The organism is Bacillus aquiflavi (genome assembly GCF_019915265.1).
GTDB lineage: Bacteria > Bacillota > Bacilli > Bacillales > Cytobacillaceae > Bacillus_BT > Bacillus_BT aquiflavi.
In genome coordinates this window covers 3,467,501-3,525,171 of sequence record NZ_CP082780.1, presented here as the reverse complement: position 1 = coordinate 3,525,171, position 57,671 = coordinate 3,467,501, and the positions used below count along the sequence as shown (strand labels likewise).

General features: G+C 37.5%; 46 protein-coding genes, 3 tRNA genes, 5 rRNA genes, 1 other RNA gene, 3 pseudogenes and 1 other annotated feature (1 of these 59 cut by a window edge). Of the genes and pseudogenes, 3 read left to right on the top strand and 55 right to left on the bottom strand.

Features of this window, described 5'->3' with window-relative positions; translation table 11 throughout:
- Positions 1 to 24 precede the first annotated feature (24 nt).
- The 12 genes from yabN to spoVG form a co-directional block, all read right to left on the bottom strand.
- The gene (gene yabN / locus K6959_RS17065; protein ID WP_223087133.1) at positions 25 to 1,497 is read right to left on the bottom strand and encodes a bifunctional methyltransferase/pyrophosphohydrolase YabN; all 1,473 of its coding nucleotides are present in this window, start codon (positions 1,495 to 1,497) and stop codon (positions 25 to 27) included.
- A 12-nt stretch (positions 1,498 to 1,509) separates the two neighbouring features.
- Entirely contained in the window at positions 1,510 to 3,252 is a 1,743-nt protein-coding gene (locus K6959_RS17060; protein WP_262421819.1) for a putative polysaccharide biosynthesis protein, read from the bottom strand.
- Between the two features lie 175 nt (positions 3,253 to 3,427).
- Positions 3,428 to 3,964 carry a stage V sporulation protein T gene (spoVT, locus tag K6959_RS17055; protein WP_223087131.1) on the bottom strand — a complete coding sequence of 179 codons (537 nt, stop codon included), beginning with the start codon at positions 3,962 to 3,964 and terminating at the stop codon, positions 3,428 to 3,430.
- 303 nt (positions 3,965 to 4,267) lie between these two features.
- Positions 4,268 to 7,795, bottom strand: a complete 3,528-nt coding sequence (gene mfd / locus K6959_RS17050) for a transcription-repair coupling factor (RefSeq protein WP_223087130.1) — start codon at positions 7,793 to 7,795, stop codon at positions 4,268 to 4,270.
- A 228-nt stretch (positions 7,796 to 8,023) separates the two neighbouring features.
- On the bottom strand, positions 8,024 to 8,602 hold the full coding sequence (locus tag K6959_RS19420; RefSeq protein ID WP_262421818.1) for a reverse transcriptase domain-containing protein: 579 nt from the start codon (positions 8,600 to 8,602) through the stop codon (positions 8,024 to 8,026).
- Complete coding sequence (locus K6959_RS19415) at positions 8,541 to 9,323, bottom strand: reverse transcriptase domain-containing protein (protein WP_262421817.1); 783 nt, start codon at positions 9,321 to 9,323, stop codon at positions 8,541 to 8,543. The genes K6959_RS19420 and K6959_RS19415 overlap by 62 nt, the downstream gene beginning before the upstream one ends.
- A 567-nt stretch (positions 9,324 to 9,890) precedes the next feature.
- Positions 9,891 to 10,121, bottom strand: coding sequence for an anti-sigma-F factor Fin (locus K6959_RS17040; protein ID WP_163238798.1), 231 nt, complete (start codon positions 10,119 to 10,121; stop codon positions 9,891 to 9,893).
- Positions 10,122 to 10,358: 237 nt separating this feature from the next.
- The gene (gene pth, locus K6959_RS17035) at positions 10,359 to 10,919 is read right to left on the bottom strand and encodes an aminoacyl-tRNA hydrolase (RefSeq protein ID WP_223087128.1); all 561 of its coding nucleotides are present in this window, start codon (positions 10,917 to 10,919) and stop codon (positions 10,359 to 10,361) included.
- Between the two features lie 184 nt (positions 10,920 to 11,103).
- The gene (locus tag K6959_RS17030) at positions 11,104 to 11,739 is read right to left on the bottom strand and encodes a 50S ribosomal protein L25/general stress protein Ctc (RefSeq protein WP_163238794.1); all 636 of its coding nucleotides are present in this window, start codon (positions 11,737 to 11,739) and stop codon (positions 11,104 to 11,106) included.
- Positions 11,740 to 11,811: 72 nt separating this feature from the next.
- The gene (locus K6959_RS17025; RefSeq protein ID WP_223087126.1) at positions 11,812 to 12,768 is read right to left on the bottom strand and encodes a ribose-phosphate diphosphokinase; all 957 of its coding nucleotides are present in this window, start codon (positions 12,766 to 12,768) and stop codon (positions 11,812 to 11,814) included.
- Positions 12,769 to 12,786: 18 nt separating this feature from the next.
- The gene (glmU, locus tag K6959_RS17020) at positions 12,787 to 14,160 is read right to left on the bottom strand and encodes a bifunctional UDP-N-acetylglucosamine diphosphorylase/glucosamine-1-phosphate N-acetyltransferase GlmU (RefSeq protein ID WP_163238790.1); all 1,374 of its coding nucleotides are present in this window, start codon (positions 14,158 to 14,160) and stop codon (positions 12,787 to 12,789) included.
- 351 nt (positions 14,161 to 14,511) lie between these two features.
- Positions 14,512 to 14,802, bottom strand: a complete 291-nt coding sequence (gene spoVG, locus K6959_RS17015; RefSeq protein ID WP_163238788.1) for a septation regulator SpoVG — start codon at positions 14,800 to 14,802, stop codon at positions 14,512 to 14,514.
- Between the two features lie 419 nt (positions 14,803 to 15,221).
- On the opposite strand from spoVG, the gene K6959_RS17010 reads away from it, so the two are divergent.
- Positions 15,222 to 16,352 (top strand): IS4 family transposase, encoded by a 1,131-nt coding sequence (locus tag K6959_RS17010; RefSeq protein ID WP_223087124.1) that lies wholly within the window; start codon positions 15,222 to 15,224, stop codon positions 16,350 to 16,352.
- Between the two features lie 337 nt (positions 16,353 to 16,689).
- Here K6959_RS17010 and K6959_RS17005 read toward each other — a convergent pair whose 3' ends face one another.
- The 11 genes and pseudogenes from K6959_RS17005 to metG form a co-directional block, all read right to left on the bottom strand.
- Positions 16,690 to 17,064, bottom strand: coding sequence for a RidA family protein (locus K6959_RS17005; RefSeq protein ID WP_163242096.1), 375 nt, complete (start codon positions 17,062 to 17,064; stop codon positions 16,690 to 16,692).
- Positions 17,061 to 17,897 (bottom strand): pur operon repressor, encoded by an 837-nt coding sequence (purR, locus tag K6959_RS17000; RefSeq protein WP_223087123.1) that lies wholly within the window; start codon positions 17,895 to 17,897, stop codon positions 17,061 to 17,063. The genes K6959_RS17005 and purR overlap by 4 nt, the downstream gene beginning before the upstream one ends.
- A gap of 57 nt (positions 17,898 to 17,954) precedes the next feature.
- The gene (gene ispE, locus K6959_RS16995) at positions 17,955 to 18,824 is read right to left on the bottom strand and encodes a 4-(cytidine 5'-diphospho)-2-C-methyl-D-erythritol kinase (RefSeq protein WP_223088424.1); all 870 of its coding nucleotides are present in this window, start codon (positions 18,822 to 18,824) and stop codon (positions 17,955 to 17,957) included.
- A gap of 279 nt (positions 18,825 to 19,103) precedes the next feature.
- Entirely contained in the window at positions 19,104 to 19,280 is a 177-nt protein-coding gene (locus K6959_RS16990; RefSeq protein WP_163242099.1) for a small, acid-soluble spore protein, alpha/beta type, read from the bottom strand.
- A 215-nt stretch (positions 19,281 to 19,495) separates the two neighbouring features.
- Positions 19,496 to 19,765 carry a biofilm formation stimulator Veg gene (gene veg, locus K6959_RS16985; RefSeq protein ID WP_163242100.1) on the bottom strand — a complete coding sequence of 90 codons (270 nt, stop codon included), beginning with the start codon at positions 19,763 to 19,765 and terminating at the stop codon, positions 19,496 to 19,498.
- Between the two features lie 280 nt (positions 19,766 to 20,045).
- On the bottom strand, positions 20,046 to 20,927 hold the full coding sequence (yabG, locus tag K6959_RS16980) for a sporulation peptidase YabG (protein WP_223087121.1): 882 nt from the start codon (positions 20,925 to 20,927) through the stop codon (positions 20,046 to 20,048).
- Positions 20,928 to 21,338: 411 nt separating this feature from the next.
- On the bottom strand, positions 21,339 to 22,217 hold the full coding sequence (gene rsmA / locus K6959_RS16975) for a 16S rRNA (adenine(1518)-N(6)/adenine(1519)-N(6))-dimethyltransferase RsmA (RefSeq protein ID WP_223087119.1): 879 nt from the start codon (positions 22,215 to 22,217) through the stop codon (positions 21,339 to 21,341).
- Positions 22,210 to 22,794 (bottom strand): ribonuclease M5, encoded by a 585-nt coding sequence (gene rnmV, locus K6959_RS16970; protein WP_223087117.1) that lies wholly within the window; start codon positions 22,792 to 22,794, stop codon positions 22,210 to 22,212. The genes rsmA and rnmV overlap by 8 nt, the downstream gene beginning before the upstream one ends.
- Before the next feature lie 150 nt (positions 22,795 to 22,944).
- Positions 22,945 to 24,222 (bottom strand): G5 and 3D domain-containing protein, encoded by a 1,278-nt coding sequence (locus K6959_RS16965; RefSeq protein ID WP_223088423.1) that lies wholly within the window; start codon positions 24,220 to 24,222, stop codon positions 22,945 to 22,947.
- A gap of 229 nt (positions 24,223 to 24,451) precedes the next feature.
- Positions 24,452 to 25,221, bottom strand: a pseudogene (locus K6959_RS16960) (TatD family hydrolase).
- Between the two features lie 336 nt (positions 25,222 to 25,557).
- A complete protein-coding gene (metG, locus tag K6959_RS16955) occupies positions 25,558 to 27,501 on the bottom strand; it encodes a methionine--tRNA ligase (RefSeq protein ID WP_163242104.1) in 1,944 nt (647 codons plus the stop codon).
- Positions 27,502 to 28,118: 617 nt separating this feature from the next.
- Here metG and K6959_RS16950 point away from each other — a divergent pair.
- Entirely contained in the window at positions 28,119 to 28,403 is a 285-nt protein-coding gene (locus K6959_RS16950; RefSeq protein ID WP_223087115.1) for a transition state genes transcriptional regulator AbrB, read from the top strand.
- Between the two features lie 131 nt (positions 28,404 to 28,534).
- Here the strand turns inward: K6959_RS16950 and rsmI are convergent, their stop codons facing one another.
- From rsmI to guaB, 30 genes and pseudogenes are all read right to left on the bottom strand, one after another.
- Positions 28,535 to 29,416, bottom strand: a complete 882-nt coding sequence (gene rsmI, locus K6959_RS16945; RefSeq protein WP_163242106.1) for a 16S rRNA (cytidine(1402)-2'-O)-methyltransferase — start codon at positions 29,414 to 29,416, stop codon at positions 28,535 to 28,537.
- A complete protein-coding gene (locus tag K6959_RS16940; protein WP_223087113.1) occupies positions 29,394 to 29,678 on the bottom strand; it encodes a GIY-YIG nuclease family protein in 285 nt (94 codons plus the stop codon). Before K6959_RS16940 ends, rsmI begins: the two co-directional genes overlap by 23 nt.
- Positions 29,665 to 30,408, bottom strand: a complete 744-nt coding sequence (locus K6959_RS16935; RefSeq protein ID WP_163242108.1) for a tRNA1(Val) (adenine(37)-N6)-methyltransferase — start codon at positions 30,406 to 30,408, stop codon at positions 29,665 to 29,667. The genes K6959_RS16940 and K6959_RS16935 overlap by 14 nt, the downstream gene beginning before the upstream one ends.
- A 75-nt stretch (positions 30,409 to 30,483) precedes the next feature.
- Positions 30,484 to 30,858 carry a DNA replication initiation control protein YabA gene (yabA, locus tag K6959_RS16930; RefSeq protein ID WP_163242109.1) on the bottom strand — a complete coding sequence of 125 codons (375 nt, stop codon included), beginning with the start codon at positions 30,856 to 30,858 and terminating at the stop codon, positions 30,484 to 30,486.
- Between the two features lie 12 nt (positions 30,859 to 30,870).
- Entirely contained in the window at positions 30,871 to 31,698 is an 828-nt protein-coding gene (locus tag K6959_RS16925; protein WP_223087112.1) for a PSP1 domain-containing protein, read from the bottom strand.
- Positions 31,691 to 32,698, bottom strand: a complete 1,008-nt coding sequence (gene holB / locus K6959_RS16920) for a DNA polymerase III subunit delta' (protein ID WP_163242111.1) — start codon at positions 32,696 to 32,698, stop codon at positions 31,691 to 31,693. Before holB ends, K6959_RS16925 begins: the two co-directional genes overlap by 8 nt.
- Positions 32,699 to 32,819: 121 nt before the next feature.
- A complete protein-coding gene (locus K6959_RS16915; RefSeq protein WP_163242112.1) occupies positions 32,820 to 33,149 on the bottom strand; it encodes a cyclic-di-AMP receptor in 330 nt (109 codons plus the stop codon).
- 16 nt (positions 33,150 to 33,165) lie between these two features.
- On the bottom strand, positions 33,166 to 33,816 hold the full coding sequence (tmk, locus tag K6959_RS16910; protein WP_163242113.1) for a dTMP kinase: 651 nt from the start codon (positions 33,814 to 33,816) through the stop codon (positions 33,166 to 33,168).
- 193 nt (positions 33,817 to 34,009) lie between these two features.
- On the bottom strand, positions 34,010 to 35,446 hold the full coding sequence (locus K6959_RS16905; protein ID WP_218943961.1) for an aminotransferase class I/II-fold pyridoxal phosphate-dependent enzyme: 1,437 nt from the start codon (positions 35,444 to 35,446) through the stop codon (positions 34,010 to 34,012).
- Between the two features lie 211 nt (positions 35,447 to 35,657).
- Complete coding sequence (locus K6959_RS16900) at positions 35,658 to 35,858, bottom strand: sigma factor G inhibitor Gin (protein WP_163242114.1); 201 nt, start codon at positions 35,856 to 35,858, stop codon at positions 35,658 to 35,660.
- A gap of 446 nt (positions 35,859 to 36,304) precedes the next feature.
- Positions 36,305 to 36,433 carry a group II intron maturase-specific domain-containing protein gene (locus tag K6959_RS19410; RefSeq protein ID WP_262422000.1) on the bottom strand — a complete coding sequence of 43 codons (129 nt, stop codon included), beginning with the start codon at positions 36,431 to 36,433 and terminating at the stop codon, positions 36,305 to 36,307.
- 192 nt (positions 36,434 to 36,625) lie between these two features.
- Positions 36,626 to 37,307 (bottom strand): annotated as a pseudogene (gene ltrA, locus K6959_RS19405) (group II intron reverse transcriptase/maturase); the annotation flags it as partial.
- 775 nt (positions 37,308 to 38,082) lie between these two features.
- A 5S ribosomal RNA gene (gene rrf, locus K6959_RS16890) occupies positions 38,083 to 38,198 on the bottom strand.
- A 59-nt stretch (positions 38,199 to 38,257) separates the two neighbouring features.
- Positions 38,258 to 41,177 (bottom strand): 23S ribosomal RNA (locus K6959_RS16885).
- A gap of 284 nt (positions 41,178 to 41,461) precedes the next feature.
- Positions 41,462 to 41,537 (bottom strand) — tRNA-Ala (locus tag K6959_RS16880).
- 28 nt (positions 41,538 to 41,565) lie between these two features.
- Positions 41,566 to 41,642, bottom strand: a tRNA-Ile gene (locus K6959_RS16875).
- 67 nt (positions 41,643 to 41,709) lie between these two features.
- Positions 41,710 to 43,263 (bottom strand): 16S ribosomal RNA (locus tag K6959_RS16870).
- Together the 16S, 23S and 5S rRNA genes with 2 tRNA genes alongside form the textbook arrangement of a ribosomal RNA operon.
- 325 nt (positions 43,264 to 43,588) lie before the next feature.
- A complete protein-coding gene (locus K6959_RS16865) occupies positions 43,589 to 43,852 on the bottom strand; it encodes a pro-sigmaK processing inhibitor BofA family protein (RefSeq protein ID WP_163242325.1) in 264 nt (87 codons plus the stop codon).
- A gap of 84 nt (positions 43,853 to 43,936) precedes the next feature.
- A pseudogene (locus K6959_RS16860) lies at positions 43,937 to 44,095 on the bottom strand (YaaL family protein); the annotation flags it as partial.
- Positions 44,096 to 44,251: 156 nt separating this feature from the next.
- On the bottom strand, positions 44,252 to 44,848 hold the full coding sequence (gene recR, locus K6959_RS16855) for a recombination mediator RecR (protein ID WP_163242323.1): 597 nt from the start codon (positions 44,846 to 44,848) through the stop codon (positions 44,252 to 44,254).
- A gap of 15 nt (positions 44,849 to 44,863) precedes the next feature.
- Positions 44,864 to 45,187 (bottom strand): YbaB/EbfC family nucleoid-associated protein, encoded by a 324-nt coding sequence (locus tag K6959_RS16850; RefSeq protein WP_179959031.1) that lies wholly within the window; start codon positions 45,185 to 45,187, stop codon positions 44,864 to 44,866.
- 21 nt (positions 45,188 to 45,208) lie between these two features.
- Positions 45,209 to 46,891 carry a DNA polymerase III subunit gamma/tau gene (gene dnaX, locus K6959_RS16845; RefSeq protein WP_163242322.1) on the bottom strand — a complete coding sequence of 561 codons (1,683 nt, stop codon included), beginning with the start codon at positions 46,889 to 46,891 and terminating at the stop codon, positions 45,209 to 45,211.
- A gap of 197 nt (positions 46,892 to 47,088) precedes the next feature.
- Positions 47,089 to 47,353: signal recognition particle sRNA large type (gene ffs / locus K6959_RS16840), an RNA gene on the bottom strand.
- A gap of 77 nt (positions 47,354 to 47,430) precedes the next feature.
- Entirely contained in the window at positions 47,431 to 47,943 is a 513-nt protein-coding gene (tadA, locus tag K6959_RS16835) for a tRNA adenosine(34) deaminase TadA (protein WP_223087110.1), read from the bottom strand.
- 279 nt (positions 47,944 to 48,222) lie between these two features.
- A tRNA-Ser gene (locus K6959_RS16830) sits at positions 48,223 to 48,315 on the bottom strand.
- 115 nt (positions 48,316 to 48,430) lie between these two features.
- On the bottom strand, positions 48,431 to 49,705 hold the full coding sequence (gene serS, locus K6959_RS16825) for a serine--tRNA ligase (RefSeq protein WP_223087109.1): 1,275 nt from the start codon (positions 49,703 to 49,705) through the stop codon (positions 48,431 to 48,433).
- A gap of 58 nt (positions 49,706 to 49,763) precedes the next feature.
- Positions 49,764 to 49,983, bottom strand: a binding site (T-box leader).
- A 96-nt stretch (positions 49,984 to 50,079) separates the two neighbouring features.
- Entirely contained in the window at positions 50,080 to 50,649 is a 570-nt protein-coding gene (gene pdxT, locus K6959_RS16820) for a pyridoxal 5'-phosphate synthase glutaminase subunit PdxT (protein WP_223087107.1), read from the bottom strand.
- Positions 50,650 to 50,663: 14 nt separating this feature from the next.
- Entirely contained in the window at positions 50,664 to 51,548 is an 885-nt protein-coding gene (gene pdxS / locus K6959_RS16815) for a pyridoxal 5'-phosphate synthase lyase subunit PdxS (RefSeq protein WP_223088422.1), read from the bottom strand.
- A 152-nt stretch (positions 51,549 to 51,700) separates the two neighbouring features.
- Complete coding sequence (locus K6959_RS16810) at positions 51,701 to 53,029, bottom strand: D-alanyl-D-alanine carboxypeptidase family protein (protein WP_394373007.1); 1,329 nt, start codon at positions 53,027 to 53,029, stop codon at positions 51,701 to 51,703.
- 282 nt (positions 53,030 to 53,311) lie between these two features.
- Positions 53,312 to 54,778 carry an IMP dehydrogenase gene (guaB, locus tag K6959_RS16805; RefSeq protein ID WP_223087106.1) on the bottom strand — a complete coding sequence of 489 codons (1,467 nt, stop codon included), beginning with the start codon at positions 54,776 to 54,778 and terminating at the stop codon, positions 53,312 to 53,314.
- 116 nt (positions 54,779 to 54,894) lie between these two features.
- Between guaB and K6959_RS16800 the strand changes: the two genes are divergently transcribed.
- A complete protein-coding gene (locus K6959_RS16800; protein WP_163242327.1) occupies positions 54,895 to 55,866 on the top strand; it encodes a YaaC family protein in 972 nt (323 codons plus the stop codon).
- Between the two features lie 118 nt (positions 55,867 to 55,984).
- On the opposite strand, the gene rrf (K6959_RS16795) is transcribed toward K6959_RS16800, so the two are convergent.
- Positions 55,985 to 56,100: ribosomal RNA gene (gene rrf, locus K6959_RS16795) — 5S ribosomal RNA — on the bottom strand.
- Between the two features lie 59 nt (positions 56,101 to 56,159).
- Positions 56,160 to 57,671 (bottom strand): 23S ribosomal RNA (locus K6959_RS16790) (it continues 1,408 nt past the right edge of the window).

The following is a 57,671-nucleotide window of genomic DNA, read 5'->3' as shown; positions in this document are numbered from 1 at the left end:
CATTTATATTCCCCCTTTTTCCAATTATAAACCTTTTTTCTTCGCCTCTTCCCATAAAACATCAAGTTGTTGTAACGTAAAATCTGAAAATGCTTTATTGCTTTTTTTTACTTGCTCTTCAATATATAAAAATCGATTGTAAAATTTTTCATTTGTCAAGAATAATGCTTCCTCTGCATTTATTTTATAAAATCGTGCTACATTCACTAACGCAAATAATATATCGCCAAACTCCTTTTGAAGATTTTCGTTATGATTGGGATTTTCCATCTCATCCTCAAACTCTGTTATCTCTTCTTTCACTTTCTCCCAAGCTTGTTTTGGATGGTCCCAATCAAAGCCTACTTTAGCGGCTTTTTTTTGTAACTCAGCTGCCCTTAACAAGTTAGGCGCAGTTTTATTAACATCATCCAACAAAGAAGCTGGAGAAAGAGAAGACTTTTCAGCACGTTTTATTTGTTCCCAGTTTTCTAACACATCTTCTTCATTTTGTATCTTTACATTTCCAAAAACGTGAGGATGGCGCCGAACCATCTTTTTCGATAGACCTTCAATTACATCATCAATATTAAAATATCCATTATCTTCTCCAATTTGTCCATGAAGCATGACTTGCAGTAACACATCGCCAAGCTCTTCGATCATATTCTCAATATCATCTGCTTCTATCGCTCTAATTAATTCGTAAGCTTCCTCAATTAAATATTTTTTCAATGTGCGATGTGTTTGTTTTTTATCCCATGGACAACCATTAGGTCCCTGAAGATCAGCGATAATTTGCCGCAACTGAGAAAATTGCTTATATAGTATCGATTCATTTTTAACTGGGGGAACATACACAGAAATTAAATTATTTAATGTTATTTCACGATCCAACTCATATAATGGAACTTTTTTAATAACCTCATTTTTACTGCCAGCTGCCCTTATGATATATATATCATAATCATCCGGGAGCTTTTCCATTAACGCTAGCTTAACATTTGAGGCAATAAAAGAATCATATACTTGAGCAATAATCATATGATTCGTTAATTGAAGCTGTTCAGAATTTAATATTGTTCCATCTAATAATTGAAATCCCTCACTCGGATCAATTTTAACCGCTTCGAATAATGCATCTAAAAAACTATGACCGCCAATAATTTTAATATCAAGGCCTTGATGTTTCCCTCTTTCTAATAAGAGCTGCACCGTTCTTTCTGCAACTAACGGGTGGCCTGGGACAGCATAAATGATTGACTTATTTAAAGCCGACTCAAGTAACTTTGCGCATATGTCTTCATAAACTAAGTCAAACCGATCATATTTTTCATAAATATCGTCAAATGAATTGAAAAGAATGCCTTCCTCTTCTAACTTTGAAACGACCGGATGTTCCTTTGTCCGTAAAAAAAAAAAAACATTCTTTCCACTTTTTAATTTTCGATAAACCCCTAAGGATAATTGCCCGATATCACCAGCACCTAAACCAATAATTTCAATTTTCCCATACATGATTCCGTCTCCTTATCCCAACTTTTTTGGTAATAAACGTAACAACCTTCTTCCAAAAGGAAGCACCTTTAACTCATTTGCTTGAAAAACCCCGCTTTTTATAATGATAAAAAGATATACACCCCCGCCAATGATGACAGCACTTAATGCTTGAACCGTTGATGCTAACCGATCAGAGTACACCAAGCTGTATAAAAAGTTCGTTACTCCTAAATAACCTTCTAATAAAATCACCATTGAACTAATTGCCAATATAGTTATGATGAAGAATCGTTTGCTTAATAAAGGAACTCTTAAAATAAAAATAATTTTTATGGTAAAAATAACGAACACTAAAAATAATGCCAATAATGAAGCAATGGCTGCACCTAAAGTTCCATAGTCAGGGACAAATATCCGATTTAAGAAATATTTTAATACTGCACCAACCATTACGATAACAGCCGGGAAAAACATATATCCCAACCCTTGTAAAACTGCAATGAGTGTCATAATAACCGACATCAATACAATCATCAAAGATAAAGTCCCAAGTATTTCCGAACCATCGCTATTTTCAAACAGCATCGTATTTACTGGGGCAATAATACACCATAAGCCTGCTGTTGCACCTGCCCCAATTACGATACTTATTTTAAGCGCAAGCTGGATTTGTTCCTTCAAAAACTCGTTTGTTTTATTTATTTTTGCACTTGAAATTAACGGCACCAAAGATAACGAAATAGATGTTGCTGCAACCGTTCCAAGCTGGATTAATGGCTGTCCGCGGTCATAGATACCTTTTAATTCTTTGGCGGAATATTCATCTATACCAGAAAATACAAGTAAAGAATATAAATTCATTGAATCAGCAAGCTGAATAAGGATTAACAGCATCCCACTAAAACAGACTGCAAACCCTTGAATTAAAAGTGCTTTTATGAGCCCGGGAGTTTTAATCATCTGCTTACCTTTTGGGAACCTTTTATACTCTTTTCTAGATATTAAAAATATAATTAAAATACACGTTGATGTAAGTGCACCTGTAATCGATCCAAATACTGCACCCCCGCTTGCAAAGTAGAGGGAATAACCATTATTCAATAAAACCGCTGAAACAACTAAAATAGTCGCTACCCTAATAAATTGTTCCCCTACTTGGGATACTGCGGTTGGTACCATGTCCCCTTTCCCTTGATAAATCCCTCTTATTAATGCAATAAAGGGCATAAATAAAAATGCTATTGAGCTGATTCGCAATAACATAGCAAGGTTCTGGTCTTTCATTTTTAAAGCGATCCAATCAGCTCCAATATATAAAACAAAAAAAGCTAGCAAGCCAACTAAAAATAATACAGTAAATGAAACAAGAATAAATTTTTTTAATAATTGTTGATCTTTTTTTTCGCTAAATTCTACATATAACTTTGAAATCACAACTGGAAAACCGTATGTAGAGAAAACTAATGCAATTCCATAAAAGGGGTATACTTGCTGATAAATATAGAAGCCTACATCACCCACTATGTTTTGAAAAGGAACTCTATAAATAGCACTTAACACTTTCGTTAATATTGCAGCAAACGTTAAAATAAAAGCCCCTTTTAGCATATATTTTGATTCGATTACGGGCTTTTGCATTTCTTTTCTCCCTTCCTTTACTTTCCACCTTCGAGCGGTTTTTACTAAAGAAAAACAAAAGTCCAAAGTATTATAGCATAGTAAAATAAATGCTGTTTTTAAATTTGCTTCACATATGTCTATTTCAGGCTTCATCTTTAAGTTCCTTTAAAACATACATTCGATGATGATAAAGAACAACGGTAGAGACAAAAGGCGCTCCGAATGGAACAATTCGGGCGCCTTTTGTATACATCCTAGCGTATCACTACCTCTGTATTCTTAAATAATTTTTAATTATAGCAACGAATGGGATTTGTAAATCGATTATTTACTGTTCCATTTGTTTCGCTAAAAAGCTTGCAGCCGTTTCGACTGCTTTTTGTTCAACTTCTCCAAGGTTTCCTTCTTTTGCAAAAATAATAACAGCACCAATTGGGTCTCCATTTGCAATAATCGGACCTATTGTATAAGCAGTTACTTGCTCCTCAAATCCTTCAACTAAAGAAATGTTTCCTTCTTCGTTTGATAATATAGAACTACTGTCTTCCATTGTTTGTTCAACTTTTTCACTAATGTTTTTATTTAGGTAATCTTTTTTTGAGCCGCCAGATACAGCTATATACGTGTCGCGGTCACATATTAATACCGGGTTTCCTAAGCTGTCATATAAAGCATCTGCATATTCCTTTGCAAAGTCACTTAATTCACTAATCGGAGAGTATTTTTTCAAAATAACTTCCCCATCTCGATCAACAAAAATTTCTAGCGGATCTCCTTCGCGAATACGCAAAGTTCTGCGAATCTCTTTAGGAATAACAACACGACCTAAATCATCAATCCGACGAACAATACCAGTTGCTTTCATCCAATGTTGCCTCACTTTCATCTGATGATTTTTTTTATAATGCAATGATTCATCGCTTTCGTTCACATGCTTCTAGCAAGAGATAAATCTCAACTAATGAAAGTTTTACTAAATGAAATCATCGCATGCTTGAATATAGTATCTGACATACAAAAAGTTCTATACACAAACATATATATTCTGTTAAAAAAGAGCCCTTCCAATGATTGGAATTTAAAATCCCTACATACCCTTATCATAAAATACCCTTGTCTATTAGAATGAAAACCACATTTTTTAAAAACAAACTACCTTATTTTATAGCTAATTTTTTTCGTGGCTTATTTTATAAAGACCTTTAATCATCTCATAAGTAATTACTAACCATTCAGTTGATGCGATTCCTTTTATATGAAGAACCATTTTGAGCTTATTGCCATCCATACCTAAACCAATAATTTTTCTATATTTATTACTAAGTTGAAAAATCTTTTGTCCATCTATTTGGTTGCTTCCTTGCTCTGATAATAAAATGGTCACTTCTTGTTTTACCTGCTTAATTGATTCTACACCAGCTTCCATACCTAAAACCTTCATTTCAGCAACCTGGAAGAGATAACCGACCTCATCCGGATAATCACCAAAACGATCTACCATTTCTTCTTTAAGCTCAGCAACATCTTCTAAAGTGAGGACACCTCTAAATCGTTTATACATTTCTATTTTTTGGTGTCCATCTACTATATAACGATCAGGAATGTAAGCGTCTACTTCGAGATCAATTTCAAGCTGCTGCTTTTCTTCTTCTATCGGTTTAGTGCCTTTACGTGCTTCAATCGCATCTTTTAACATTTGAGAGTATAAATCAAATCCAACAGAATCGATAAATCCGTGCTGCTCAGCACCTAATATGTTTCCTGCTCCTCGAATTGACAGATCACGCATTGCAATTTTAAATCCTGAGCCGAGCTCAGTAAACTCTTTAATTGCTTGAAGGCGTTTTTCTGCTACCTCTGTTAAAATTTTATCTTTCCGATATGTAAAATAAGCATATGCAACCCGATTTGAGCGTCCTACTCTTCCACGCAGCTGATAAAGCTGCGAAAGACCCATTTTATCTGCATCATGAACAATTAGCGTATTTACATTTGGAATATCAACACCAGTTTCAATAATCGTTGTACTTACAAGTACATCAAATTCCCCATCTAGAAAACCGAGCATTACTGATTCAAGTTCATTTTCCGACATTTGTCCATGAGCATATGTTACACGAGCTTCAGGAACTAGCAATGATATTTCCTCCGCTTTACGCTCGATATCCTCAACGCTGTTATAAAGATAATATACTTGGCCATCTCTGGCAAGCTCTCGTTCTATCGCCTCTCTTACTAACGCTGCATTATTTTCCATAACGTATGTTTGTACTGGAAAACGATTTTCAGGCGGAGTTTCAATGACAGATAAATCACGAACTCCGAGCATTGACATATGAAGTGTTCTTGGAATTGGCGTTGCTGTTAAAGTTAACACATCAATATTTGTTTTAATTTGTTTTACTTTTTCTTTATGTGTAACACCAAACCTTTGCTCTTCATCGATAATTAATAATCCTAAATCCCTATAGCCAACATCTTTTGATAGAAGACGATGTGTCCCAATTACAAGATCAACTGTACCAGCCTTTAGTCCTTTAATTGTTTCTGTTTGCTGCTTTCTTGTTCGAAAACGGCTTAACAAACCAATATTAATTGGGTAGTCTTGAAATCGTTCTCGTATTGTTTCATAATGTTGCTGCGCGAAAATCGTTGTCGGAACAAGGAAGGCTACTTGTTTTCCATCTGCTATTGCTTTAAAAGCCGCACGGATTGCTACTTCCGTTTTCCCATAACCGACATCACCGCATAGTAAGCGATCCATCGGTCGATCGCGTTCCATATCCTTTTTTATTTCATTAATTGAACGAAGCTGATCTTCGGTCTCTTCATATGGAAATGCAGCTTCAAACTCTCGCTGCATATCTCCATCAGGAGAAAAGGCATAGCCTTTTTGAGCTTCTCGTTCCGCATATAATTTTATTAAATCATCTGCAATATTTTGAACAGAAGATTGTACTTTTTTCTTAACTCGTTTCCATTCGCTTCCGCCTAGTTTGTATACTTTCGGCTCTTTTCCTTCTGATGCAACATATTTTTGTACAAGGTCTATTTGCTCAATTGGTACATATAGCTTGTCGTCTCCTTGATAAAGGATGTGTAAATAATCTTTGTGGACTCCATTAATTTCTAATGTCTCAATCCCTAAATATTTACCAATTCCATGATTGACGTGGACAACGTAATCACCAACACGCAGTTCAGAATAGCTTTTAATTCTTTCAGCGTTCGATAACTTTTGTCTTTGCCGTGTCTTCTTTTGCTTTTTATTAAAGAGTTCCTCTTCTGTTATAACTACTAATTTTTCTAATGAAAGTTCAAATCCAGCATTTAAGCTCCCTTGGATAATTTGCACTTTACCATTAATAATCATATTATTTTCTTTATTTACGATCGCATCAATTTCATAATCATCAAAAACTCGCTGTAGTTTTTTTTCTCTTTCGGGATCCGCTCCAAGGAAAATAACGGTGTAGTTTCCTTTTTTCCATCTTTCAAGTTCTGTCTTTAAAACGTGCATTTGCCCGTGGAAATTTTGCATCTGTTTACACGATAAATTGATAATATTTTGTGGATTTGTATTCGGAACATGGCGAAGAAACAACGATAAATATAATACCGGATTTGAAGCTTTTTGCAGCAAAATCGGGAAATTATGGGACAAATTCACATCATGAATGATTTTCCCTTCACTTAAAAGACTTGTAAGCCACTCCGCTTCTTCTTTATTTAATGTATCGTTCATTTCTTGTACTCTGCTAACTTCATCTATCATCAATAAACCATTAAACGGTAAATAATCTATCAAACTATAGGCCGTCTCATATGCTAGTGAAGTATATTTGAACAACTGTTCAGGCTTTTGTCCGCCTTTTAATAATTCAAGTTCATAACTAACAGTCTGACTAAGCTCTGTTTTAATGCTTTCATTTTTCAATTTTTTCAAGCTATTTGAGAGCCCTTTTTCAAGTCGATCAATTATTCGTTCAATTTGTTCATTTTCTAATATTATTTCTGTAGCCGGTCCAATTGAAACTTCAGTCAGCTTATTTTTTGAGCGCTGATCTTCAATTGAAAATGAACGAATTGAGTCAATTTCTGTATCAAATAACTCTATTCTAATTGGGTCTTGTTCCGTTAAAGGATATATATCAATAATTCCACCCCGAACACTAAATTCCCCTGGGGAAGACACCATTTCTGACCGCACATATCCCATTTGGACGAGCTTATTTAATGCTTGTTCAATCGGTAAATCTTCGCCAAGCTTTAAAGTTAATTGGTACTTCATCCATAGAGATTTTGCTGGTAACAGCTTTTTTAATCCTGCAATTGGAACGACGACAATCCCATCAGAACGGTTACTCCAATGATTTAGCACTTCAATGCGCTGAGTTCTTAATTCAGGGCTGGCAATTCCTAATTCAGTTGCAATTAATTCATTAGCTGGATATAAAAATACTTCTTTTTCGTCTAATAAATATGTTAAGTCTTCATATACTTTCTGTGCTTGAAAAAGATTATGGGGAACTACTAGTAAAGGCCTTTTTGTCCTTTGGTATAGACTAGCCATAAGAACAGATCTAGACGAGCCGGATAATCCAGCTATCAGCTGTTCTTTTAATCCCTCGTCAACTCCACTTATGATCGACTTAACATCATCTGTTTTGTAGAAAAACTGCTTTAATCCTTTCACAGTATCCCTCCTCTCCTACATCACAGAAAAATTTCTCTAGTGTTGAATACAAGTAGAGTAGAAAACAGGAATTAGATACTGCCTTCTTTGTCCTCGGGGTTCAGGGTGTTCCACCTTACTAAGCCAGACAAGAGGGCAATTCCTTTTCCTGCTCCCCCTCATCAAACCGTACGTGAAGTTTTCCCTCATACGGCTTTCCGACGTTCTTCTTCCTTTGGCTTTACGGATTTAATTCGCTAATTTCACCAATATGAATTGGACTTTATTTACTGTATCTTGAAGATAGGCATGTTTATGTCGTTTATTTCTTTTCTTGTTATGAAAAAGATTTAAACGTTGTAACACATACCAGTCAATGCGATTCAACCACCTCTTGGACATTGGAGAAAGTTGGTAGTAATTCTTGAATCCTTGTAACCTTCGGTTCAGTCCCTTCACCAATTCTTTTATGTCCATAAATAGTTTATGTCGTGGTTCCGTAAAATCCTTGATTTTCTTTCGCATCTTCTTCATAGCCTTCTTACTCGGGACATGGTTCATGATTAAGAATGTTCGACCACCCTTTTTACGAATGGGGAATTTTCGATGATGGAATCCCAGAAAATCAAATCCGTCACTGTCATCCCAGATGTTGACGAGTCTTGATTTCTCCTTATGTAGTGAGAGGTCAAGTTTTCCCATAATTGCTTGGATGACTCGTATACCTTCTAGCGCTTGCTGTTTTGTCCTGCACAAAATGACAAAGTCATCCGCATAACGAATAAGAGAACCTAGATGGCTGAATTTCTTTTCCCAGAGGGAATCCATCACATCTAAATATATGTTCGAAAGTAAATGGTGAAATCACACCGCCTTGAGGGGCCCCCAAGACAGAATTCCTCACTTTTCCTTCTTCCATGATTCCTGCTTGTAGCCATTTGCGAATCAATTTCAGCACTTTGCGGTCACTAATTCGCTGTTCTACAAGTTTCATCAATTTATCATGGTTGATGTTATCAAAATAACCTTGGATATCGACGTCTAATACCCAATAGCTTTTCTTGCTCTCTTTCCTGATTTTCGCTATGGCTTGATGCGCATTCCTTTTGGGACGGAAACCATAAGAACAATCTTTAAAGTCAGCTTCAAAGATAGGTTCTATGACTAGCTTGGTTGCCATTTGTACAACCCTGTCCTTGATGGTTGGGATTCCTAATGGACGTTTCTTTCCATCATCTTTAGGGATGTAAGTACGTAAAACTGGTTGTGGATGATATCGATTTTCCTTCAGTTCAAGATAAATCTCATTAAGAAATCTATCCTCCCCATAGATCTCAATATTTTCCATAGTCTGAGAATCTACTCCACTACTCCCTCGATTTCTTCTTACTCTTTGCCATGCTTCCCACAAGATATCAGGTCGATAAATCTTATCATATAAGGCATGAAACCGGCGTGTCTTGCTTTCCTTGGCACAAAGGTATAATGTTTTCCAGAGTTCTTGAGCTTTTGCATAATTGGTGTAGTTAGCCATTTTCTTGGCATTCACTGACTCTTACCTCCTTGAATATATGAACGAAGTAGGGTATTGGCTTTTGCCGTCCTTCCCTAGACAACGTTGTGTTGGCATTGTCATCATTGGTACTATGACCCCCTCCGACTCCCTCTCAGTCCATCCACCACTTCGCTTCATGCTTATAGGTTTCTGTGTTACTTCTTTAGAAGTGACCGAGGAGGGTATCCCCAGTTCCGTTAACTACTTTCCTAACATGTCGTTCCCCTTACCCCGAGGGATTCTTCAGTGCTGAATTCCAAGTTCCTCACACCTTCCATGGTTTTCGCCCATGTTCACCAGGCTCAACTTCCCTTTGTCCTCAACGAGGGTTGTAATTGACGAGGCGGCAGGATTCACTTCATGTTACGACCTGCTAGGTTGCTCGCACTCACGAATGAATTACTTTGTCACAGGGCTTCAACCTTAGGATTTCTCCACCAGTTGCCTGTCAGCTACTGAGCGTCTTGGCACTTACTCAGGTTGGACTTTCACCAACTAGCAATTAACGGCCTGCTGGGCGCGCCAAACAGAAAAATGCTTTGGAGTAAGGTCCAAAGCTTGCTAATGAATGAGGTAATCGTACTGATGAAGAGCCGGATTTCGTTCTAATGACTCCTGGCAATCCTCACAAATTGATTTTATATGGATATCACCCGAATGGTCATATGAGATCATTTCTTGCCGTTCCTCCTCGGTTAATGCACTAAAACCAAGGCTCTCAGTATGAACAGATAATTTATCGAGTTTACCCAATTTAATTCCACAATGTCGACAATAGTACAAAATCGCCATGTCTGTCCCCCCTGGAAAACAGTATTGACTAGTAGAGATTCGAATGAATATTCCCACTTGAGAAACCTACTAGGAAGTTAGCGCTTACTATTACTAGTTGACCCTTATTTATAAAGCGCTACATCACTGTTATTATTAACAGTTCCAGGGAAACTTATTCGTTTTCAAACTTATCCTGAATGCTGCTGATTTTCAGTTATTGTATTGTATGAATAAGTTAAGGAAACATGAAGAAATTTACTGATTAAAATCATTCATTACTTGTAAAAATGGATTTTTAAACCATTCTTCACACGCATCAGCACTTTTATGAATACAATGTTTCATTTTTTTTAGTTTTTCGCTCGTAAATCGGCCTAATACATAATCAGATACGCTCATTCCATTGCGAGGGCGATCAATTCCAACACGAATCCGCTTAAAGTGCTGGGAACCGACATGTAAAATGGCAGATTTTATTCCATTATGCCCGCCTGCACTTCCTTTTTGACGTAAACGAATTTTACCAACTGGAAGATCAAGGTCATCATAAATAACTAATAGATCGTCTAAATCAATATGATAATAGTTCATAACACCTTGTATTGACTCACCAGACAAATTCATATATGTAAGAGGTTTTAACAATATAATCTTCTCTTGATTTAAGAAACCTATCCCATAAATTCCTTTAAACTTTGTTTGATCCAAAGGAATATTTAAACGATGACTTAATTCATCTATTACTTTAAATCCAATATTATGTCTTGTTTCCTCATATTGCTTCCCAGGATTTCCTAAACCCACAACTAGCTTCAACACTATATCCCCCTTACCGTAAAAAAAAAACGAAATCGACCGAATAAACTTCTTTATATATTTTTCTGTTAATTCACTAAAATCAGGAAAAGTATAAAGAGACTGTCAAAACCAAAAGTGTTAGCTCCCTCAAGAAAAGAAATCTTTGAGGGAGTACCATCCTTTTGAGAACCAGTTTTTTTAATTATTCATTGCTTGCCTCGGTTTCCCGTCCTTCTTCATTTTCAGGAGTACCAGCTTCCTGTTCTTCACCAGAATTAATTTCTTCTTCCTGTTTAGGTGGCAGTATGGAAACAATAACTTCTTCATCATGATGATTTATCATATATTTCCCCTCGGCTGTTATATCCTTGATTGCAATTGTTTCACCCACTTGCAACGTAGAAATATCAATTTCAATTGATTGAGGGATATTATTCGGTGTAGCAGTGAGTGAAACTTGATGAAGTGGTTGCTGCAATACTCCACCATCCTTTTCACCTGCTGCATCCCCTACTAATACAACACGAACATCGACTGTTATTTCAGTCGACATATCAACAGCTAGAAAATCAGCATGAATTATTCTGTTTTTAAGGGGATCCTCTTGAAAATCACTTAGAACAACATTTTGTTTATTTCCATTAAGATCTAGTGCAATCACACCGTTCCTTCCAACTATTTGAAGGGTTTTAATAAGATCAGCATATTGGACCACTATTGGGACACTATCCATTTTTGTACCGTAAATGATGGCTGGTATCTTTCCCTCTTCCCTTATTTTTGTTAATGAAGAACGTCGAAACTCAGTTCGCTTCCTTGCCTGTAAAACAGTAGTCATTACAGTCACCTTCCTAATTAAATTACAAGTACTCTTTTTAAAAATACCCTATTTTAGGAAGGACTAAACATTTTAGTCAAATAGTTTACTTACAGATTGTTTTTCATGAACCCGAACAATCGCTTCTGCTATTAATGGAGCAACCGAAAGGTGTACGATTTTATCTGATTTTTTATCTTCAGATAATGCAATTGTATTTGTTACAACAAGTTCTTTTATTTTTGAATTTTCTATTCTCTCAATTGCAGGTCCAGATAAAACTGGGTGAGTACAACACGCGTATACTTGAGCAGCTCCGTTTTCTATAAGAGCGCTAGCAGCGAGTGTTATAGTACCTGCAGTATCGATAATATCATCAATTAAAATGGCGACTTTTCCGTCGATGATACCAACAATGTTCATGACCTCAGCGACATTTGGTTTTGGACGCCGTTTATCAATAATAGCAATTGGTGCCTTTAAACGCTCTGCCATTTTACGTGCACGTGTTACTCCGCCATGATCTGGAGAAACAATGACTATGTCTTTATTAATATTTTTGCTTCGGAAGTATTCCGCTAAAATTGGTACACCCATAAGATGATCAATTGGAATATCAAAAAAGCCTTGAATTTGTGGGGCATGCAAATCAAGTGTAATCACTCGTGCAGCTCCAGCAGTTTCCAGTAAGTTGGCGACTAATTTTGCGGTAATAGGTTCACGAGAACGCGCTTTGCGATCTTGACGAGCATATCCGTAATATGGCATAACAATATTAATTGATTTTGCAGATGCTCGTTTCAATGCATCAATCATAATTAATAATTCCATTAAATTTTCATTAACTGGTGAACTGGTAGATTGAATGACGAATACTTCACAACCGCGAATACTTTCCTCGATGTTGATCTGAATTTCACCATCACTAAAACGTGTTACGGAACATTTCCCTAGTTCTAAACCAATTTCTTTTGCAATTTCATTTGCCAGTTCACGATTAGAATTGAGTGAAAAAACTTTTAAGCTTGGATCTAAATATCGATTAGACATGATGGACCTCCAATTGCTTTATTTCTTAGCATTTAGCTTTTGAACATAATGATCTTTGTTAACTTGATGGGCACGAGCGATTGATAGTGCTTCACTAGGGACATCTTTTGTAATTGTAGAACCGGCTGCTACATAGGCTCCTTTACCGATAGTGACTGGAGCGACTAAATTTGTGTTACAACCAATAAATACTTCATCTTCAATTTTTGTTAAATATTTGTTCTTCCCATCATAATTGACAGTTATTGAGCCACAACCTATATTTACATTATCCCCAACTTCGGCATCACCAATATAACTTAAATGAGAAATTTTACTACCGCTTCCTATACTCGATTTTTTTAATTCCACGAAATTGCCGACTTTCACATGATCATGGACAATTGTTTGCGGACGAATATGAGAAAATGGACCAATTTTTACTTCTGATGCGATGGTGCTTTCATGAACAACAGACTGACGAACAACAGTACGATCTTTAATTATGCAGTCTTTTAGTTCAGAATTAGGACCAACTTCGCAATCTTGGCCAATTTCTGTGTGACCGGAGATAATTGTTCCTGGATAGATAACCGTATCTGAAGCAATTTTTACATCTGCACCGATATATGTATTTGCGGGGTCTATAATTGTGACTCCGTTTTTCATATGGGATTTGTTAATTCTTTCCTTCATTATTCTTTCTGCTTCAGCTAAGGCAATTCGGTCATTTACTCCTAGCGTTTCCTCGTAATCTTCAGTTTGAAAGGCAGTAACTACCTTTCCTTGCTGTCGTAAAATTTCAATCACATCAGGTAAATAGTATTCACTTTGAGCATTTTCATTTGATACTTCATTAAGAGCAGCAAACAATGATTTATTATCGAAACAATATGTACCAGTATTAATTTCATTTATTTTTTGCTCTTCAATTGTTGCATCTTTCTGTTCTACTATTCTTTCTACTAACCCTTCAGAATTACGAATAACTCTCCCATAACCTTCGGGATCTTTTGTCAACACCGTTAATATCGTCGCACTAGCTGACATTTTTTCATGATGATTAAAAAGCGCTTCCATCGTTTCCGACTTAATGAGCGGGGTATCACCGCAAACAACAATTGTTACGCCGTCCCTGTCCTTTAATATCTCTTTGGCTTGCATCACTGCATGAGCAGTTCCAAGCTGCTCTTCCTGTAATGCATATTCAACTGATTCACCAAGCTGAGCCTTTACTTTTTCCGCACCGTGACCAATTATTGTAACGATTTTGTTTATTTTAAGCTGAGATACTTGATCTACTACGTGTTGAACCATCGGTTTGCCACAAACAGGATGAAGAACTTTATAGAGCTTCGATTTCATTCTTGTGCCCTGACCTGCGGCCAATATTATTGCGTAACGATTAGACATGAGCAGGCCTCCAATTCACTCCGTTTTATCCATTAAGACTATATCTTAAATAATTACACTTTTCAAGAAATGTTGACGATATACAAATAATTGTCAAGTAATTGTTCTTTGAATTATACGACTTAAAAAGGAGGACAAAAAGGGCCGAGAAGTTAAATGAAGCAGACTCTTTAAGGATTAGAAAATGAATAGAGGCAGTAATGTAGGAGATAAGAATAAATGTGAGATACAAACGATCTCCATTTTATTCCCGGACTTTTTGACAACCTTTTTTAGTTAAAGTTGAAAGACGGGGGAATAAAAAGAGCCATACTATTGAAGTAGGCTCTAGTTGTAGTCAATTTCATCTTTTTAAGAAGCTCCAGCTTCTTCAAATTCCACTTCCATTTCACCAAGACGGTGGTATTCAGCCAAAACTGCTTCTTGTATTTTACTGCGTGTATTAGAATTGATTGGATGAGCGATATCACGAAACTCTCCGTCCGGAGTACGTTTGCTTGGCATTGCGACGAATAAACCATTATTACCATCAATCACGCGAATATCATGAACAACAAACTCATTATCAATCGTAATGGAGGCAATTGCTCTCATTCGCCCATCAGTATTTACACGGCGCAATCTGACATCAGTAACTTCCACTTCAGTTCACCACCTTTTTTTGTAGATACAAATCTAGATAACTAATTCAACGTGTTTTCCATTATTCCTTCTTAAATAGTTAATTTTTTTGAAAATTTAAGGATATTTGATGATTTTTGGGAAGTTTACCTAAAGTCAAGAGGAAAGTTTACAAAGAATTATGATTATTCATAAAAAGTGAATTTGAAATGCAACACTAATAGAACTGTATTTTATGAGCTAACAACGAGGAATATAGGAGTTTGTTAACTTTCGTCTTTATCTTATTTATATAAGTAATCATTAGCATTGCATTAACATATTCAGATGATTTAAAATACTAGGAATTTTTAAAAATAATGTGATTGTAAAACAAAAAAATCCTTTACAATGGAAGTACAGGTGGTTCCTGTCCAAATCCAAATGTAAAGGAATATGTCATGGACAAGAATACACTAATTACGTCATTTGGTAAATGGGTTTCACCAATAAATATTCAAAAGCTTTCTGAACTTGTTAAAGAACAAAAACAAAGAAGTTTACATCGTAGTCTTATATTAAGCTTTTGCTTTTTCCAGCTTCATGAATATGAGAGTTTAGAAGAAATCAGTGATGCCCTTTTAGACGAAGATCTTCAGAAAATACTCGGATTTGAATCAATTAGTGCATCTCAGTTATCACGAAAGAACAATATTATCAATCCGCTCATTCTTTCTCATATGTTCTTGGATTTAGTGTGGAAAATTCAACATTATCACATGAAAAGTGGAAAGAGAATGCCACTAAAAATCATTGATTCGAGTACTCTACCACTCAACTTAACTAACTATCAATGGGCGAAGTTTCGTCAAACAAAAGCAGGTGTAAAACTACATTTGCGACTCGTGTTCATGGATAAAAATGCTGTTTATCCAGAAAAAGCTGTCATTACAACGGCAAAAGAACATGACCGAAATCAGCTTGAAGTTCTGGTAGATGATAAAGAAGCTATGTACGTGTTTGATCGTGGCTATGTGGATTATGAACGATTTGATCGGATGACCGATGAAGGTTATTTTTTCGTATCACGACTGAAGAAAAATGCAGTCATTCGTGAAGTTCATTCTTTTTCAATTTCGGATGATTGCCCTGTGCAATCCGACAAAAGGGTTTACATCGGTAGCATACAAAATCGAACAGAAAATGTCTTTCGTCTTCTTGAAGTCAAGGATATAAAAGGAAACTTCCTTCGTTTAATCACGAATCGCTTTGATTTAAGTGCTGAAGAAATCAGTGACATTTATCGTTCTCGTTGGACCATTGAACTATTTTTCAAATGGCTGAAGCAGCACGTAGAAATTAAGCATTTTTATCGTATGAGTGAGACCACGATTCAAAACCAAATTTTCTTAGCCCTTATCACCTATTGCTTAAATGTTCTCATTCAATTAGAGATGAAAAGTTGTAAATCTTTACTTCGAATCACTCGCTGGTTAAAGAGAGCAATTTGGAAACCTTCTTATACTTGGACACGAAAGTTTGATGAACGCTCTAGTCCGTTAAAGAATCTTGTTGTTGTAACTCTGGGATAACTGTATATTGTTACCAAATGGACAGTGCCACCTTTATTTAGGTCTTGTCTTTTTAGTTCAAAAACGAAGAAATATATTAACAGGAAATTCTAACTCAATTTACGCAATGCTAGTGATAAGTAATGTAGAAACAAATCTAGCTTAAATAAATAATAAGCGAAAATCGCAAAAAAAAAGCCCGTTATCATTTAACGAGCGCTAGACTATCGACAAGCGAAACCATGAACGACTGTTCTATTCGCGTTCCGTCTGTTTTCACACATCTCGACTGACAATGTTTCCAAGTCTCTCGAAATTAATTCAAATATTGATTTTCTTTGTAGTCTCATGCCTGTTATCATTTAACAAGCGCAATTACCTCTATTTCGACTAATACATCTTTAGGTAGCCTAGAAACTTCTACACAGGAACGGGCAGGTTTATGATTTTTAAAGTATTCACCATACACTTCATTAACAGCTGTAAAATCGTCCATATTTTTAATAAATACTGTAGACTTTATAACAGTTTCAAGAGAGGCACCCGCTTCTTTTAAGACAGCCTGTAAGTTTTTAAATACTTGATGTGTTTGGGTCTTTACATCACCATCTACTAATGTTCCTTGGGAAGTTAATGGTATTTGTCCTGAACTAAAAAACATATTGTTTACAGTTATTCCTTGTGAGTACGGGCCGATTGCTGCTGGTGCTTCATTTGTTTGGATTGCTTTCATCTTTTATCCCCCTTATTTTTAACAAAATAATTACCTTTGTTTACATTAATTTTTTTTGCCCTGACATCTACATCAGAAAGTTTTACAAGTGACAAATATTCATCAACTAAACGTTCTTCAATATTTTCAGATTCTACTAATACAGCGATTCCTGCTAAATTCGCTTTAAATTCATACAACATACTAATCATTCCATTAACGGTTCCGCCTGCTTTCATAAAATCATCTACTATTAATACGTTAGAACCTTCAGCTAAGCTACGTTTAGATAAGACCATTGTTTGAATTCTTTTTGTCGAGCCAGAAACGTAATTAATGCTAACTGTAGAACCTTCTGTTACTTTATTATCTCCTCTTACAATGACAACTGGAACATTTAACAGACTTGCAACGGCATATGCAATTGGAATTCCTTTCGTAGCAATTGTCATTACGACATCAATTTTCGTATCGCAATAAGCTGAAGCAAAAAGGCGTCCGACTTTATTAACAATAGATGGATTTCCAATAATATCTGTCATAAACAAATATCCCCCTGGAAGAAGTCGTTCAGGATCGGCAATCAAGTTGCACAGCTTCTCAATAAAAGGTTCTGCCTCCTCATTTTTTACCTTTACATAATATTTCACACCGCCAGCTGCTCCAGGAACAGTTTGCAAAGCACCTATTCCTCTATGTTCAAACGTTTCCTTGATAATGGCTAAATCTTCACTAATGGAGGATTTTGCAGACCCGTATCTTTTAGCAAAAAACGTTAATGGTACAAGTTGTCTAGGATGTTCTAATAAATAATTCGTCATGTCAATTAATCGTTCACTACGACGAAAATTCATTGTTTGGCCCTCCAAACCCCGAATATTTTATCGATAATATATCATTATTGTACGGAATTAATCAAGAGTATGTCGTTCCCCTAAAATACGTACAGCAAATACTTGATCACAAAATCCTCGAAGCCCGTTGTATATACGATGCATGCGCGAATCATGCCGAACTAAACCAAACACTGTCGGTCCACTTCCGCTCATTAATACCCCATCAGCTCCAAAGCGTTTCATTTGCTCTTTAATTTGTGCAACTTCTGGATGCATCTTAAACGTAACATCTTCTAACACATTTTCTACATGGCGGCAAACTTGGAGATAATCATTACTTTTTAAAGCTTGGATCAATGCGTTTGTATTTGGATGACGTATCGTTGACAAATTAAGGCGCTGATAAACATCCGCAGTTGATACACCTACAAACGGTTTCGCTAATATAACCCAACAAGTGGGAGGTGGAGGAAGCTGAATTATTTTTTCACCACGCCCTTTCGCAAGAGCTGTTCCGCCATATACACAGAAAGATACATCAGAGCCTATTTCCGCCCCCAATTCAGCTAGCTTATCTAACGATAGGCCTAAACCCCATAATTTATTTAAACCTCTTAAAAAAGCTGCTGCGTCGCTGCTCCCCCCTGCTAAACCTGCAGCAATAGGGATAATCTTTTCAAGAGAGATCAATACACCTTTATTAATAGAAAACCTATCCTTAAGTAACTTTGCTGCTTGGTAAGCTAAATTTCGTTCATCATCAGGTACAAACCTATTATGTGATACAACTTTAATTTCATTACTATCTAATGAAGATAATTCAAGACGATCAGCTAAATCTATTGTTGTCATAACCATCTCTACTTCGTGATATCCGTCTAGGCGTTTATATAATGCATCTAAAGATAAATTAATTTTCGCTGGAGCCTTCATTAAAAGCCTCAACATTTTTCACCTACTTATAACATAACGACTTTTTGTACTATATTACCATAAAAGAAACAAAAAAAGACTTTTTCAAAATTTCAATGAATCTCTCCTACAGATTAAATATTTTAACACTCATCTATTATAAATAAAACCTTCAAAATTTTAGGTGTTTATCCCAATATAAAAACCGAGGCTTTTTTGCCTCGGCTATTGTTTGCCGTATGCGAATTTATAATTTTTAAAAGACGAATGTTTCAGGCAGTGCAAAATTTACAATTCCATTTGTCAAAGAGTTTAACGTTTATTAGTGAGCTGCTGCTCGGCAATTTCAATTGCACGTTTCACCATATTTCCTGCATCTCTTGCTTTAATACCGCCCCAGCCTTCCTTTTGGACGACATCATAAAAACCTAGTTCTTTAGCAAGTTCCTCTTTAAAACGCTCTGACATAACTCCTTTTCTTCTGCCCATAAAAAAACAACCCCTTTCTTCGCAATACGGCTGTTCTTATTATGTTAGCGACTAGCTTTTTTCATGTAACCTAATTTATCCTTAACAAATTGAAATAAGGTGAATACAATATCTTTAAAAAATGAATATAAAGGTTAATTTTATAAAAAAATCCGATTCATTATCATGCCCTTTAAAGAGCATGATAATGAATCGGATTCAAAAAAATAACTTGTTTATTGTCCGCTTAAAGCAATATTTCCCGATGCATCATCATAGAAGGTAATTTCAACCGTTTCTGTTAAAACATCTGCATAACTGTAAGATACTCGTTCAAATGCATTTTCTTCTTGATCTAGTTCGATGACAAAAACGGCAGGATAAGTTTCTGCTAAAATTCCTGAACGTTCTATCGTCTTCCGACGTCCACCATTTGCTTTTAGCAATAATTTTTTACCCAGCTTTGAATCAAGAGCCTTTTTAATATCTGCAAGAGTTTTTGGCATTTCGGTCCACCTCACTATGTAAAGTATATCACGATGTATTAATTTAGTCAAACAAAATTAGAATTGTAACAGTCCTTTGAATCAATTGTCAATATATTTTATATGAATTTTACATCTAATTTTTAATATTTTTATCATAACCTTAATATTTGAAGATTATGTATCCTTTTAAAGAGAAGATTTTCAAATAAAAAAGTGCCATTTCTTTAGGAAGTGGCATTTTTAAATATTAGAGGATGAAATATTATTTTAGGTGAAGGTGATAAATGATAAAAAAAATTTACTCTTTATAAATTTTATAAGGCATTCCTGTTCGTGTTCGTAAAACACCCTTTGTTTCTATGCCCCCCAACCCTTTTTCACCTGTTAATGTGTTACGTAGTACATCCCAAACGTTAACTCGTTCCATAAAAGGAGTAAAACTTATTTTGGCAACAATATAAACTGGGTCCAACGCATGAATATTTACTCGCGACGGAGAGCTGGCAAAATTTGCACCGGCATGAATTAATGATTCAAAATGGGATTGGCAAGCCCCTGCAAAAATAACAAGTTGATCTAAATGAGGTATCTTTTTTTGTGCTTCTTGAACTGTTTGCATAAAATGTTTTGAATGGCGATAAGCATTTAAATCGGACATTTTTCCTTTAGTTTTTGAATATGCATCGTGACCTGTGATTACTAATATATCTGGACGATAATAATTTAATAATTGGCTAATCTTAATAGGCATTTCCTTTTCATTACAATGTACTCCAAACACAGGAACTCCAATTCTTTCGTATAAACTTAAACATTTCTTTAAATATGTTGGGTCTCCATCTAAATGCAAAACTTTTCCCGGAACTTGGAAATGATTATATTCTTGATTATAGCCGCCTGTTGATTCATATTCCTGTCTTTCTCTTAATAATTTGACATCTTGATTAAACAATTTGTACGATTGTTCCTCAAGTGATCGAAATTGTTGAGCCATCCTCTGTTGCTCACTTTGATCTATGATAACTAAATCTTCGTAAGGGGCGTCAGCTACAAGCCGTACATCTTCACCGTATAATATGGCAAATTTAGATTCACCGCTTTTACGAATATCAATGACACGAAACAAAATATCACAATTATACGACAAACGTCCCACGATATCATTTAATTTAACTTCCACTGTCGTCACTCCAAGTAAAGCCTCTTTTAAAGGCTTATGTCTCATTAAGATCATTAGGTATTTATTTGTGATTTCTTCTTTCATAGGCTATGCAAAAAGCAATTAAGTGTTCCAATCTGAAAAATAGAAGGAAACCATTATAAAACCTTGTATTGCAACGTTAAATAAAATTTCAATTAAAAACCTTAAGTTCACATTTAAAATCCCCTTACAGATGCCTCCAGTCCATTAAAAAGAGACCTTAGAAATAAAGGTCTCAGAACTTATAGAAAAAGGTTATATTTGAAGTGAGACTGATTAAAAACGCTTGTTAGTAAATCCATAAGGCGGAAGTGAATTAAGTCATTGATGATTTACAACAAAGACCGTAAATAACTGTTAATAATATGGTAAAAACATGTATATAAGGGGCTATCTGAAATATGGATAAATAGCTTCACTTAAACGAGCAAATTCTTCGATCGAAAGCGTTTCCCCTCTTCTGCCAGCATCAATGTTAACGGCTAATAACGCAGTTCGTATTTCCTCCTTTTTTTCCTTTCCATTAGGTAATTGACTTATTAAGTTATTTAACACCGTCTTTCTTCGTTGAGCAAAACAAACTTTTATCACTTTAAAAAAGAATGCTTCGTTGTGAACTGACACGAGAGGTTTCTTTCGTCTCTTTAAGCGAATAACAGCTGAATCAACATTTGGTTGTGGAACAAATACAGTTTTTGGAACCGTCATCACCGTTTCTGCTTCTGTATAATATTGTACAGCTGCAGAAAGAGAACCATAATCCTTCGTACCAGGTAAAGCTGAAATTCGATCTGCCACCTCTTTTTGGAGCATGACAACTATACCCCGAATCGGGAGTTTTTCTTCTAACAGCTTCATAATGATTGGGGTTGTCACATAGTAAGGAAGATTAGCAACAACCATAAGATCTTGAATATCTTTAAATTCCTCATCAATGATGGTGGATAAGTCAGCCTCTAATATATCTTTATTAATAACTTTCACATGACGATAAGGCGATAAAGTCTCTTCAAGGATTGGGAGAAGTCGCTGGTCAATTTCAAATGAAACAACTTTTTTACAATTTCGAGCAAGTTGCTCTGTTAACGAGCCAATTCCGGGTCCAACCTCAATTACACCTGTTTCATCAGTTAATTCGGCATAATGAACTATCCGTCTTAAGATATTCGTATCAATTAAAAAATTTTGACCTAAACTTTTTTTAAATGAAAAAACATACTTTTCCAAAATATTTTTCGTTCTTTTTGGTGTAGCAATATCTTTATCCATTTTGTTCCTCCTGTTGGATGATTGCAACTGCAGCTAAAAATTTTTCTTTAGATATTTGAAACATCATCAATCTTTTATGTAGCTGTTTTCCGTTTGTATAACCGATTTTAAGTAATTTCCCAAGTACTTCCCTTCTTTTGCTCGATCCAATTTCACCAATTAAACCTGCTGCTATTAAATCGTCCCTCGTTATTTCTTCGAAAGCATCTTCCTGCATGATTTGTGCCCCGATCAATGCCTTTTTAATTGTTTCAGGTACGGCATTTTCCACCCCAATATCTTTATTCTTTCCTTGTGCATCCTGCTTCATCAAAAAGGCATGTTTGCAGCCTGGAACCTGTTCATCAATTGTTTTCCTAATTTTCTCCCCCGGAAAATCTGGATCAGTTAAAATAATGACTCCCCTAGTTTGTTGTGCAAGCTTAATTTTTTCAATTGTTTCTTTATTTAAAGCTGATCCATTCGTTTCAATCGTATCAGCATTAACAGCCTTTTTAATCGCCTTCGTATCGTCTTTTCCTTCTACAACAATAATTTCTTTTATTTTTTTTATTTTTTCCTCCAAAAACTGAAACATTTTTGTAACATATATCGTCTATATATATAAGAAAAAACATTATGTAAGAAAACAGTCATTATTGTCATTATATTTTAATAAAAAATACTTATTTATTTTTCTCGATTAAAACACAAAATGCAGAGGATCATAAACCCCCTGCATAAAAGATTAATTTAAAATTTTAATTTTTACTTTCTTTCTACCCCAACGATAAGCCTCACTCTGCGTTGGGAATAATACATCGATTGTATGACCATTAATAGATGAACCTGTGTCACCCGCTATCGCATAACCATAACCTTCAACATAAACTTTTGATCCTAATGGAATAACACTTGGATCTACTGCAATGATTTTTAAATTTGGATTAGCCTCGATGTTAATTCCTGTTGCTGTGTAACCTGAACAACCATTACAATTTGGAGTATAGGCGGTTGCTGTTACATAAAATTCTTTGCTATTGTTTGATTCGGGTTCACTCGACTCTTTTGGCTCAGCCTTTTTTTCACTTGGAGCACTTGTAGCACTTGGAGTACTAGGGGCGCTAGGACTGCTAGGTGCTTCTGTTCCACGGGAAACTTGTTTTTCAATTACTTTCGTTCCAACTGCAACAATTTTATCTTGCTTATCTTTTACTTGGTTTTCTGAAATTAATTTCCTAGAGACTTCTTTACCGTTTTCTAAGATAACTTCAAACTCTTTTTGAATAGAACCCTTTTCACCTTCTTGAACAACTTGCTCTTTGCCTTTTGTTAGATTTGAATCCTTTTTGGTTACAACTGCAAAGTCTACTGGTTCTCCCACTACATCGGTGACTTTTTCTACTCTAATGACGTTTATAACAGTATTTTCATTAACCGATTCGTTTAAATCTGGTTCAACCCGGTCTAATTCATTTAGTGTTATTCCTTTACTTGTTAAAAAGTCAGCGACCGTAGTCGAAGTTGACCAAACTTCCTGTTCCTCTCCACCGACAACAAGTTTGAATGGAAATGCTTTTTTAATTGCAATTTTCATTTCACCCTTAATTGCGGTTTTTGGTTCAGGCTCGATTTGATCGTGCTCATTTAACTCAATCTTTTGTTCCTTAAGCAAATCGTCAACCGTTTTTGCTGTTGTCCAAATGATTTTTTCCTCGTTATCTTGTGTAACTTGAACCTGTTTTGCTGGTTCCCACATAATTTGCAAGTTGTTTTTGACCTTTGTTGTTAATGAGGGATGAACATAGTCTTCTGAGCGTAATGAAATATCTAATTCGTCAAATATATCCTGGATTGTTTCTGCATGAGTTTTAATCTCTTTTTTTTCACCATCTAGGGTAAGAGCTACCGTATTCTTTGTACCTTCGTACAAAGCATAACCTAAAACCGCAGCAAACACTACAAAACTAGCTGAAATAATAACTATTCTTTTTTTACTCATAGACTGGGAAAAAAGGTTTTTCATGTTTTTAATCAAAATGAAAAACGCCTCCTTCTCTCGGAGAAATTATATAGACTATCTTTCCAACTGTCAACCCTAGCACCTCCTATCAAACTATTATGCAAAAAATTCAAAAAAAATGAAAGAAGTACTTCTCGACATCGTTATTCTATGAAGAGAAAGAGACATGTAGAACTTTTTAGAATAATCAAAAAAACGGACAAGTCTTCTCATGTCTCGACAAAATGTTTTATCAGTAAATCCCGAATAATTTTTTTGCATTTTTTTTTGTTGCTACAGCAACATCTTCAACGGTTATATTTTTAATATTTGCAATTTGTTCTGCTACAAGCTTGACATAGCCTGGTTCATTTCTTTTTCCTCTATAAGGATGCGGTGCTAAATAAGGACAATCTGTTTCAATAAGCAAACGCTCCAATGGAATTTCAGCTGCAACTTCTTTCGGCTTTTTTGCATTTTTAAAAGTAACTGGACCGCCAAGGGATATATAAAAATTTAGCTTCATACATTCTTTTGCAGTTTCTACACTTCCGCTAAAACAATGCATAATTCCACCTACTTCATCTGCCCCCTCCTCTTTCAAAATGTCTACAACATCAGATGTCGCTTCTCGATTATGGATAATAATTGGAAGTTTTACCTTCTTTGCTAAGCGAATTTGTTTACGAAAGACGTCTTTTTGTACTTCTTTAGGAGACTTGTCCCAATAATAATCTAAACCCATCTCTCCTAAGGCAACTACTTTAGGGTGAGCAGAAAGCTCCTCAAGCCAAGCAAGATCGGCTTCTGTCATGTCAATAGCATCAACTGGATGCCAGCCTACTGATGCATAAATAAATTCATATGCTTCGGAAAGCTCAATTGCTTTATTGATTGTTGGACGGTCAAACCCTACTACAACGATTGTCGAGACTCCTTCTTTTAGGGCCCGATCTATCACTTCCGGTAAATCATTTTTTTTAATTGATCTGCATTTAAGTGTGCGTGCGTATCAAATAACATAAATACTAACCCCTTTTCACTCTCAAATTTATGACAAAAATAATTTACAAGATGTACAAAAAGATTACAATTTCATCACATTTTTTTGAAAAACTATATATTAAAATATTATTCCAGACTGTGACAATGTGAAATCATTAATGAGCGTTTCTATTTACTTCACCTTGATTCATTTCGAATAATTCTTTTAATTGTCTACAATCTGTAAAATATTATTCATTTTTATACTTTTTCCATCGAATTACAATTGAACTGATACTACCTATATTACATCTACCAGCAAAAAAAAAAAATAGAAATGTAACAATTGAAACATTTCTATGTTTTAAAAATTATTTATTTAACTTTCGAACCGTTAGGAAGGGTTTGATCTACAGATGCTAACGATAATACACCATCCTGCTCTCCTGCTAAAATCATCCCTTCGGAAAGCTCTCCTCTCAGTTTCACAGGTTTTAAATTTGTTACACAAATTACTTTCTTACCAACTAGCTCTTCTTGTTTATAATATTCCGCTATACCAGAAACAACTTGTCGCTTTTCAAAACCTAGATCGAGTTGAAGCTTTAATAATTTATTTGCTTTTTTTACTGGTTCTGCATGAATGACTTCTGCTACACGTAAATCAATTTTCATAAAATCATCGATTGTAATCTCTTCGCTCTTAGGTACTTCAGCCGCTTTTTTTACTGTATTTCCTTGCATCTTATCTTTAATGTAGGCCACTTCTTCTTCCATATCAAGACGTGGGAAAATCGGTTCTCCTTTGTTAACACGGGTTCCTTCTGGGATTGCCCCAAATTTACTCAAACTATCCCAAGATATAAGATGATCACCTTCAAGTTGCAGTTGGTGAAATATCTTTTGTGGTGTTCTCGTTAAAAAAGGCTGTAATAAAATAGCAGTTCGACGAAGAGATTCAGCTAAATGGCTCATGACATTTCCCAATTGATTTCGGTTGCTTTCCTCTTTTGCCAATACCCATGGCTGCGTCTCGTCGATGTATTTATTTGTTCGGTTAATCAGCTGCCATACAGCTGTCAATGCTAATGAAAATTCCATGTTATCCATTGCTTTTTCATATTTTTCAACCGTTTCAATATTTGCTTGAAGTAGCTGTCGATCGTATTCATTATCTGAATGTTTATAGACAGGAATAATACCGGTAAAATATTTCTCTATCATTGCCACTGTTCGATTTAACAAGTTCCCAAGATCATTTGCTAAGTCGAAATTAATTCTTTCTATAAATCCTTCAGGTGTAAACACTCCATCAGAACCAAAAGGAACTTCACGCAATAAATAATAACGAAGAGCATCTAACCCATACCGGTCTATTAATGTTACTGGATCAACAACATTCCCTTTAGATTTTGACATTTTGCCATCCTTCATTAAAAGCCATCCGTGGGCAAAAACTTTTTTAGGTAATGGTAAATCGAGAGCCATCAGCATTATTGGCCAATAAATCGTATGGAAGCGCACAATTTCCTTGCCAACTAAATGAACATTTGCCGGCCAATAGTTTAGATATTTCTTATCATCATCTGTACCGTAACCAAGAGCAGTAATGTAGTTCGTTAACGCATCAATCCATACGTAAATGACATGCTTAGGATCTCCTGGAACTTTAATTCCCCAGTCAAAGGTTGTCCTAGATACAGCTAAATCCTCAAGACCTGGTTTAATAAAATTGTTAATCATTTCATTTTTCCGCGATTCAGGCTGGATAAAGTCAGGATTATCTTCGTAATATTGTAATAAGCGATCGGCATATTTACTCATTCTAAAAAAGTATGATTCTTCTTTTACCTTTTCAACAGAACGATGACAATCTGGACAATTGCCTTCTATAAGCTGTCTATCTGTAAAAAACGATTCACACGGAGTACAATACCATCCTTCGTACTCCCCTAAATAAATGTCTCCTTGTTCTACTAATTGGGCAAAGATCTTTTGCACGATATCTTTATGACGATCTTCAGTCGTTCGAATAAAGTCATTATAAGATATATCTAATTTCCCCCAAAGCTTTTGAATGCCGGCAACAATTTCATCAACATATGCTTGAGGTGTAACACCTTTTTCTTTGGCTGCTTTTTGAATTTTTTGCCCATGCTCATCTGTACCCGTTAAATACATTACATCAAAACCGCGCATTCGTTTATACCGTGCCATGACGTCGCCCGCAACTGTTGTATACGCGTGACCTATATGAAGATTTCCGCTTGGATAATAAATTGGTGTCGTAATATAAAAGGTTTTTAAATTTTCTTTCATCTGTTCTCCCTCCTTGTCCAATTTTATCATACAGTGAGATAAAGTTTGCCATAAAAAATAGCGATTATATAGAGTAAAATCAAATAAAAAAAAAATGTTTTTTAAAGAAGACCGTGATAATTAGGGATGATTAAATTTTACGTATTATATTTTAATTCTGTTATAATTCCTTACATTATCGTCACCTAAATCGTGATTGTTCAGCTTTAGACACTGCTTAAATATTTAAAATGACTCATTTTCATCATCTCCTTTTAACACTTTAAAATATACTTAAAAGGAAAAATGCTTTAAATTTGTCGAATAATATTTATTTATCCTTTTCATTTTTCCATTAAAATGATATTATATTTTTATTAATACCCCTACCCATATTCATATATTTTTTAATATAAATATCAAAAAAGACATTATTTATTTGATTTATTATCCCGAAATCCGCTGAAATAATAAACTTTAATGATTGTTAAAAATTTCTACTCAGTTTCGAGATAATTTTATTGACGATTATGGGAATCGTTGGTATTATTAAGTTACATAAGTTTTGTCGAATAATGGCGAAATAAATAGAGATTAAAAAACACAAAATTACAATTTGGAGAGGAGAAATTTTAATTATGAAATCTACAGGTATTGTTCGTAAAGTTGATGAGTTAGGTCGTGTGGTAATCCCAATTGAATTAAGACGTACTTTAGAAATTGCAGAGAAGGATGCTCTAGAAATTTACGTTGACGATGATAAAATCATCTTAAAAAAATACAAACCAAACATGACTTGTCACGTTACAGGTGAAGTTTCCGACAAAAACGTTTCATTAGCTGGCGGAAAATTAATTTTAAGCCGTGCTGGTGCAGAACAACTGATAAGAGAAATTCAAAAATCATTTGATGAAATTAAGTAATAACTAAAATAGCTTCTCCTCATACTAACGGAGAAGCTATTTTATTTTCTACTTATGTGTAATTAAGACTAATTCTTTTTTCTTATTTACTAATGATAAAATTAATTAGATATTACATTTGTTTCATTTTATCAATAGTCTGAATGAATATGGTAGATTTGATAAACTTCCCTTTTCTGTATTCCTCTCTCTTTAGCTGTTTTCTTAATCGCCTCTTTTGAAGATAATCTTTCTTTTTCCATATAGTGCTGTACATGTTCTTTAACTGTTAAGCTCCCCCACCATATTTGATCACTTTCAACTGCTTTACTAGATCCTTCTACAATTAAACAAAATTCTCCACGTATCTCTTCAGTATTTGACCAATTCAACAATTCACTTACGGAACCTCTTATAAACTCTTCGTACTTTTTTGTTAACTCACGACTAAGAACGAGACGTCGATCACCAAGAACCTCTAATATTAGGGCAAGTGTTTCTTTTAATCGATGGGGTGATTCATATAAGATAAACGTAACAGTTAGTTTTTTTAATTCCTCAAGCTCCTTCTTCTTCTCTCTCTTTTGCCTATTTAAAAATCCGTAAAAATAAAATGGTTGCGGGGGAAGCCCCGAAGCAATTAATGCTGTTAGTGCTGCGTTTGCTCCAGGCAATGGAACGACAGACAATTTATTTTCAAGCAATTCGGCTACTAATTCAAAACCAGGGTCCGAAATCGTTGGCATCCCAGCATCACTAACAAGAGCAATTTTCATCCCATCGCTTATTTTTTCTAAAAGCTTCTTGCCACTTGTTTCTTTATTATGTTCATGATAGCTAACAATAGGGGTTTCTATTTTATAATAATGGCAAAGTTTCTTTGTGTTGCGGGTATCTTCAGCAGCTATTAAATTAACTTCCTTTAAAATCCGCACAGCTCGAAAACTGATATCTTCTAAATTGCCTATTGGAGTTGGAACTAAAAATAAAGTACCATTATCTTCTTGATCATTAAAGCTTTTCTGCTGCCACATAAAGACCACCTGACTCCTTTAAAAACTGCTCTTTTTTCTGTCGAGACCACTGTTTAAATTGATATTCTGCCTTAAGAGCATCACTTTTTGTTAAAAATGTTTTAGAATAAATTAACTGAACTGGCCCCCCGCCCCTAGTATATTTTGCACCTTTTCCTTCATTATGAAGCTTAATTCTCCGTTCAAGATTATTTGTGTAGCCTCCGTAAAAGCTGCCATCTTTACAATGCAACACATAAAAATAATGTTCACTGCTTTCCATACAATAGCTCTCTCATTTCTTTAGTATATTCATTTTTATCATTATACACGATGAAAGGACGTAGTATTTTCAAATCAGGCTTTCCATCTTTGACTGCTTCAACTAAAATCATATTGGCTTCTTTCCCTAATTTTGGATAAATAAACTGAAGACGTTTTGGTTCTAATTTATATTTGCACATCATTACGATTAAATCAGCTAACCTTCCAGGCCGATGTACAAATGCTACTTTGCCGCCTGTTCGTACTAATTGACTTGAAACACGAACAGCATCTTCAAGGTTACATAAAATTTCATGTCGGGCAATGGCTAAATGCTCATTTCGATTCATTTCCTCTTTGGAAGGAGTTATGAAATAAGGCGGATTACATGTGACAACATCATATTTCCCATAGCCAAGTTGCTTTGGCATGTCCTTAATATCCCCATGAATCATCTGTAACCTGCTTTCCAAGCAATTATAACGAATACTGCGAACAGCCATATCAAACAAACGCCTTTGTATTTCGATCCCTGTAATTGATCCCTTTGTTCTTGTACTTAAAAATAAAGGAATAACCCCATTTCCACTGCATAAATCAATTAATTTCCCTTTTTGAATCGGAACATAAACAAATTTTGCAAGCAACACTGCATCAAGGGAAAAGGCAAAAACAGTTGGACTTTGAATAATGCGCAACTTTTCTGCAAGTAAATAATCTAAACGTTCGTCCTCTTTTAACTCAACCATCTTATTCCTCCAAAAAAAGATTTATAACTTTAGCGATACGATAAAAACAGCCTCCCAAACGGGGAAAGGCTGTTTTTACTTTTTATTAAGGAAGGATAAACAAAATAAGCAATCTCCTTCTTTTCTAAGGCTGCCAAAATGCAGATTACAAATATGAAACCCTTCTTGATACAAACGTGCAAGATTATCGTACCCTTCACCAATATCAATCGTTTCTCTGCTAGACAGGGAGGCAGGTTGCCGATCCTCTTTTTGACGATTCGAACCTTTCTTATCCGTATCAACTACCCGTTCTAATCGACGCCTTAGATGCTCATTTTCTAGTTTTAAAGAATTATTTTCTTCTAAAATCTCTGCTAAATGCACCTTTAATTCTCCAAGCTGACGGTATAAATGACCAATTTGAACTTCCATATTACTTACTGACTCAAACACTTCTTTTTTATCCACGGGCTCCACCTCTTAATCTGTGGATTGATTGGAAACGATACCTATTTTTATCATCTCATCCAGCGTATATTCAAGAATTCGTTCCTGTTCAGCCAATTGAACTTGTAGGACTTGCTCCAAAATATTTAATCCTATAACTTTCCCTACCCCATGAGGAGTTTCTACTATTTCTCCTAAATCCGGAAGATTTTCCTTTGCTGATTCATACTCATCGTTCTCATACTTTAAACAACACATTAAGCGCCCGCAAAGACCAGAAATCTTTGTGGGATTTAAAGATAAATTTTGATCTTTTGCCATTTTAATTGAAACAGGATCAAAATCCCCTAAAAATGTTGAACAACATAGCATTCTTCCACACGGTCCAATCCCACCAAGCATTTTAGCTTCATCCCGAACACCAATTTGTCTTAATTCAATCCTAGTACGAAAAATAGCTGCTAAATCTTTTACAAGTTCGCGAAAATCAACTCTTCCATCTGCTGTAAAATAAAAAATAACTTTATTTCGATCAAATGTATACTCAACATCAACAAGTTTCATATCTAACTGATGCTCACTTATTTTCTCACAACAAACTTCATAAGCTTCTTTTGCTGCATGTTTATTTTCATTTACAATAAGCCGATCCTTTTGATCCGCAATTCGCAAAACACTTTTTAATGGCAGGACAACATCGTTTTCGCCCACTTGTTTAGGAGGAATGACAACTTTGCCATACTCTACACCCCTTACAGTTTCAACAATAACAAAAATGTCCTTTTCTATTGAGAGATCTCCAGGATCAAAGTAATAAATTTTACCAGCCTTTTTAAATCGTACACCTACTACATTATACAAATGAAGATCCCTCCTGCAATTTTATCACAAGCTGTTCCATTAACAGTTGCAAATTCACATTTGCCTGTAACTTTCTTTTTGCCTCGAGAATGGCCGTCATCTGTTCAGCAAGGCGTAATCCGGTTGTTTGCAAGGCATGCTGTTCAAAACGATGTTTATAATCTTGATAAACAACATGATCAAACTTTCCAAGCTGGATATTTAATATATCTTTATAAACGAGGAGTAACAAGTTTAACCCTTGATCAAGCTGCTCCTTTTCTTTAAAGTGACTATTCCAATCAACTTGAAGCATAACCATTGCTTCTAAAGGCTTTTTCTTTAGTTCTTCATATAATTTTAACACTATTTTTTGAGCTTGTGCAAACCATTCATCCTTACTTAGAGAAAGAGCTTCTTCAAAATTATTAGTAAGATGAGCAAGCAACAAAGCTTTTGAGGGGTGAACCCCGTTTGAAATAAGCTTATTTTGTAAAATTTCAGGTACTAATGGTTTGAAAGATACTATCTGACAACGCGAATGAATCGTTGGCAATATTTTTTGAACTTGTTCTGTTAATAAAATGGCAACCGTATCAGAATGAGGCTCTTCGAGGAATTTTAATAAACTGTTAGCAGCATTTATTGTCATCTTGTCAGCATGAACTATCGTATATAACTTTTTTCTCGATTCTAATCCTGTTTTTGAGAACTCCTCCTGTAATAATCTAATTTGTTCCTTTTTAATTGACTGACCCTCTGGCTCTACTATATGAACATCAGGATGATTTCCACTGTTTATTCTTTTGCAATTAACACAGCTTTCACAAGGCTTCACGTCTTTTTGTCTATTTTCACAAAAAAGAATTTTTGCCAACAATAAACTTGCTTCTCTTTTTCCAGTGCCACGCATTCCTTCGAATAAATACGCATGAGCTACTCGTCCCTTTACAATGCTGTTTTTTAACATTTTTAATACATTTGGCTGCATTTCTTCAAGCTGTTCCCACGTTTTAACCACAATAATCACTCTCTAATCAACTTAATTTAAGTGCTATTACTTTTGAAGCAACGTTGCACAAAACTCTAATGATAATTCCTTTCAGCTACTCTTCATGATAAATCGCTAAGCCATAGATTTGCTAGAACTGAAAAAACTGTTCAATAGGTAACACAAATACAGTTGCACCGCCAACTTCAACTTCTACTGGATAAGGTATATAGGAATCAGCATTTCCTCCCATAGGAGAAATAGGTGCAACTACTTGATCGCGAGATTGACAATTGTCTTTAATAATTTGTAACGCCTTCTCTACACGAATATCTTCCGTTCCAATCATAAAAGTTGTATTTCCAGATTTCAAAAAGCCACCGGTACTTGCAAGCTTTGTGGCTTGAAAATGGTGTTCAACAAGCGCACTTAACAAACGATTACTATCCTGATCCTGTACTACTGCTAAGATTAGCTTCATCCCACTCACCCCACAACTATTTTATTTGCAAAGAATGACTTTCAATAAAGTTCATTAAAATTGTTTTTGTTTCATTATATACTTCTTCAACTGCTTTTGAAGCATCAATTTTTACGATTCGTTCAGAAAATTGATTTAATAAAATATGATAACCTTCGTGAACTTTTTTATGAAATTCAAGTTTTTCTAAATCTAAACGGTTTATTTCTCTTCCTTTATGAAGGCTAATTCTTTCTAGACCAATTTCCGGTTCAATATCAAAGTATAATGTTAAGTCTGGCATCATGTCGCCAATTGCAAATTGATTAATTGAAAGAACCTCATTAATCCCTAATCCTCTAGCATAGCCTTGATAAGCAAGTGAACTATCAATAAACCGATCTGACAAAACAATTTCCCTACTTTCTAATGCAGGCTTTACCTTTTCAACTAAATGTTGGCGCCTTGCCGCAGCATATAATAATGCTTCTGTTCTAGCATCCATAGTCGTATTTTCTTTGTCTAATATGACTTCGCGAATTTGCTCTGCAATCGCAATCCCACCTGGCTCACGAGTCATTAATACTTGATAGCCTTCCTCTAAAAGATATTCCCCCAGCTTACGAAAAATTGTTGTTTTTCCGGCTCCTTCCGGGCCCTCAACCGTAATAAAAATCCCCTTTTTCATCATGCAACCCCCATTAAATAAGAAACTCAGACTGTTGAAAAGCATCCGCTTCATCGTTACTTGCACTTTGTTTTAGCCTGTTCTATCCGCTTTCAGCTCGTACAGCGTGCCTCTACTGAAAGTGTTTCATTGCTTCCAATATTTCTTTATCGACACCAAGCTTCTTCCTGCATTATTAAATTGATATTATTTATCATAAAGCAAAGACATTAATTTGCCCGTTGTTTAAAAATAATCCTCCTTGAAATCTTGCCCCAGATTGCTTTAAAAGTTTTAATTCTTCAAGATGATCTCTTGTAATCTCTTCGCCTTCTAAAAGAAGTGGTATTCCGGGCGGATATGGAATAATCATCTCAGCCGCTATTTTTCCTATCGCATCATTAAATGAAACAAGCTGTTTCTTTAAAGTTTGCATTTTATCGTATTGAACAACTAATCCGCTTACTTGCTTTCTATAGCTAGAATAAAGTTGCGTTATATTTATTTTATCACCTTTTAAATCTTTTACAGCATACTTCATTTTGTTTATCACATCTTCTGTAGGATAAGTTGCCTTTTTTTTGAGTAATGGATAAACAAGGAGAACGTTATAAGGATCTGCTAACTCTGTAAAAATTCCTTCATTTTCAAAGCGTTGCTGTAATTCAAATCCAGTTGTATTCGTTGTAGATTGAATGGTTATTTTTAATGCATCACCAACGTGCTTTGAAAATGACAGTACTTTGATAGCTGGGATTCGAGTCAATTCCTCCTTAAACGCTTCAATTCCCCTTAATAACGTTTGTATATCTAACATATCAAATGTTCCTAAATAACTTCGGGCAATATCTAATGAACTCATAATTGGATATGAAGGACTGCTTGACTGAAACATTTCCAAATGTTCTTTTACTGCCAGTATTGAAACAAGACCTTTATTTACATGAAGATAGGAACCCATTGTCAGTGCTGGTAAAGTTTTATGCGCTGATTGCACAACAATGTCTGCACCAAGCTCTACTGCTGAAGAAGGGAATGGTTCACCAAGAATAAAATGCGCTCCATGAGCTTCATCAACTAATACCGGAATGTTAAACTGGTGAGCTTTCTTAATGATCTCTTTTAAGTCCATAGTCACTCCATAATAATTCGGATACGTTAAAATAAGTGCTTTTACATTCGGGTATAATTTAATAGCATTTTCGACGGTTTCATATGATACTCCTTCAGCTATTTTCCATTGTGGATTAAACTGCGGTTCTAAAAAAAGAGGTCTTACATTTGCTAGCTTTAGCCCATTTAAAATAGATTTATGACAATTTCGTTGCACTAAAACAAGATCTCCGGGCTGACAAACTGCCATAATCATTGCTAAATTACCAACTGTAGTGCCGTTAACAAGAAAAAAACTCCTGTCCGCCTTATACAATTTAGCCAACAATGATTCTGCTTCTTTAATCACTCCGTGAGGCGCATGGAGATCATCTAGTCCTGTTAATTCCGTTGCATCAATGGATAAAATGGAACTAAACTGCTCATACATATTTCTAGGAAACACCTTTCCGTACTTATGTCCTGGAACATGAAATGAAACTGGATTACGTTTCATATGTCTAATAAGTGCATCATATAACGGTGTTTTTTTTTGCATAATATCACCTTAATTTATTTGTGTTCTATCACTATTTTATCAAAAAAATGCATTAAATTATTTTTAGAAATCGTAACTGTTTTTTCTAAGATAAGATTAAGCGGGTAGGAGAACATAGTTTGTGAAAGCTTTAAAATGGAAGGGGGTTTTATATTAGAAGAACTTTTTACAGCCGAGTAGAAATAAGAAAACCCCTAAAATTAGGAGGTCATTAAGAAAAAATTTGTGGTGTATTTATTTTCTTTAACTTATTCAAATAATATTTGTATTTTGGATCCGAAGTCGTTGTCTTTATTAAATCATTTTCACACTCAATACAAATAAAAGATGTATATAAATGTATTCCTATTGTTTTAACTTGATTACATATAATACATGTTTCTTCATTTTTTTCACTTAAGCCCGAACTCATTATCTCTCCACCTCCATACACTATAGTGAACAAGAGATTACATTTGTATACAATCTTTAGAAAATTCCTTGCGATTTTAAGGAACGCTCCTTATAAGTGTATGTCATTGTGGGATATTGGGTGTATGTCTCCTTATATTAAGTTTACTTTAAGCAACTATAAGCAAAAAGTAGAGTAGAAAACAGGAATTAGATACTGCCTTCTTTGTCCTCGGGGTTCAGGGTGTTCCACCTTACTAAGCCAGACAAGAGGGCAATTCCTTTTCCTGCTCCCCCTCATCAAACCGTACGTGAAGTTTTCCCTCATACGGCTTTCCGACGTTCTTCTTCCTTTGGCTTTACGGATTTAATTCGCTAATTTCACCAATATGAATTGGACTTTATTTACTGTATCTTGAAGATAGGCATGTTTATGTCGTTTATTTCTTTTCTTGTTATGAAAAAGATTTAAAAACGTTGTAACACATACCAGTCAATGCGATTCAACCACCTCTTGGACATTGGAGAAAGTTGGTAGTAATTCTTGAATCCTTGTAACCTTCGGTTCAGTCCCTTCACCAATTCTTTTATGTCCATAAATAGTTTATGTCGTGGTTCCGTAAAATCCTTGATTTTCTTTCGCATCTTCTTCATAGCCTTCTTACTCGGGACATGGTTCATGATTAAGAATGTTCGACCACCCTTTTTACGAATGGGGAATTTTCGATGATGGAATCCCAGAAAATCAAATCCGTCACTGTCATCCCAGATGTTGACGAGTCTTGATTTCTCCTTATGTAGTGAGAGGTCAAGTTTTCCCATAATTGCTTGGATGACTCGTATACCTTCTAGCGCTTGCTGTTTTGTCCTGCACAAAATGACAAAGTCATCCGCATAACGAATAAGAGAACCTAGATGGCTGAATTTCTTTTCCCAGAGGGAATCCATCACATCTAAATATATGTTCGAAAGTAATGGTGAAATCACACCGCCTTGAGGGGCCCCCAAGACAGAATTCCTCACTTTTCCTTCTTCCATGATTCCTGCTTGTAGCCATTTGCGAATCAATTTCAGCACTTTGCGGTCACTAATTCGCTGTTCTACAAGTTTCATCAATTTATCATGGTTGATGTTATCAAAATAACCTTGGATATCGACGTCTAATACCCAGTAGCTTTTCTTGCTCTCTCTCTTTCCTGATTTTCGCTATGGCTTGATGCGCATTCCTTTTGGGACGGAAACCATAAGAACAATCTTTAAAGTCAGCTTCAAAGATAGGTTCTATGACTAGCTTGGTTGCCATTTGTACAACCCTGTCCTTGATGGTTGGGATTCCTAATGGACGTTTCTTTCCATCATCTTTAGGGATGTAAGTACGTAAAACTGGTTGTGGATGATATCGATTTTCCTTCAGTTCAAGATAAATCTCATTAAGAAATCTATCCTCCCCATAGATCTCAATATTTTCCATAGTCTGAGAATCTACTCCACTACTCCCTCGATTTCTTCTTACTCTTTGCCATGCTTCCCACAAGATATCAGGTCGATAAATCTTATCATATAAGGCATGAAACCGGCGTGTCTTGCTTTCCTTGGCACAAAGGTATAATGTTTTCCAGAGTTCTTGAGCTTTTGCATAATTGGTGTAGTTAGCCATTTTCTTGGCATTCACTGACTCTTACCTCCTTGAATATATATGAACGAAGTAGGGTATTGGCTTTTGCCGTCCTTCCCTAGACAACGTTGTGTTGGCATTGTCATCATTGGTACTATGACCCCCTCCGACTCCCTCTCAGTCCATCCACCACTTCGCTTCATGCTTATAGGTTTCTGTGTTACTTCTTTAGAAGTGACCGAGGAGGGTATCCCCAGTTCCGTTAACTACTTTCCTAACATGTCGTTCCCCTTACCCCGAGGGATTCTTCAGTGCTGAATTCCAAGTTCCTCACACCTTCCATGGTTTTCGCCCATGTTCACCAGGCTCAACTTCCCTTTGTCCTCAACGAGGGTTGTAATTGACGAGGCGGCAGGATTCACTTCATGTTACGACCTGCTAGGTTGCTCGCACTCACGAATGAATTACTTTGTCACAGGGCTTCAACCTTAGGATTTCTCCACCAGTTGCCTGTCAGCTACTGAGCGTCTTGGCACTTACTCAGGTTGGACTTTCACCAACTAGCAATTAACGGCCTGCTGCTGGGCGCGCTAAACAAAAAAAGAAACAACTTTTTGTTGTTCTTTTTAGTGCCCGGCAACGTCCTACTCTCGCAGAGGGATGCCCTCTACTACCATTGGCGCTGAGAAGCTTAACTTCCGTGTTCGGAATGGGAACGGGTGTGACCTTCTCGCCATCGTCACCAGACAATTGTTCTCTCAAAACTAGATAATGTGAAGAAGTAAGAAAGAAAGTATCATGTTTATTTGGTTAAGTGCTCGCTCGATTAGTATCTGTCAGCTTCACGTGTCGCCACGCTTCCACCTCAGACCTATCAACCTGATCATCTTTCAGGGAGCTCAAATGGGAAATCTCATCTTGAGGGGGGCTTCATGCTTAGATGCTTTCAGCACTTATCCCTTCCGCACGTAGCTACCCAGCTATGCCTTTGGCAAGACAACTGGTACACCAGCGGTGCGTCCATCCCGGTCCTCTCGTACTAAGGACAGCTCCTCTCAAATTTCCTACGCCCACGACGGATAGGGGACCGAACTGTCTCACGACGTTCTGAACCCAGCTCGCGTACCGCTTTAATGGGCGAACAGCCCAACCCTTGGGACCGACTACAGCCCCAGGATGCGATGAGCCGACATCGAGGTGCCAAACCTCCCCGTCGATGTGGACTCTTGGGGGAGATAAGCCTGTTATCCCCGGGGTAGCTTTTATCCGTTGAGCGATGGCCCTTCCATGCGGAACCACCGGATCACTAAGCCCGACTTTCGTCCCTGCTCGACTTGTAAGTCTCGCAGTCAAGCTCCCTTGTGCCTTTACACTCTGCGAATGATTTCCAACCATTCTGAGGGAACCTTTGGGCGCCTCCGTTACCTTTTAGGAGGCGACCGCCCCAGTCAAACTGCCTGCCTGACACTGTCTCCCGCCCCGATAAGGGGCGTAGGTTAGAATTTCAGTACAACAAGGGTAGTATCCCACCGACGCCTCCACGTAAGCTAGCGCTCACGTTTCCACGGCTCCTACCTATTCTGTACAAGCTGCACCAAAATTCAATATCAGGCTACAGTAAAGCTCCACGGGGTCTTTCCGTCCTGTCGCGGGTAACCTGCATCTTCACAGGTACTATAATTTCACCGAGTCTCTCGTTGAGACAGTGCCCAGATCGTTGCGCCTTTCGTGCGGGTCGGAACTTACCCGACAAGGAATTTCGCTACCTTAGGACCGTTATAGTTACGGCCGCCGTTTACTGGGGCTTCGGTTCACACCTTCAGCGATTGCTTAAGCGCTCCCCTTAACCTTCCAGCACCGGGCAGGCGTCAGCCCCTATACTTCGCCTTGCGGCTTCGCAGAGACCTGTGTTTTTGCTAAACAGTCGCCTGGGCCTATTCACTGCGGCTCTCTCGGGCTTGCACCCTATCAGAGCACCCCTTCTCCCGAAGTTACGGGGTCATTTTGCCGAGTTCCTTAACGAGAGTTCTCTCGATCACCTTAGGATTCTCTCCTCGCCTACCTGTGTCGGTTTGCGGTACGGGCACCTTATTCCTCGCTAGAGGATTTTCTTGGCAGTGTGGAATCAGGAACTCCGGAAAATAATTTTCCTCGCTGTCACAGCTCAGCCTTACGGTAATGGGATTTGCCTCATTACCAGCCTAACTGCTTAGACGTACATCCAATTGTACGCTTACCCTATCCTCCTGCGTCCCCCCATTGCTCAAACGGCGATAAGGTGGTACAGGAATATCAACCTGTTGTCCATCGCCTACGCCTTTCGGCCTCGGCTTAGGTCCCGACTAACCCTGAGCGGACGAGCCTTCCTCAGGAAACCTTAGGCATTCGGTGGAAGGGATTCTCACCCTTCTTTCGCTACTCATACCGGCATTCTCACTTCTAAGCGCTCCACCAGTCCTCACGATCTAGCTTCAACGCACTTAGAACGCTCTCCTACCACTGACACCTACGGTGTCAATCCACAGCTTCGGTGATACGTTTAGCCCCGGTACATTTTCGGCGCAGAGTCACTCGACCAGTGAGCTATTACGCACTCTTTGAATGGTGGCTGCTTCTAAGCCAACATCCTGGTTGTCTAAGCAACTCCACATCCTTTTCCACTTAACGTATACTTTGGGACCTTAGCTGGTGGTCTGGGCTGTTTCCCTCTCGACTACGGATCTTATCACTCGCAGTCTGACTCCCAAGGATAAGTCTTTGGCATTCGGAGTTTGTCTGAATTCGGTAACCCGATGAGGGCCCCTAGTCCAAACAGTGCTCTACCTCCAAGACTCTTACACTTGAGGCTAGCCCTAAAGCTATTTCGGAGAGAACCAGCTATCTCCAAGTTCGATTGGCATTTCACCCCTACCCACACCTCATCCCCGCACTTTTCAACGTACGTGGGTTCGGGCCTCCATCCAGTGTTACCTGGACTTCACCCTGGACATGGGTAGATCACCTGGTTTCGGGTCTACGACCTCATACTCTTTCGCCCTATTCAGACTCGCTTTCGCTGCGGCTCCGTCTTTAAACTTAACCTTGCATGAAATCGTAACTCGCCGGTTCATTCTACAAAAGGCACGCCATCACCCATGAATGGGCTCTGACTACTTGTAAGCACACGGTTTCAGGTTCTCTTTCACTCCCCTCCCGGGGTGCTTTTCACCTTTCCCTCACGGTACTGGTTCACTATCGGTCACTAGGGAGTATTTAGCCTTGGGAGATGGTCCTCCCAGATTCCGACGGGATTTCACGTGTCCCGCCGTACTCAGGATCCACTCAGGAGGGAACGAAGTTTCAACTACAGGGTTGTTACCTTCTCTGACGAGCCTTTCCAGACCGCTTCATCTACCTCGTTCCTTTGTAACTCCATGTTGAGTGTCCTACAACCCCAAGAGGCAAGCCTCTGGTTTGGGCTGTTCCCTTTTCGCTCGCCGCTACTTAGGGAATCGCTTTTGCTTTCTCTTCCTCCGGGTACTAAGATGTTTCAGTTCCCCGGGTCTGCCTTCATAACCCTATGGATTCAGGTTATGATCCTATCCCATGACGGATAGGGGGTTTCCCCATTCGGAAATCTCCGGATCAAAGCTTACTTACAGCTCCCCGAAGCATATCGGTGTTAGTACCGTCCTTCATCGGCTCCTAGTGCCAAGGCATTCACCGTGCGCCCTTTCTAACTTAACCTTTTCGGTAAAAGATAAGCTACGTATTTCGTTGTCAGCTGCATTCACTTCAATCCTCACGTACTTTTGTACGCTCCGGTTGTCGTTCATTTGCTTCCTAGAACTACTTGCTTCTCTTTTCCCTTTTTTTTAAAGAGATATCTTTGGTGATACTCGGTTTCTTTCTTTTGCCTTCTTCATTTATTATCTAGTTTTCAAAGAACAAAAACCATATTTTCATCACACTTATCGTGTAATGCATTAATGGCTTTTAACAATGTTGTGACGAAGTCACGTTTCATTATATGGTGGAGCCTAGCGGGATCGAACCGCTGACCTCCTGCGTGCAAGGCAGGCGCTCTCCCAGCTGAGCTAAGGCCCCTCTTCATTTTAAAATACTTACATTCTTATGGTGGGCCTAAGTGGACTCGAACCACCGACCTCACGCTTATCAGGCGTGCGCTCTAACCAGCTGAGCTATAGGCCCAAATGCAAGTGAAAATTGCTCTCTCAAAACTAAACAAACAAACGATCAACCTTTAATGATTCCTTAGAAAGGAGGTGATCCAGCCGCACCTTCCGATACGGCTACCTTGTTACGACTTCACCCCAATCATCTGTCCCACCTTCGGCGGCTGGCTCCAAAAGGTTACCTCACCGACTTCGGGTGTTACAAACTCTCGTGGTGTGACGGGCGGTGTGTACAAGGCCCGGGAACGTATTCACCGCGGCATGCTGATCCGCGATTACTAGCGATTCCGGCTTCATGCAGGCGAGTTGCAGCCTGCAATCCGAACTGAGAATGGTTTTATGGGATTGGCTCGACCTCGCGGTTTCGCTGCCCTTTGTACCATCCATTGTAGCACGTGTGTAGCCCAGGGTCATAAGGGGCATGATGATTTGACGTCATCCCCACCTTCCTCCGGTTTGTCACCGGCAGTCACCTTAGAGTGCCCAACTAAAGGCTGGCAACTAAGATCAAGGGTTGCGCTCGTTGCGGGACTTAACCCAACATCTCACGACACGAGCTGACGACAACCATGCACCACCTGTCACTCTGTCCCCCGAAGGGGAACGTCCTATCTCTAGGAGTGGCAGAGGATGTCAAGACCTGGTAAGGTTCTTCGCGTTGCTTCGAATTAAACCACATGCTCCACCGCTTGTGCGGGCCCCCGTCAATTCCTTTGAGTTTCAGCCTTGCGGCCGTACTCCCCAGGCGGAGTGCTTAATGCGTTTGCTGCAGCACTAAAGGGCGGAAACCCTCTAACACTTAGCACTCATCGTTTACGGCGTGGACTACCAGGGTATCTAATCCTGTTCGCTACCCACGCTTTCGCGCCTCAGCGTCAGTTACAGACCAGAGAGCCGCCTTCGCCACTGGTGTTCCTCCACATCTCTACGCATTTCACCGCTACACGTGGAATTCCACTCTCCTCTTCTGTACTCAAGTCCCCCAGTTTCCAATGACCCTCCACGGTTGAGCCGTGGGCTTTCACATCAGACTTAAAGGACCGCCTGCGCGCGCTTTACGCCCAATAATTCCGGACAACGCTTGCCACCTACGTATTACCGCGGCTGCTGGCACGTAGTTAGCCGTGGCTTTCTCGTTAGGTACCGTCAAGGTACCGCCTTATTCAAACGGTACTTGTTCTTCCCTAATAACAGAGCTTTACGATCCGAAGACCTTCTTCGCTCACGCGGCGTTGCTCCGTCAGACTTGCGTCCATTGCGGAAGATTCCCTACTGCTGCCTCCCGTAGGAGTCTGGGCCGTGTCTCAGTCCCAGTGTGGCCGATCACCCTCTCAGGTCGGCTACGCATCGTCGCCTTGGTGAGCCTTTACCTCACCAACTAGCTAATGCGCCGCGGGCCCATCTGTAAGTGATAGCCGAAGCCATCTTTTAACTCCTCTCCATGCGAAGAGAAGGGTTATCAGGTATTAGCCCCGGTTTCCCGAAGTTATCCCTGTCTTACAGGCAGGTTGCCCACGTGTTACTCACCCGTCCGCCGCTAACCGTTCAAAAGCAAGCTTTTGATCAGTTCGCTCGACTTGCATGTATTAGGCACGCCGCCAGCGTTCGTCCTGAGCCAGGATCAAACTCTCCAATAAACTTGGAGCGTTGATTCGCTCATAGTAAAAAAATTAACGTTGGCAAGTGTCAGCTTCTAACGAATAGTTAGTTGCCTCCACTTTAAATTGTTGTTGACGTTTGTTTGTTTAGTTTTCAAGGAGCAATTTGTGTTAGTCACTCATAAGCGACTTTTATTATTATAGTATAATAAAAAATAAATGTCAACTATTTATTTGTGAAATAAATATGATATTTTATTGACGACTTCAATATAGTAACATTAATAATATAACATGTCAACTTTAATTAATGAAAGTTTTTTTAAAAAAAAAAACCGCCCAATTTAGCGGATATAAACATCTTTTATAAAACCCACATTTGTATGGCAATTAATGAAAAGAGTCCTGGTAAGCCTAAAAATCCAGAAATTGCTGAAGTAATAAAGTTTATTGGAACATGTAAGCCAAATTGATTTCCAACTGCGTTTAAGAAAAATAAAAAAAGTGCACCTATCAAAAGCTTCACAATACTTTGTCCAACTAAACGAAGTGGTTTAACTGGGGCTCCTGCAAGTAAAAGTAGCAAAATTAAACCACCTAAAACCGGTATTATAATAATTGGCTTCAATAATTCATTAGCCCCCTCTCCTTAATCTTGTACTATAATTTATGTACAAAGATTAAAAAAAAAACTGACTACAGAGAAGCTTTTTCATTTTTGAATAGTAATATTTCTTTCCTTCGCTTCATGAAGTAGAAAAAAATACTTAGCCTCACTTAATTTTACTTCAAAAATAAATTCTTCTGAGGGATCGAAGATTTTTTCATTAATCGCTCTATTATTAGTCCATTTTATCTTTAATTGATTTAATCTGTTTAATAGCTTTTCATCAAACTCTTTACGAAGCCGTCTTTTCCGTCGAAAAAAAAATCCATTTTACCCCACTTATTTAAAATTACCCCTTTTGTTCACTGGGCTTTTTATCAAAGACAAAATACAGTTGTTGGAATGGTTTATCCGTTCCTTTTAAACTTCTCTTCTTCCTTCGAGAGCCTTAGATAAAGTAACTTCATCTGCATATTCTAGATCTCCTCCAACCGGCAGTCCGTGAGCAATTCTAGTTATGCAAATACCAGTCGGTTTTAATAGTCGTGATATATACATGGCTGTCGCTTCACCTTCAATATTCGGATTAGTCGCTAAAATAACTTCTTTAACTGTTTCGTCTTGCAGTCGTTTTAACAAGTCTGGAATATTAATATCCTCTGGCCCTATTCCATCCATTGGAGAAATAGCACCGTGAAGAATATGATAAAGCCCATTATATTCTTTCATTTTTTCCATTGCTATCACATCTTTTGGATCTTGAACTACACATATAATACTTCGATCTCTACGTGGATCTTCACATATATAACATGGCTCTTGATCAGTAATATGACCACAAACAGAACAATATGTAAGATTTCTTTTTGCACTTACTAATGCCTTTGCAAAATCTAAAACGGTATCTTCCTTCATATTTAATACAAAAAAAGCCAGACGTGCGGCCGTTTTTGGACCGATACCTGGCAATTTCATAAAGCTATCTATAAGCTTTGATATTGGTTCAGGATAGTGCATATTGATAAATCCCTCCTAAAACATTCCTGGAAGGTTCATTCCCTTAGTAAATTGACCCATTGTATCATTTGTTAAGTCGTCTGCTTTTTTCAATGCATCGTTTATAGCAGCCAATACTAAATCTTGAAGCATTTCTACATCATCAGGATCTACAGCTTCCGGGTTTATTTTTACGTCAACCACTTGTTTATGACCAGTAACAACAACTGTCACCATGCCACCGCCAGCTGTTCCTTCGATTTCCTTTTCTCCTAGTTCTTCTTGCGCCTTTTGCATTTTCTTTTGCATTTTTTGCATTTGCTTCATCATACCTTGCATATTTCCCATACCACGCATCATTTTTAATTCCCTCCAATATTTTTAGTCCTTTATTTCGATAAGATCTGGCCCAAACAGTTTCTTCGCCTCAGCAATAAGCGGTTCTTCTTCTTCTGAATGTTCCGTTTGATCTTGGCGTTGGTTAGCAAAAAATTCTGAACGAACTTTCCCCCACTGTTTTTCGGGAATTCCGACCATCTCCATTTTTTTTCCGATTAACTCTTGTAAAGACATAGAGATTGTCTCTAAAAAACGGCTGTTTTCCATTGCCATTTGGCAATGTATATCGTATTTAAACTTTACAATAAAGGCGAATGATGAGGCAGCTACTGGTTCTGCTTCATTTAATAACGCTGCTTGAGATCTCATTTGATTGTTTACGAGCAACTGCAGCGTTTCACCCCAGCGACGTTTAATCGTATTAAGATCTTGTTTCGTTGCGTCATTTAAGATCTTATTTATTTTACCAACCGGCGCTTGATAACCTTTACGCACGCTTCGTTGAACTTTCTTTTGCGGTGTCGTTGTTTCTTGCTGCACAGTTATATTTGAGCTTTGCATTTCTTTTAATTGCTTTTCAAGTTGTTCAATTCTTTGAAAGAGTTTTTCAACTTCTAGCGAATGCATCGTTTCTTCTTTGGATTCAAGATTGCATAGCTTTACGATAGCAACTTCTAGGAAAATCCGCGGATGATTTGTCCATTTCATTTCTTGCTGTGCTTTATTTAAAATATTGATAACTTCATAAATTTTGCTTGTTGCTATTTCATCAGCTAAAAGCCTAAACTCTTCGTCAAGCATAACTCTCTCTAACGATTCCTCTAGCGATGGTGCTGTTTTATATAATAACATATCCCGATAAAATAAGATAAAATCTTCAATAAAATGAGTTGGATCCTTTCCAAGAAACAATAATTCTTCTACAGCTTCTAAACCGCCAGCAGCGTCTTTATTATTTACGGCCTTCGCTAGTTTATTTAATAAACTTTGCGATACGGAGCCAGTTACTGTAAGAGCATCTTCAACTGTTACAATATCATCGCTATATGAAATTGCTTGATCAAGAAGGCTTAATGCGTCACGCATTCCACCCTCAGCTGCTCTTGCGATAACTGGAAGGGCATTTTCCTCATATGTAACTCCTGTTTCATCAACAATCGTTTTCATACGCTCGACAATTGCTTGAGCTGTAATACGTTTAAAGTCAAAGCGTTGACAACGGGAAATAACGGTTAATGGGATTTTATGTGGCTCTGTTGTTGCTAAAATAAATATAACGTGCTCTGGAGGTTCCTCAAGAGTTTTTAATAATGCATTGTATGCACCCGGAGAAAGCATATGCACTTCATCAATAATATAGACTTTGTATTTTGCAATGTTCGGAGCATATTTTACCTTTTCACGAATGTCACGTATCTCATCTACCCCATTATTAGATGCTGCGTCAATTTCAATCACATCAGGTATCGAACCGTTCGTAATCCCCCGACAAATTTCACATTCGTTGCAAGGTTCATTAGCTGGGGCTTTCTCACAGTTAACCGCTTTTGCAAAAATTTTCGCTGCAGTTGTCTTTCCTGTCCCCCTTGGTCCAGAGAATAAATAAGCATGGGAGATCTTTCGTTGAACTAGGGCGTTTTGCAATGTCTTTGTTACATGCTCTTGCCCAACAACATCAAGAAACTGTTGAGGGCGCCACACGCGATATAAAGCTTGATAACTCAAGAACACCGCCCCTTTCCAAAATGATCTAAAACCCCTTAATTTCTATAAAAATTTCAGTCCCGTCACTATTATAACGTATCTATTTTACTTTTTACAAAATGAAATGAAATATTTCTAAATAAGTTACTTACTATTCATATAAAAAAAACCATTCTAGCTGAAGAATGGATTTTTAAATATAATAATATGTATAACTGCCGTGCACCTTTCATCGACTGTCACCCATAGGCGTTACTTAAGCAGTTAGCTCGGCCCAGGCAACCCTGCGGCACATGGGAGAGTCCACTTAATGCTGCTTCCTTCCGGACCTGACATGGTTCATGGATTCCCATTGCGCAGGACCCAAGCGTCAACACCACTTACTTAAGGCAGACCCTACAGACGAACAGCCTCAGAAAGGGATTCGGCCTCGCTAGAGCGGATTGCGAGTACAGGGCACCGCTACCTCCCCGCTTAGCACGGCAAAATTGATACCATATTAAGTCACCTTTATTAGGTGCAATTCATAGTATACTAAGTTTTGTATAAAAAAGCAATGTTTATTCATTGTCATTTGTTGAATTTTTAACCAAATTGGCCTTTTTTCTTTGCTTTTTTTCTTCACGAATATTTTTAAAAAAAATAGTAGATAATAATTCACTGCACTCTTCTTTCAACACGCCGCTAATAACTTCACTTTGATGATTAAAACGTTTATCTTCTAATAAATTCATAAACGTTCCTGCACAACCAGCCTTTGGATCGAAAGCGCCAAAGACAACACGTTCAATCCGTGATAAAATAATTGCTCCGGAACACATTGGACACGGCTCTAACGTTACGTATAATATCGCCTTTTCTAAGCGCCACGTACCCATTTTTCGACAAGCCTTGTCGATCGCTAATAATTCTGCATGAGTGACCGCACTTTGCGTACTTTCCCGCAAGTTATGAGCCTTTGCAATGATCTCTCCATCAAGAACAATCACAGCCCCAATAGGAACTTCTCCTAGTTTTGCCGCTTTTTTTGCTTCTTCTATCGCAACTTTCATAAAATCTTCATCGCGTTTCATTCATTTATACTCCTTATCTTTATCTCTTCTTCTGACATAAAGACTTGTAACGTTTCTTTACTATATAAAACAAAAATAGAAAATGAATAATTGCAATAAATAAATAAATAAACACTTTCATCTGAAATTAATAAAAAACTGCAATCTACAAAAATTATTCTAAAAACATAACAAATCAATTTATATTTTTAACCAGGATAAAGAAAAAAGTCGTTACATGAAAATGTAACGACTCAATCTATCTCCAATACTTATGCGCTTTGTTATTTCGATAGATAATGGCGGAGGAAGAGGGATTCGAACCCCCGCGCGGTTTAACCCGCCTGTCGGTTTTCAAGACCGATCCCTTCAGCCAGACTTGGGTATTCCTCCGTATCGACAAAAAATAATATATCATGTCTTAAATTTATTGTCAATCATATTATTATAAATATATTTATAATAAGGCCGCCATTCTGGCGGCCAGCCATTTATGGAATTGTATTCGTTATTTAATAACTGCTTTGTTCCCCATATAAGGTCGTAATACGTCTGGTATAACAACACTTCCATCAGCTTGCTGATAATTTTCTAAAATAGCTGAAACTGTTCTGCCAATCGCTAAACCAGAACCATTTAATGTATGCACATGCTCAAGCTTTGCTTTTTGATCACGGCGAAAACGAATATTTGCACGTCTTGCTTGGAATGCTTCAAAGTTACTGCAAGAAGAAATTTCTCGATACGTATTATAGCTAGGGAGCCATACTTCAAGATCATATTTTTTTGCTGCAGTAAATCCTAAATCTCCTGTACACATACTCATTACCCGATAAGGAAGCTCTAACAATTGTAACACTTTTTCCGCATTTCCTGTAAGTTTTTCTAACTCTTCATAAGAATCTTCTGGTTTTACAAATTTAACCAACTCCACTTTATTAAATTGGTGCTGGCGGATCAACCCTCGAGTATCTCGGCCTGCAGAACCTGCCTCAGAACGGAAGCAGGCACTGAAAGCAACATAATTTATTGGTAAATCTTCCCCGTTCATTATTTCATCTCGATGCAAATTTGTTACAGGAACTTCTGCTGTCGGGATTAAAAAATAATCTTCGCTTTCAACTAAAAATGAATCTTCTTCAAATTTGGGGAGCTGTCCTGTTCCTGTCATACTTGCACGGTTTACTAAGTATGGTGGCAGCACTTCCTGATAACCATGCTCATCAACATGGAGATCTAGCATAAAATTAATTAACGCGCGTTCTAGTCGTGCACCGAGACCTTTATAAAAAACAAAGCGACTTCCTGTTACTTTTGATGCACGTTCAAAATCTAAAATTTCTAGCTGATTAGCAATTTCCCAGTGAGGTTTAGCTTCAAAATCAAATTGACGAATTTTACCCCATTTACGAATTGCAACATTATCATCTTCAGTTTCCCCAATCGGTACACTTTTATGAGGAATATTTGGAATGCTTAATAAAAGCTGATCTAACATTTCCTCTACATTTCGAAGTTGGTCATCCAATGCTTTTATTTGCTCACCAACTTCACGCATTTCTTTAATAATATGATCTGCATCTTTCTTCTCCCCTTTTAATACGGCAATCTTTTGGGAAACTTCATTCCGTTTGCTTTTTAATTTTTCACTCTCAATAATTAACTCCCGACGTTTTTGATCTAATTCCTCAAACTTGTCTAAATCAGTTAAATCTTCTCCGCGATACTGCAATATCTCCTTAATTTCTGAGAAGTTTGCTCTTAAATATTTTAAATCAAGCATGATTCTATCCCCCTCAAATGATCATATAAGCTTACAAAAATCAAAAAACTCCCATCCCAAAAGGGACGAGAGTTACCCGCGTTGCCACCCAAGTTGAAAGCATATTTGCTTTCCTCTTTAAAAAATAACGGTTTTAATCCGAAAGTGCTTACTTGCTTAAAAAGCGTTCCACACTTTTGCTCGAGGATGGATTCACAAAGTTCATTTACCGATTCACACCAACCATCGGTTCTCTTAAAAATGATGCACTTGCTACTAGTTCCTCTCATTGCTTTTTCTAAATTAATGATTATTTTTTTTATTTAATTTACTACAATTATGCGCTAGTTTCAACAGCTTTATACAATTAAGCTCATCTCATGAAAATATGGATTCTACGCCTCTTTAACCATTGAGATGAAATAATCTATTAAACGAATATCATCTGTTAATTCCGGATGAAATGAACAACCTAAAAACGGACCTTCTCGAACTGCTACGATACGTTCGTTATATTTTGCGAGAACCTCGACATTCTCACCAACTTCGACAATATGGGGTGCACGGATAAATACACCGTTAAAATGATCCGCAACTCCTAAAATGGATAGTTCTGCTTCAAAACTTTCCCTTTGCCGCCCGAAAGAATTACGTTCAACCGTCACATTCATAACGCCAATATGCGGTTCTTCATTTCCAACAACTTTTTTTTCAAGCAAAATAAGACCTGCACAAGTACCAAACATCGGTTTTTTATTTTGTGCAAACTGTTTTAATGAATCCATAAAATCATATTGATCAATTAAACGTCGCATCGTTGTACTTTCTCCGCCAGGAAGAATAAGACCATCAATTTCTTCAAGTTGTTCTTTCTTTTTTATATTAATAGCTTCAACACCTAATTTTTCAATCGCTCGAATATGTTCTGCTACTGCTCCTTGTAAGCCAAGTACCCCTATTTTCATTAATGATTTTCCCCTTACCAACCTCGATCTTGCATACGATCCTCTGGTGCAAGTGAGGATATTTCAATTCCTTTCATTGCGGATCCTAATCCTTTTGAAAGATGGGCAATTAATTCATAGTCTTGATAATGCGTAGTGGCTTCTACAATTGCTTTGGCAAACTTAGCTGGGTTATCTGATTTAAATATTCCTGAGCCAACAAATACTCCGTCAGCACCTAGCTGCATCATTAAAGCAGCATCAGCAGGAGTAGCTACTCCACCGGCAGCAAAGTTAACAACAGGAAGCTTTCCAAGACGTTTTACTTCAAGTAAAATTTCATAAGGAGCACCTAACAATTTAGCCTCAGTCATAAGCTCATCTTCATTCATTGCTACAACTTTACGAACTTGAGAGTTAACTTTTTTAATATGGCGAACAGCTTCTACAATATTTCCAGTTCCAGGCTCTCCTTTTGTTCTAAGCATTGAAGCACCTTCACCGATTCTACGAGCTGCTTCACCTAGATCACGACAACCGCAAACAAATGGAACTGTGTAATCATTTTTATTTAAATGGAATTCTTCATCCGCTGGTGTTAACACTTCACTTTCATCAATATAATCAACACCCATTGCTTCTAAAACTCGAGCTTCTACAATGTGCCCGATCCGTGCCTTAGCCATAACAGGAATCGTTACTGCATTCATTACCTCTTCTACAATTCGAGGATCTGCCATTCTAGCAACTCCTCCAGCAGCACGTATATCGGCTGGCACTCGTTCAAGAGCCATTACTGCAACGGCACCTGCTTCCTCAGCTATTTTAGCTTGCTCACTATTAATAACATCCATAATTACGCCGCCCTTTTGCATTTCTGCCATGCCGCGTTTAACTCTTTCTGTACCTATTTTCATAATAAATTCTAACTCCCTTTTAAATAGATTTTATAACAAATAATATTTGCTGATTTTAAAAAATATACAACTAAATTGGTCGGAATTTATTATTCCCGTATATGAAAATAAAACAACAAAACGGGCATCCTGTCAAGACAAGAAGCCCATTTTAATTAAAACCAACCTTTTACAGTCGATGAAATGCTGTCCCATAATTCACCGAAAAAGCTGCCAATTCCCCGCATTGTTAACACAAACCAATTAGCTTTTTCAACAGTTTCTGCAGCAACAACATCTACTTTAATTGCATTGCTTCCTTCATCCATTAGAAAGCTTAATTGTTCACCGTCTTTTGGCTCTATTATTAAATAACCGATTTTATCACCCTTTTTAACAGGTGCTGTCAATTCCCCATTTTTGTTTAGCTTCTTTTCATCTATCACCAATTGATAAGTATAATTTTCTTTCTCCCCGTCGTTAACAACTAAATTAACCGCTTTTTTCGTGTGAATTTTAACTTTATCTTCTTTTCCTTTTATAACTGGAATTGTTTTATTTCCTTTTATTACATAGTTTTTAGGGAGAATTTCTTCTTTTGAAAAATTACTAAACCCATAATCTAGTAATTTTCTTGTCTCGGTAAAACGCTGCTCTTTCGAATTTGCCTTCATAACAACAGTAATAAACCGTTGTCCATCCCGTTCAGCTGTTGAAGTGAAACCAAAACCAGCAAAATCAGTTGATCCTGTTTTTAATCCATCGACCCCTTCATAATGAAACACAAGACCAGGCAACATCCAATTAAAGTTTGCATATTCACGACCATCTTTAAATTTCAGCTTAGGCATTTTTGCTGTTTCTAACACTTCTGGAAAATCTCTTAGTAAACAAAAGGCTAGCTTTGCAGTTGCTTTTGCCGACATGACATTTTCCTCATCAGGTTCACCTGCTGGATGTTTTCCTAATAAACTTCTATTATTTAAACCTGATGAATTCACAAACTTAAATTCACCTAGACCGAGTTCCTCTCCTTTTTTATTCATTAACTTAACAAAGTTTTTTTTAGTGCCAGAAATTAACTCAGCTAACGCGACAGTAGCAGCATTTCCCGAATGTATAGCCATTGCTTGATATAATTCTTTTACAGTATATTTCTCCCCTTGCGTTAATCCTATATTTGAAAGCTCAGGTGCAGCAGATAATTGATGAATATATTCATTAATGATGACTTCTTGATCCCACTTAATTTTCCCCTCATTAATTGCTTCTAAAACTAGGTATTCAGTCATCATTTTTGACATACTAGCAACACCTATTACAGCATCTGCATTTTTCTCATAAAATATTTTTCCAGTCTCCGCATCTAATAAGATTGCTCCTTCAGCTTCTATTCCAAGTGAGTCTGTTTCTGCTTTTATGTATTGGGGAGACGTGGAAAAAACTATAGTAAAAATTAAAAAAAGCACCATAATTTTTATCGATATTTTTTTTGCCGATTCCAAAATTAAAAACCTCCAAGATGTATTTTCTAATTATTTATATTAACAGCCAAGTGCTATTTCTTTTTAAATTGTGTTTAGCTAAACTAGGATAAATATTTAAATAAAACAAAATGGGGTTATCGTATGAATTACCCTGCTTTTCTTGCTTTTAAAACAATAAAAATGGATGAATTGGTGAATTGAATCGAAGCTCGTTATTTTCCTGTTTAAGTTTAACATAAAAAAACATAAAAAAATAGACAGATAATCAATCATCTGTCTATTGTAATTAATGGGAATAATTTATGATAATAAGTAGTTTGGTGCTTCTTTCGTAATTTGAATGTCATGTGGATGACTTTCACGTAAACCAGCACCAGTCATTCGTATAAATTGAGCATTCTCTCTTAACTCGTGTAAATTTTCTGATCCACAATATCCCATGCCTGAGCGGATTCCACCGACTAGCTGGTAAATTGTATCCGATAATGGTCCTTTGTAAGGAACTCTGCCTTCAATTCCTTCTGGGACAAATTTTTTATTTTCCTCCTGAAAATAGCGGTCTTTTGAACCCTTTTCCATCGCACTAACTGACCCCATGCCCCGATATACTTTGAAACGACGCCCTTGATATATTTCAGTTTCACCCGGACTTTCCGAAACCCCAGCTAGCATACTTCCAAGCATGACAGCATGACCACCTGCCGCCAAAGCTTTTACAACATCTCCAGAAAATTTAATTCCGCCATCGGCAATAATTGCTTTACCATACTTTCTTGCTTCTGTTGCACAATCGTAAACTGCTGTTATTTGTGGAACACCGACTCCTGCAATAACACGGGTTGTACAAATTGAGCCAGGTCCTATTCCAACCTTAACGACATCTGCACCAGCTTCTATTAAAGCTTTAGTTGCTTCTGCAGTGGCTACATTTCCGGCGATAATATTCAATTCTGGATATGCTTCACGAATTTGGCGAACAGTATCAATTACACCCTTTGAATGTCCATGTGCAGTATCAACAACAATGACATCAACATTAGCTTTAACGAGCATTTCAACACGTTTCATCGTATCTTTCGTTACTCCAACAGCTGCGCCTGCTAACAACCGTCCTTGTTTATCCTTAGCAGAGTTAGGAAACTCAATCACTTTTTCAATATCCTTAATTGTAATAAGCCCTTTTAGTATACCTTTCTCATCAACAAGAGGGAGCTTTTCAATTTTATATTTTTGTAATACCCTTTCTGCTTCTTCTAATGTGGTACCAACTGGAGCTGTTATTAAATTTTCTTTTGTCATTACATCTGAAATTAAAATCGAATAATCTTGAATAAAGCGAAGATCGCGATTTGTTAGAATTCCTACTAATTTTCGTTCCTCTTTATTATTAACAATCGGAACACCTGAAATTCGATATTTACCCATTAGGTGTTCAGCATCATAAACTTGATTATCTGGCATTAAAAAAAATGGATCTGTAATAACTCCGCTTTCAGATCGCTTTACTTTATCAACTTGATCTGCTTGCTGTTCAATTGACATGTTTTTATGAATAATCCCTAGACCACCCTGCCGTGCCATAGCAATAGCCATATCCGCCTCCGTTACGGTGTCCATTCCTGCACTAATAATAGGAACATTTAACTTTAATGTTTTCGTTAATTCTACTTTAAGACTAACATCACGAGGTAACACTTCTGACTTTGCTGGAACTAACAATACATCATCAAAGGTTAAACCTTCCTTAGCAAACTTACTTTCCCACATTATTTTTTCCTCCTCTTAACGAAAAATATTATTAGTAGGTTATCAATTGGACAAAATACTGTCAAGGAAGCAATGATATGTTAGATTTTTTAGTTTATTTGGAGGCAAAAAAAAGCATGTATAAATATATAGATTTAGACAGTTTTTCAATTTATTTTTCTGCTTCGACAACACAAGATTTTTTATATCATCATTACCAAACATTAAACATAAAAGACGCTGACCAAAAAAGTTATGAAAATTGTTATCGTTTTATTTACTTTTTAGAACATGGATTATTGCATTATAAACAAGCGAAGATAGCCCCCCTTGCATTAAAACCTATCCTGCTTTTTTACGGTGTTGTACACCTTATAAAAGCATGTATATTAACAGTAGATGCAAATTATCCCAAATCTACAACTATGTTGGCTCACGGAGTTTCGACTAGAAAGAGAAAAAAACAACAGTATGAATTTTTTCAAGATGAAGTAAAATTACAAAAAAATGGTCTTTTTCCTTTAATGGCTGAAAAAATGTTTCATATGAAACATTTAGAGGGCAACAAATTAACAATGGGGTCTCTTTTAAAGCAAATTCCCGAACTAAATGACTTATTTCTTCACTTAGGTGAGACAACACCATCACTTTTGAAGATCGAAAAACAAACCGATACATACATTATTAGTGAAGAAATACTCGACTATTTTCACATGACAGAAAGCCATTTTATCCGTTTTTTTCAATCTATAAGTTCTTTTCCGATTTCAATCTTAACTGATACAAAAGGTAAAAATATTACCTTCAAAACCAAAAGTATTAATTTTATGAACTGTTTACCTTTAAGATATAGCATAATTGATAAACAGTTATATTTACCACTTATGAGGAGTGAACTACTTAAATATCCTGAAATCTTAATTCATTATTTAATTCTTTATAATTTAAGTATGATTGCTAGATACGAAACAGAATGGTGGAGCGAACTAATCAAAATGATGCCAAATCAAGATTTTCCGTTTATTAAAACATTTTTAAATATCACAATGGAAAAAAGCCCTTTTTTAGTCTATCATTTTTTATCTAATAAAAAAGAGGGGAACGAATAAACTTGTTAGACAAGGCTCATAGCACGAGGCGGAGACATATAATATTATCCATACTTTGACTTCGTTGGAACATCTACAACATAAAAAAGAACAACAAAAAGTTGTTCTTTTTTTTAGTGCCCGGCAACGTCCTACTCTCGCGGAGGGATGCCCTCTACTACCATTGGCGCTGAGAAGCTTAACTTCCGTGTTCGGAATGGGAACGGGTGTGACCTTCTCGCCATCGTCACCAGACAATTGTTCTCTCAAAACTAGATAATGTGAAGAAGTAAGAAAGAAAGTATCATGTTTATTTGGTTAAGTGCTCGCTCGATTAGTATCTGTCAGCTTCACGTGTCGCCACGCTTCCACCTCAGACCTATCAACCTGATCATCTTTCAGGGAGCTCAAATGGGAAATCTCATCTTGAGGGGGGCTTCATGCTTAGATGCTTTCAGCGCTTATCCCTTCCGCACGTAGCTATCCAGCTATGCCTTTGGCAAGACAACTGGTACACTAGCGGTGCGTCCATCCCGGTCCTCTCGTACTAAGGACAGCTCCTCTCAAATTTCCTACGCCCACGACGGATAGGGACCGAACTGTCTCACGACGTTCTGAACCCAGCTCGCGTACCGCTTTAATGGGCGAACAGCCCAACCCTTGGGACCGACTACAGCCCCAGGATGCGATGAGCCGACATCGAGGTGCCAAACCTCCCCGTCGATGTGGACTCTTGGGGGAGATAAGCCTGTTATCCCCGGGGTAGCTTTTATCCGTTGAGCGATGGCCCTTCCATGCGGAACCACCGGATCACTAAGCCCGACTTTCGTCCCTGCTCGACTTGTAAGTCTCGCAGTCAAGCTCCCTTGTGCCTTTACACTCTGCGAATGATTTCCAACCATTCTGAGGGAACCTTTGGGCGCCTCCGTTACCTTTTAGGAGGCGACCGCCCCAGTCAAACTGCCTGCCTGACACTGTCTCCCGCCCCGATAAGGGGCGTAGGTTAGAATTTCAGTACAACAAGGGTAGTATCCCACCGACGCCTCCACGTAAGCTAGCGCTCACGTTTCCACGGCTCCTACCTATTCTGTACAAGCTGCACCAAAATTCAATATCAGGCTACAGTAAAGCTCCACGGGGTCTTTCCGTCCTGTCGCGGGTAACCTGCATCTTCACAGGTACTATAATTTCACCGAGTCTCTCGTTGAGACAGTGCCCAGATCGTTGCGCCTTTCGTGCGGGTCGGAACTTACCCGACAAGGAATTTCGCTACCTTAGGACCGTTATAGTTACGGCCGCCGTTTACTGGGGCTTCGGTTCACACCTTCAGCGATTGCTTAAGCGCTCCCCTTAACCTTCCAGCACCGGGCAGGCGTCAGCCCCTATACTTCGCCTTGCGGCTTCGCAGAGACCTGTGTTTTTGCTAAACAGTCGCCTGGGCCTATTCACTGCGGCTCTCTCGGGCTTGCACCCTATCAGAGCACCCCTTCTCCCGAAGTTACGGGGTCATTTTGCCGAGTTCCTTAACGAGAGTTCTCTCGATCACCTTAGGATTCTCTCCTCGCCTACCTGTGTCGGTTTGCGGTACGGGCACCTTATTCCTCGCTAGAGGATTTTCTTGGCAGTGTGGAATCAGGAACTCCGGAAAATAATTTTCCTCGCTGTCACAGCTCAGCCTTACGGTAATGGGATTTGCCTCATTACCAGCCTAACTGCTTAGACGTACATCCAATTGTACGCTTACCCTATCCTCCTGCGTCCCCCCATTGCTCAAACGGCGATAAGGTGGTACAGGAATATCAACCTGTTGTCCATCGCCTACGCCT

Excerpts from the sequence above, each read along its gene's own strand:
- yabN (WP_223087133.1), bottom strand. The coding sequence starts at position 1,497 with ATGTATGGGAAAATTGAAATTATTGGTTTAGGTGCTGGTGATATCGGG.
- K6959_RS17060 (WP_262421819.1), bottom strand. The coding sequence starts at position 3,252 with ATGAAGCCTGAAATAGACATATGTGAAGCAAATTTAAAAACAGCATTT.
- spoVT (WP_223087131.1), bottom strand. The coding sequence starts at position 3,964 with ATGAAAGCAACTGGTATTGTTCGTCGGATTGATGATTTAGGTCGTGTT.
- K6959_RS19420 (WP_262421818.1), bottom strand. The coding sequence starts at position 8,602 with ATGGATTCCCTCTGGGAAAAGAAATTCAGCCATCTAGGTTCTCTTATT.
- K6959_RS17040 (WP_163238798.1), bottom strand. The coding sequence starts at position 10,121 with ATGGCGATTTTGTACTATTGTCGACATTGTGGAATTAAATTGGGTAAA.
- K6959_RS17030 (WP_163238794.1), bottom strand. The coding sequence starts at position 11,739 with ATGACTACTGTTTTACAGGCAAGGAAGCGAACTGAGTTTCGACGTTCT.
- K6959_RS17025 (WP_223087126.1), bottom strand. The coding sequence starts at position 12,768 with ATGTCTAATCGATATTTAGATCCAAGCTTAAAAGTTTTTTCACTCAAT.
- glmU (WP_163238790.1), bottom strand. The coding sequence starts at position 14,160 with ATGTCTAATCGTTACGCAATAATATTGGCCGCAGGTCAGGGCACAAGA.
- K6959_RS17010 (WP_223087124.1), top strand. The coding sequence starts at position 15,222 with ATGGACAAGAATACACTAATTACGTCATTTGGTAAATGGGTTTCACCA.
- K6959_RS17005 (WP_163242096.1), bottom strand. The coding sequence starts at position 17,064 with ATGAAAGCAATCCAAACAAATGAAGCACCAGCAGCAATCGGCCCGTAC.
- purR (WP_223087123.1), bottom strand. The coding sequence starts at position 17,897 with ATGAATTTTCGTCGTAGTGAACGATTAATTGACATGACGAATTATTTA.
- K6959_RS16990 (WP_163242099.1), bottom strand. The coding sequence starts at position 19,280 with ATGGGCAGAAGAAAAGGAGTTATGTCAGAGCGTTTTAAAGAGGAACTT.
- veg (WP_163242100.1), bottom strand. The coding sequence starts at position 19,765 with ATGCCAAAAACTCTTGCAGATATTAAAAAGGCTCTTGATTCAAAGCTG.
- rsmA (WP_223087119.1), bottom strand. The coding sequence starts at position 22,217 with ATGGATAAAGATATTGCTACACCAAAAAGAACGAAAAATATTTTGGAA.
- rnmV (WP_223087117.1), bottom strand. The coding sequence starts at position 22,794 with ATGTTTCAGTTTTTGGAGGAAAAAATAAAAAAAATAAAAGAAATTATT.
- K6959_RS16965 (WP_223088423.1), bottom strand. The coding sequence starts at position 24,222 with ATGAAAAACCTTTTTTCCCAGTCTATGAGTAAAAAAAGAATAGTTATT.
- metG (WP_163242104.1), bottom strand. The coding sequence starts at position 27,501 with ATGAAAGAAAATTTAAAAACCTTTTATATTACGACACCAATTTATTAT.
- K6959_RS16950 (WP_223087115.1), top strand. The coding sequence starts at position 28,119 with ATGAAATCTACAGGTATTGTTCGTAAAGTTGATGAGTTAGGTCGTGTG.
- rsmI (WP_163242106.1), bottom strand. The coding sequence starts at position 29,416 with ATGTGGCAGCAGAAAAGCTTTAATGATCAAGAAGATAATGGTACTTTA.
- K6959_RS16940 (WP_223087113.1), bottom strand. The coding sequence starts at position 29,678 with ATGGAAAGCAGTGAACATTATTTTTATGTGTTGCATTGTAAAGATGGC.
- K6959_RS16935 (WP_163242108.1), bottom strand. The coding sequence starts at position 30,408 with ATGGTTGAGTTAAAAGAGGACGAACGTTTAGATTATTTACTTGCAGAA.
- K6959_RS16915 (WP_163242112.1), bottom strand. The coding sequence starts at position 33,149 with ATGAAGCTAATCTTAGCAGTAGTACAGGATCAGGATAGTAATCGTTTG.
- tmk (WP_163242113.1), bottom strand. The coding sequence starts at position 33,816 with ATGAAAAAGGGGATTTTTATTACGGTTGAGGGCCCGGAAGGAGCCGGA.
- K6959_RS16905 (WP_218943961.1), bottom strand. The coding sequence starts at position 35,446 with ATGCAAAAAAAAACACCGTTATATGATGCACTTATTAGACATATGAAA.
- K6959_RS16900 (WP_163242114.1), bottom strand. The coding sequence starts at position 35,858 with ATGAGTTCGGGCTTAAGTGAAAAAAATGAAGAAACATGTATTATATGT.
- K6959_RS19410 (WP_262422000.1), bottom strand. The coding sequence starts at position 36,433 with ATGGACATAAAAGAATTGGTGAAGGGACTGAACCGAAGGTTACAAGGA.
- recR (WP_163242323.1), bottom strand. The coding sequence starts at position 44,848 with ATGCACTATCCTGAACCAATATCAAAGCTTATAGATAGCTTTATGAAA.
- K6959_RS16850 (WP_179959031.1), bottom strand. The coding sequence starts at position 45,187 with ATGATGCGTGGTATGGGAAATATGCAAGGTATGATGAAGCAAATGCAA.
- tadA (WP_223087110.1), bottom strand. The coding sequence starts at position 47,943 with ATGAAACGCGATGAAGATTTTATGAAAGTTGCGATAGAAGAAGCAAAA.
- serS (WP_223087109.1), bottom strand. The coding sequence starts at position 49,705 with ATGCTTGATTTAAAATATTTAAGAGCAAACTTCTCAGAAATTAAGGAG.
- pdxT (WP_223087107.1), bottom strand. The coding sequence starts at position 50,649 with ATGAAAATAGGGGTACTTGGCTTACAAGGAGCAGTAGCAGAACATATT.
- guaB (WP_223087106.1), bottom strand. The coding sequence starts at position 54,778 with ATGTGGGAAAGTAAGTTTGCTAAGGAAGGTTTAACCTTTGATGATGTA.
- K6959_RS16800 (WP_163242327.1), top strand. The coding sequence starts at position 54,895 with ATGTATAAATATATAGATTTAGACAGTTTTTCAATTTATTTTTCTGCT.